This window comes from Actinomycetota bacterium, from assembly GCA_016700055.1.
Taxonomy (GTDB): Bacteria; Actinomycetota; Acidimicrobiia; order Acidimicrobiales; family Ilumatobacteraceae; genus Kalu-18.
This window is the reverse complement of sequence record CP064997.1, coordinates 2,903,625-2,961,295: the sequence shown is the minus strand read 5'-3', so window position 1 is coordinate 2,961,295 and position 57,671 is coordinate 2,903,625. Positions and strand designations below refer to the sequence as shown.

Genomic DNA, 57,671 nt, shown 5'->3' with positions numbered 1-57,671 from the left:
CGTACCCGGCCGAGTTCGGCGGCGCCGGGCTGACCCGAGCCCACGAGCGCATCTGGCGCGAGGAGTACGCCCACTACCCGAACATGACGTTCGAGCTGACGATCAGCCACGGCATGTGCCTACCCGTGCTCAACGACTTCGGCACCCACGAGCAAAAGGCACGGTTCCTCCCGAAGAACATCTCCGGTGAGGAGCTGTGGTGCCAGATGTTCTCCGAGCCGGGTGCGGGCAGCGACGTGGCGAGCCTCCAGACGAAGGCCGTGCGCGACGGCGACGAGTGGGTGCTGAACGGTCAGAAGGTGTGGACCACGTTGGCCCATCACTGCGAGTTCGGCGTGATCATCGCCCGCACCAATCCCGACGCGCCGAAGCACGCCGGCATCTCGATGTTCATCCTCGACATGCGCGGCCCGGGCGTCGAGATCCGGCCCATCCACCAGATCGACGGTGGCAGCCACTTCAACGAGGTCTTCCTCACCGATGCCCGCATCCCCGCCGACTGGCTGCTCGGCGAGCTGAACAACGGCTGGAACCAGGCCACGGCGATGCTGATGTACGAGCGCGTCGCGATCGGCACCGGCGCGACGAGCGGGGTGAGCCACCCGAACGCGGACATGCTGATCGCGGAGGCCACTCGGCGGGGCACGATCACCGACCCCGTGCTGCGCCAGCGCTTGATGGCGCTCTACAGCGAGGAGCTCACGAAGTCGCTCGTGTCGATGCGCACCCGCGCCGAGCTGAAGGCCGGCAAGGCGCCGGGCCCGGGCGGATCGCTCGGCAAGCTGCACGGCGCGAAGATCGCCCGCATCTGCCGTCCCCTGATCAGCCATGTCCTCGGCCACGACTCCGACGCGTGGATGCCCGGGGACCGCGCCGAGAACTGGGCAAGGATCATGCTGAACAGCTTCCAGTCGAGCATCGCCGGCGGCACCGACGAGATCCAGAAGAACATCATCGGTGACCGCGTGCTCGGCCTGCCCCGCGAACCAGCGGTCGATCGCGACGTGCCCTTCCGCGACCTGCTGGTGGGCACGCAGGGCTGAGCAAGAGCGGGCCAGCCCGCGGCGACCCAGCCCGAAAACGACCCAGCCCGTGACGACCTAGCCGGTGACGACCTCGGACGTCTGCAGCACCGCCTGCGCGTTCGTGACGTTGACGACGTCGGCCATCGCCTCGCCGGCACCGCCCATCGCCGCGCCGAGAGCTTCGAGCGAGTCGAAGTAGAGGTTCCCGACGGCGATGTAGGGGCCGTCGACACGGCTGTCGATCTCGACCTTGCGCAGCCCGGGCATCACCCGCTGGACGATCTCCATGTGCTTGGTCTTGTAGTAGTCCATGTCGAACGTGATGCCGTCGCCGGCCGGATACAGAACGCTGACCTTGATCACTTCGTGCCCCCTTGGCGGACCTGGCCGGGCTGATCCGCCCGCGCCGGCTCGCACCGTAACGCGACGCCCTCGGGTGACGGCGAGCGGAGCTCAGCCGGCCTGCGGCTGCAGCATCGTGAGCTGGAGCACCGTCGGCTCGCGGGCGACTACGGAGTGGGCCAGCTTGCCCTCGAGATGCGCGAGGCCGCCCGGGCGAAGGTCGAACGTCTCCCCACCGGCGCTCACCTCGAGCTCGCCGGAGAGCACCTGCAACAGCACGGGCACACTCGCGGTGTGCTCGGTGAGCTCCTGGCCGGCGTCGAACGCGAACAGCACCACGCGGGCACCGGGGGCCTGCAGCACGACCCGCGAAAGGGTGCTGTCGGGCTGTACCGCCACGAGTGACTCGACGTCGTCGAGGCGCGTCACGGGCTGGGTCGAATCGCTCATGTGCTCACCCTAGGGCGACATGGTCCAGCGGGTTCAGGCCGGGTGCGGTCAGGCGCCGTCGAGCTTCAGCACCTTGGCGGCGTTGTCGCGCAGGAACTGCGGCCACACCTCGGCCTTGAACGGCACCTGCTCCATCTCGGTCATGATCCGCTCCAGCGAGAGCCCCATCGGGAAGTAGCCGGCGTAGATGATCTTGCCGGCACCGCGCGTGTTGGCGTAGTCGATGATCGCCTTCGGGTAGTGCTTGGGGGCGAATGCCGACGTCGAGTAGTAGAGGTTCGGCCACTTCAGCATCAGCTTCACGGCGAGCTCCGTCCACGGTTCGCAGCCGTGGCGGGTGACGAAGCGCAGGTCGGGGAAGTCGTACATCACCTCGTCGATCAGCTCCACCCGCTGGGGTGCCATCCGCAGGCGCGGGCCAGGCACGCCCGCGCAGCAGAACAAGGCGATGTCGAGCTCACAGCACTTCGCGTAGATCGGGTACATCAGCTTGTCGTTGATCGCGACCTGCGGGAACGTGCCCGACGGGAACACCCCGACAGCGCGGATGCCGTAGGTCTCGTGGAGGCGCACGATCTCGCGGATCCCCTCCATCCCCCGGTTCGGGTCGACGCTTGCCGACGGGATGAAGCGGTCGGGATGCCGGCGCAGCGCTTCTTCGCCGAGCCCGGCCTCGTCGCCGACGCCGATCATCCCCCGCGCGATCCCCCAGCGGTCCATCTCCCGCAGGGTGACGCCGACGGGGTCCTCCTCGGTGCGCAGCTGCTTGTCGGGGACGTCTTTGAACATGTACTCGGCGGGGAACTCGAACTCGTCCTTGGACTCACGGTCCTTCACCTGGTCGGTGATGAACTTGTAGAGCGCCTTCATGTCCCGGTGCGGAAACCCGATCATGGTGTCGATCGCGCCGATGCTCGTGATTTGCGACATGCCTGGCATGCCCGCCGACCTTACGACCCCCCTTCGTTCTCGGTCGGATCAGTCGCGCTATGTGTCACAAATCCGACCGAGAACGCGTGCCGACGCGCAGCCGGTTGCCGTCTGGATCGGTCAGCTCGATCTCTCGAGCCCAAGGCTCCTCGTGCACCTCGGCGGCGAACTCGGCGGCGATGGCGTCGACGTCGTCGACCCAGAAGTACACGAGCGTGTTGGGCGTCGCGTCTCCGAGGTGCTCGGAGAGGTGCAGCCACACGCCCCCTCGCTCCAAGAAGAGGTAGAGCGGCAGGCCTGGCGCGAATCGGTGCTCGCCGGCGACACGGAACCCCATCCGGGCGTACCACTGCGCAGCCGCCCGGGCGTCGGCGACTCTGAAGATCGGCACCATCACCTCAGCCACCCCAGCACGTTAAACCCGCCGTCCGCCAGCGCGTTCTCGGTCGGATCAGTCGCGCTATGTGTCACAAATCCGACCGAGAACGAAGGTGAGCACGCGGTCCAGGGATCCTGTGCGGTGGCTCACAGCCGACGCTCAGCTTCGCTGCGTAGACCTGCGGGTGACTCACCAGACAGCGGACGCCAACGTTCGCCCCCGACCATCGGAGCCACCCAATGTCACTGGCCCTGCTCTTCGCCCTAGACCTCGTCGCCGTCTCCCTCCTGGTACTTGGCGTCTACTTCCCCCGCCACCGGCGCCGCGACATGGTCGTCGCGTACCTCGGAATCAACGTCGGGGTCCTCGGCGTGACGCAGGCGTTGTCGTCGGCCGAGCTCAGCGCCGGGCTGGGGCTCGGCCTGTTCGGCGTGCTGTCGATCATCCGACTCCGCTCGGCCGAGATGGACCAGCACGAGATCGCCTACTTCTTCGGCGCGCTGGCCCTTGGCCTGCTCGGCGGCTTCGCGGTGTCGCCCGGCTGGCTCAGCCCGGCGCTGATGGCGGCCATCGTCGTCGTCATGTTCGTCGGTGATCACCCCGCGCTGTTCGGCCGGTACCGCCACCAGATCGTGACCCTCGACCACGCGTACGTGAGCGAGCCTGTGCTCCAGGCCCGCCTCGAAGACCTGCTCGGCGCCACCGTGCACCGCTTCACCGTCCGCAAGGTCGACCTGGTGAACGACACGACCGTCGTCGACGTTCGCTACGAGGTACCGGTGAGGGCGACCAGCGGGCCGGCCGGCGGCGGTACCACCGGGCCGAGCGAGCTCGAGATGCTGCGATGAGGGCGACGACGTTGGACCGAACCCTTGCTGCGCTCGCCCCAGTGACGCTCGACGAGCTCGACGAGTTCGCCCGGCTCCAGACCCGCACGGACCGCAAGTACCTGCTCACTCCCGAGCAGTTCACCGGCTTGTTGTCGCTGGTGGGAGACTCCTCCAGGGCCCTCGACGTCGACGGGCGGCGGTCGTTCGGCTACGAGTCCCGGTACTTCGACACGCCGGCCCTCGACTCGTACCTCGGTGCGGCCCACCGGCGTCCGCGGCGCTTCAAGGTGCGTACCCGCAGGTACCTCGATTCCGGTGCCTGCTTCGTCGAGGTGAAGTTGCGTGACGCCCGCGGCCGCACCGTGAAGCACCGCCACCCGCACCCTGCATCGCTAGCGGGCACGCTCACGGACGGGTCCCGGGCGTTCCTCTCGGGCTTCGAGCTGGTGCAGCCATGCCTGCCCGGGCTGGAGCCGGTGCTCACCACCCGCTACGACCGCAGCACGATCGTCACCGGCGGCTCGCGGGCCACGATCGACATCGGCCTCAGGTGCAGCACCGGAGCGCGAACAGCCGGGCCGGCGCACACCGTCATCGTGGAGACGAAGACCCCGCACGGCCCGAGCGACGTGGATCGTGCCCTCTGGGCGATGCACATCCGACCCCTGAAGGTCAGCAAGTTCGCGATGGGCATGGCGACGCTGCACCCCGACCTACCCCGCAACAAGTGGCACCGCGCCCTGTCGCTCCACCCCTGGACCGCCCTCGCCTGACGGCCGCGCCGTCCGCGCAAGTTCCCCGTTCACCCCCTCCCCCACCTCTGAAGGAAAGACACCCATGCGAAGCATCCGCAACCTCGCCCTCGCCGGCACCCTCGCCCTGTCGGCACTGGCCGCGTGCTCGACGAGCACCGACACGACCGACAGCATCGCCGTCGAGACCACAACCGGCACCGACGACACGAACGCAGCTACCACCGGCGACACCTCGGACGACACGGCCAACGACACCGGCGGCACCACGGACGAGGCCTCCGGCGACGCCGACGGCACCGTCACCGAGGTGGCCGCGCAGGCAACCGACTCCACCGGTGTCGGCGCCGAGACCCTGGCCGCCAACAGCGAGCGCCACGACCAGGCCGACGACCTCGACTGGAACGCCGACGACGCGGCGGAGATCGTGCTCGGCGGCGACAGCGCCACCGCCTCCGGCGAAGGCGTGAGCGTGGACGGCTCGACGGTGACGATCTCTGCTGCAGGCACGTACGTGCTGAGCGGCACACTGACCGACGGACAGGTGGTCGTCGAGTCCGCCGGCGAAGGGACCGTGCGACTGGTGCTCGACGGCGTCGACATCCACAGCTCCACCACCGCGCCCATCGCCGTGCTCGCGGCCGACGAGGTGGTCGTCGTGCTCGCCGACGGCACCGAGAACCGCCTGAGCGACGAGGCGTCGTACACGTTCGCCGACACCTCCACCGACGAGCCCAACGCGACGCTCTTCAGCGCGGCCGACCTCACCATCGGCGGCAACGGCTCGCTCGCGGTCGAGGGCGCCTACAACGACGGCATCGCCAGCAAGGACGGACTCGTCGTGCTCGGCGGCACGATCACGGTCGACGCCGTCGACGACGGCATTCGCGGCAAGGACTTCGTCGCGGTGGACGCCGGCACGGTGACCGTCGTCGCCGGGGGCGACGGGGTGAAGGCCGACAACGACGAGGATGCCACCCGCGGCTGGATCTCGGTGGCAGGCGGCACGCTGAACGTGACCGCCGGAGGCGACGGGCTGGACGCGAGCACCGACGTGGTGCTCGTCGGCGGCAACGTCGAGATCGTGGCCGGCGATGGCAGCGACGCCGCCATTGCAGCCGACGCTTCGGCCAAGGGCGTGAAGGGTGCGGCGAGCGTCGTGGTCGACGGCTCCGCGCTGGTCGTCGACGCAGCCGACGACGCCGTCCACTCCAACGACTCGGTCGTGATCGCCGCCGGCCAGGTGGTGGCGTCGACCGGAGACGACGGTGTGCACGCCGACGCCACGCTCCTCGTTAGCGGCGGCAGCGTGAACGTGACCGATTCGTACGAGGGGCTCGAGAGCGCCGCGCTCACGATCACCGGCGGGCGGATCGACATCGTCGCCAGCGACGACGGCATCAACGCGGCCGGAGGCAACGACGCCTCGGGCATGGCCGGGCCTGGCGGTGGCGGCGACGGCTTCGCCGGCGGCAACTACAGCTTGACCGTCGAAGGCGGCACCGTCGTCGTGATCGCCGGAGGCGACGGCCTCGACATCAACGGCCCGGTGACGATGTCCGGCGGGACCGTCATCGTCGACGGCCCCACCGAGGACATGAACGGGGCGTTGGACTACGACGGCACGTTCGACATCAGCGGCGGCCTGCTGGTCGCCACCGGCAGCTCGGGCATGGCGATGGCACCGAGCACGTCGTCCGCCCAGCAATCGGTGCTGGCGACGTTCGCCACCCAGGCGGCCGGCACTCTCGTGCACGTGCAGTCGACCGACGGCACGGCGATCGTGACCTTCTCGCCGAGCAAGCCGTTCTCGTCCATCGTCGTCTCGTCCGAGCTGATCGATGCCGCCGCGACGTACGAGGTGTACGTCGGCGGCAGCAGCACCGGCACGGCGACCGACGGCCTGATCGAGGGCGGCGAATATTCGGGAGGCACGCTCGTGGCCACCACGACCCCTGGTGAGGCCGGCACCGGCATGTTCGGCGGCGGCGGCCGCCCTCCGGGCCGTCCGTGACGGCGTCGTTCTCGGTCGGATGAGTCGCGCTATGTGTCACAAATCCGACCGAGAACAACGCGTTCGCGACGGAGTGTTCGAGAGCGGAGAGAGGCGACGAGGGGAATCGAACCCCTGTACAGGGCTTTGCAGGCCCTTGCCTAAGCCACTCGGCCACGTCGCCATCCGCCCGGCACTGCCTGGCGGGACCGCCACCATAGCGGCCCGAAACGGCTGAGCGCCGATCCCCGCCGGGCTTCCGCACACGTCGCGGAGTCTGCGAGTCTGGCGCAGTGCGGGCGACAACGCGACGGTCGGCGTCAGCGGTGATCGTGGCGACGTTGGTGCTCAGCGCGTGCTCCGCCGCCGCCGGCAACACCGACCCGAGCGGGCCGACCACAGGCCCGGCCGACACTGCGCCCCAGGTGTCGACCACGGCGCCCCAGCCGACGACGAACTCGCCCTCCACCGTGCCAGGCACGACCGCACCCGCGGCCACCGAGGCGCCGTCGACCACCCTCGATCCCGTCGAGGTGTTCATGGCCGCCTACGCGTACGCGGAGCCCGGTCCGCACCCCGTCGGCGTCACCACACTCAGCTTGCCCATGGGCCCAGAGGTGGAGGTCTGGTACCCGGCGATCCAGGGCACGACCGGCATCGACGGCTACGACGTCCGCGACTTCGTCCCCGACGCGATCCGGGCGGTCCTCACTGCGGACGTGCCGGCGACGTTCGTCTACGCGGCCGGGCGCGACGCGTGGGTGGAGCCCGGCGCGTTCCCGCTGGTGCTGTTCAGCCACGGCTTCAGCGGGATGCGTCTGAACAGCTCGTTTCTCACCTCGCACCTCGCCAGCCACGGGATGATCGTCGTCGCCCCGGACCACCCGTCGAGGACGCTCGCGAGCGTGCTCTCCGGCAGCGGCAGCCGTGACCCGTCGGAGAGCGTCAACGAGCTGCTCGGCGCACTGGAGCTGATCGTGGCCGAGGGCGCCACGCCGGGTGGCCGCTTCGACGGCCACGTCGACGCCAACCACGTCGTCGCGCTCGGCCACTCCGCCGGCGGGGGCACGGTGATGCGCGCCGCCACCGACGAGCGCATCGACGCCTACGTCTCGATGGCGTCAGGCATCTCCGTCGACGCCGGTGAGCCGCTGCCCGACAAGCCGTCGTTCTTCCTCGCCGGCTCCACCGACGAGGTCGTGCCCGCCGAGGAACGCACCCGGCCCGCGTTCGAGGCGGCACCCTCGCCCACCCGGCTCTGGATCATCGAAGGGGTCGGGCACAACGGCTTCGACGACTTCTGCACGTTCGGCAACGGCCGCGGGATCATCGGCGTCGCCGAGGCCAACGGGCTGCGCGCCCTGCTCGACGCCCAGCCGCAGCTGCGCACGCTCGGCGAGGACGGCTGCGTGCCTCCGTCGGTACCGGTCGAGGTCTCGTTCCCGATCATCCGCCACGCGGTGACCGCGGCCATCCGCTACGAGCTCGGCCTCGACCCCGCCCCGCTCGGCCTCGGGCCGGAGGTGGCCGGTGCCTACGAGCTGACGGTGGAGATCGCCGAGCGCTGATCACGGCACGGCAGATCGCCGCAACGGCCGCGCCACGCACCACGCACCACGCACTCAGCAGATCCGCGGGAGCTGCTCGCCGAGCGGGCGGTCGACGATCCTCGTCGCGCCGAGCGCGGTGCGGGCCACGACGAGACCCGGATGATCCGCGGTGACACGGCCGACGACGACCGAGCCCGCACCCACCTCGGTGCCCTGCATCGCCGCGAGCACGGCGTCGGCATCGTCGGCGGCGACGAAGGCAACCAGCTTGCCCTCGTTCGCCACGTGCAACGGGTCGAGCCCGAGCAGGTTGCACGCGGCTTCGACCTCGGCCGGCACGGGCACCGCGGACTCGACGATCTCGATTCCGGCGCCCGACGTGGCTGCGATCTCGCACAGTGACGCGGCCAGGCCGCCCCGCGTCGGGTCACGGAGTACGTGGACGCCGGCAGCCGCGGCAAGCATCGCGGCGACGAGGTCGTGCAGCGGCGCGGTGTCCGAACGGACCTCCGTGGCGAACTCGATGCCGTCACGCACGCTCAGCACGGCGATGCCGTGCAGGCCGATCGGACCGCTGACGATCACCACGTCGCCGGGGCGGGCCCCGTCCGGGCGCACGTCGACACCACGGGGTACCAGGCCGATGCCGGTCGTGTTCACGTACAGCCCATCGCCGTGCCCGGCTTCGACCACCTTGGTGTCGCCCGTGACGAGGCCGACGCCGACCCGACGCGCGGCCCGGCCCATCGACTCGGCCACACGCCCGAGCAGCGCCAGCTCCAGTCCCTCCTCCAGGACGAAGGCAGTCGAGAGCGCCAGTGGAACGGCGCCGCGCATCGCCAGGTCGTTGACCGTTCCGTACACCGCGAGCTCACCGATGTCGCCGCCGGGGAACACGAGGGGACGCACCACGTACGAGTCGGTGCTGAACGCCAGCCGCACACCTTCACCCAGCTCGAGCACCGCCGCGTCGGCGAGGGTCGCCGTCCGCGCGGCCTCGCCGAATGCGGGCAGGAAGAGGTGCTCGATCAACTCCGCCGACAGCACTCCCCCGCCGCCGTGCCCGAGCACGACGCGCTGATGGCGGCGCAGCGGCACCGGGCACGTCCACCCGGAAACGTCGAGCTCGCCCTCGCCGGGTCGCTGCTCAGCCATCGGCGCCGCGGTACTGGTAGCGGTACTGGTAGTAGGCGGCGCAGGCACCCTCGGAGGACACCATCGGCGCGCCGAGCGGGTTGCGCGGCGTGCACTCCCCGCCGAAGCACTCGCACTCGTCGGGGGTGATCAGACCCTGGAGCACGTCACCGGCTCGGCAGCGCGCCGGCTCCTCCACCTGCACGTCGGCGACGTCGAAGCGCCGTTCGGCGTCGAACGACGCGTACCGCTCGCTCAGCCGCCACCCGCTCGCCGGGATCACGCCGATCCCGCGCCACCGGCGGTCGCACACGTCGAACACGTCGTCGAGCATCGCTTTCGCCGCCGGGTTGCCGTCGCGTCGCACGGCGCGCGGGTAGGCGTTCTCCACCTCGTGGCGGCCGGACTCGAGCTGGCGCACGCAGCGCCGGATGCCGTCGAGCACGTCGACGGGCTCGAAGCCGGTGACCACGATCGGCACTTGGTGCAGCTCGGAGAGCGGTTCGTACGGCGCCGACCCCATCACGGTGCAGACGTGGCCCGCGGCGAGGAAGCCGTCCACCCGCGACGCCGCCGAGGCCGCGATCGCGCCGATCGCGGGAGGGACCAGCACGTGGCTGACGAGCATCGAGAAGTTGCCGAGTCCCTCGCGGCGGGCGACGTGCACGGCCATCGCGGTCGCCGGCGCGGTGGTCTCGAAACCGACGGCGAAGAAGACCACCTCGCGATCCAGGTTGTCACGGGCGATCGCCAGCGCGTCGAGCGGCGAGTACACGACCCTCACGTCGCCACCCTCGGCCCGCACCATGGTGAGATCACGGCTGCTGCCCGGCACGCGCAACATGTCGCCGAACGAACAGAAGACCACACCGTCACGGGCCGCGATCGCGAGCGAGCGATCGATCATCTCCAACGGGGTCACGCACACCGGGCAACCGGGCCCATGGATCAGCGAGAGGCCCTCCGGCAGCAGCTGGTCGATCCCGTACCGGATGATCGAGTGCGTCTGCCCCCCGCACACCTCCATCACCGCCCACGGACGCGTCACCGCGGCCTCGATCCGGGCGAGGAGCGACTGCGCGATCTCCGGGTCGCGGAACTCGGAGAGGTACTTCACGGCGAGGGCTCCTCTTCGCCCGCATCCATTTCGCGGTACAGCGCGAGCGACTCCTGCGCAGCTGCTTCGTCGAGGCGGGCGATGGCGAACCCCGCGTGCACGATCGCGTAGTCGCCGACGGCGGCGTCCGGTGTGTAAGCCATGCACACGGGCCGCCTCACCCCGCCGAAGTCGACGTCGGCCATCTGCACTCCACGGTCGTCGTAGAGCTCGACGATCAACCCGGGCACGCCGAGGCACATCTCAGGCCGTCCTCGTTCCGGCGACGACCGCCTGGCCAAGGGCCAGCCCGCCGTCGTTCGGGGGCACCACTTCGTGGGTCAGCACCTCGAACCCGGCGGCCTCCAGGCCCTCCCGTGCCAGCGTCGTCAACAAGACGTTCTGGAACGTGCCGCCGGTCAGCGCCACGACATCCAGGCCGGATTCGGCCCGTGCCGCCGCCGCCCGGTCGACGACCAGCGCCGCCACCGCGCCGTGGAAGCCGTGGGCAAGCGCCGCCGCGGGCACTCCGGCGCGCACCCCGGCCACGAGCCCGCCGAGCAGCGGGGCGGGATCGATCACCCCGTCGGCATCCACCGCGAACTCCACCGGCCACACGACACCCCCGCTGTCGTGCGCCGCGGCCAGTGCTTCGAGCTCGATCGCCGCCTGGGCCTCGTAGGTGACGCGCTGGCGGACCCCGAGCAGCGAGGCGACGGCGTCGAACAACCGACCCATGCTCGACGTCGTCGCGCACCCCGAACCGCGCTCGACCATGCGGGCCACGACCCGGCGCTCCTCGTCGCTGCAGGCGCGATGAGGGGCGAGGTCGCCTTCACCGCCGTCGATGCCGCAAGCGGCCAGGTACGCGAGAGCGACCCGGCAGGGATTGCGCACCGCAGCGTCGGCGCCCGGCAGAGGAAGTTCTCGTAGGTGCCCGACGCGCTCGAAGCCGGCGTACCCCGCGACGAGCACCTCGCCACCCCAGATCGAGACGTGCCCTTCGACGTCGACGCCGTAGCCCGTCCCGTCGAAGGCCATCCCGATCACCTGCGCGGCCTCGCCGAGGCCGTGCTCGGCCATCAGCGCCGCGACGTGTGCGTGGTGGTGCTGCACCGGAACCACCTCGCGGCCCCCGGCGTTCTCGCGGGCCCAGCGAGACGTGACGTATCCGGGATGCATGTCGACGGCGAGGCGTACCGCGTCGATGCCGTACAGCGCGCAGAGCCTTTCCACGCCGCCCTCGAACGCGTGCAGTGCCTCCAGGCTGTCCATGTCGCCGACGTGCTGGCTCATCCACGCCCGCCTCCCCGCCGCCACGCAGAACGTGTTCTTCAGGTGACCGCCGACGGCGAGCGTGGGGACGGCCAGTTCGAACGGAAGGGTCACCGGTAGCGGTGCGTAACCGCGGGACCGCCGGAGCGGCTCCAGTGCCCGGTGCCGCCCCCGCGACCCGGTACGCACCACCGAGTCGTCGCACGAGACGTGGATCGGGCGATCGTGGGTCACGTACGCATCGGCGAGCGCGGCCAGCCGCACACGGGCCTCGCCGTTCTCGGTGCAGATCGGTTCGTCGGACAGGTTCCCCGACGTGAGCACGAGCACGCGCGGCACGCGGGTGGTGCGGTCGGGCACGGCCCGGAAGAGCAGGTGGTGCAACGGGCTGTACGGCAGCATCAATCCGAGATAGGGGCTGCCGGGGGCGACGTTGTCCGCCAACGGCGCGTCGCTGCGCCGCGGGCAGAGCACGATCGGGCCAGCCGGCGAGGCGAGCACGTCTTCGTCCTGCGCCGAGAGCTCGACGAGCTCACGCGCGACGACCAGGTTCGCGACCATCAGCGCGAACGGCTTGTCGACGCGCCCCTTGCGCTCGCGCAACAGTGCCACGGCGCGCCGGTCGGAGGCATCGCAGGCGAGGTGGTAGCCACCGATGCCTTTGACCGCCACCACCTCACCTGCGGCGATGCTCTCCTGCACGGCGGCGACCACCGCATCGGTTCCTCGGATCACGTCTTGACCGTGCCGCTCGAACGCGAGCTGCGGACCGCAGTCGGGGCACGCCACCGGCTCGGCATGGAAGCGACGATCCGCAGGATCCCGGTATTCGGCGAGACAGGCCGCACAGAGCACGAAGCCGTCCATCGTCGTGCGCGCCCGGTCGTAGGGCAGCTCGCGGATGATCGTGAACCGCGGCCCGCAGTTGGTGCAGTTCGTGAACGGATAGCGGTAGCGACGATCACCGGGGTCGCCGATCTCGCACACACACTCGGCGCATGTCGCCACGTCGGCGGGCACGAGCGTGGTAGGCGCACCGCAGGAGGCGACGGATTCGGCTATCCGAAAGCCCGTGTCGCCGTGGACCGCCTGCGCGGACGCCGTCACCGTCTCGACCACGGCGAGCGACGGGGCGTCGGAGCGCACCCGCGCCGCGAAGGCCTCGACCGATGGTGCGGCGCCCTCCACCTCTACGAACACGCCGTCGGGGTCGTTGCCGACGAACCCCGCGAGGCCGAGCTCGGTCGCCAGACGCTGCACGAACGGTCTGAACCCGACCCCCTGTACGACTCCGGTCAGCCTCAGGCGTCTGCGAACGACGTCGACGGTGCTGGCGACGCTCCCCGGCGATGCATCCGCCGATGATCGGCGAGCCACGCAGCTCATCCTACCGCGGGCCTTCCGGTGAGGCCGTCGTGATCGTCGGTCGTGATCGATCGGTCGTGGCCGTCGGTCGTGACGTGGGGGTTCGGCAGACCGACGCATGCGGGGGTGCCGGCTGCCTGTCCGGCACCCCCGTGCGTCGGCCGAGCTCTCGCTGACTCGGGTCTCGACGGTCGGGTCAGATCCGCCGAGGCTCCTGAGGCGCTAGATCGGCGCGTGTCAGGCCCGTGCGGTGCGGAGGGTGGGTCCCGACATGTCGCAGTCGGTACCCGGACACCAGCGAGGCCAAACCACCAATCGCTCAGATGCTCGGGACGCTCAGATGTTGGGACTCCGCCAGGCCCCGTCCTCGGCGACGATCCTCACCGCGTTCGGGTCGTAGGTGGCCATCACCTCGGCCGCCTCCAGGGCATCGCCCTCGTGGTCGAACGTCGCGGCGACGAGCACGATCGCCGACTCGGGGGCGTGGGGCTGCTCCCACGACCGGTTTCCTGCGTAGCGGCCGCCACCGGCCCACATCGCACCCGCCGCGGCACCGAGCAAGGCACCGAACAGCCCGACGAGAACGCCTGCGACGAGAGAGCTCGCGACGAGCCCGCCGAAGACACCGACGATCAAACCGAGTATCACGCCACCGATCAGTGCCCCGACGGCAAGGCGCCGGACGGGTAGGTCGACGACGCCTTCGGGGTCTTCGCCGCCGGAGTTGACCACCGTCGGCGACGTCGGTTCGACGATCACCGTCTTGATCCTCGGCTCCTCCCTGGCGATCCCGGCGTGGAGGGCCTTGCGCAAACCCTCGACCAAGCTGGCCGCCCGGGTGCGTCCGACCACGTGCGCGACCACGGTGATGTCGTTGAGCGGCACCGCCCCGTCGGGGCACTCCACCTCGTGCTCCGGGAAGTGCTGCTGGGCGTATTCCAGAAGCGTCGTCATGAACGCCTGTGTTTCCCTGTTCCGCGAGTGCCGAAACGCCGGTCTGCACCGTTTGACGCCCACGCCGCCGGGGTAACGGCGACGGATGCAACAGATCACCGCCGGCGCGCCAGATCCGTCGATCTCCGGAATCAGCTCGATCTTCGCTGCCCCCTGCCCACGCTGTGGCGCCGACCTGATGGTCGTCGATGGCACGACGCGCGGCTGCCCGAACTGTGGAGGAGTGTTCCGGCACAGTCTCGGCCACCTGGTTCCCCTCGCGGCGTCGGAGAGCATCTGATGCGCATCGCCCAGATCGCCCCCTTGTACGAAGACGTGCCGCCCGCGACGTACGGCGGGACCGAGCGTGTCGTGGCCGGCCTGTGCGACGGCCTCGTTGCCGCCGGCCATGACGTGACGCTCTTCGCGACCGCTACCTCCACCACGACTGCGCGCCTCGAGCCTGCCGTGCACAGCCCGCTGCGGTCACGCATGGGGGCGGCCGAGCTCGCGGAGCACGGGCCTCGCCTGCACGAGCAGATGCTCGACGAGGTGTTGCTGCGCGCGGACGAGTTCGACGTGATCCACAGCCACGTCGACCTCTCGCTGCCCTACATGAGCGCCGTCGGCTCGCCGTACACGCCCTGGCTGTTGACGATGCACGGTCGACTCGACGTCGCCCACGCCCGCATCGCGCTGTCCCGTGCCCGTGGCGCGGCGCTCGTTTCGATCAGCGACGACCAGCGGCGGGCGGTGGCGTCGCTGCCCCTGCAGTGGATGGCCACGGTGCCGAACGGGCTGGCGCTCGGCGACTACCACCGCCACCCGCGTGACGACGGCGGCTACCTCGCCTTCCTCGGACGCATGTCGCACGAGAAGCGGCCCGACGTCGCGATCGAGGTCGCTCGCCGCACGGGATGGCAGCTGAAGATCGCCGCCAAGGTCGACCCGTTCGACACCGAGTACTTCCGTCACGAGATCGAGCCGCTGCTCGCCGGTGACCACGTCGAGTTCCTCGGCGAGCTCGGCGAGGCCGAGAAGCCTGGCTTCTTCGCGAATGCTGCGGCGACGCTGTTCCCGAGCGACTGGCCCGAGCCGTTCGGGCTCGTGATGATCGAGTCGCTGGCCGCCGGCACACCGGTGATCGCGCTGCGCCGCGGCTCTGTTCCAGAGATCTTGGAGCACGGGGTCAGCGGATTCATCTGCGACGACCCCGAAGACATGGTGAGAGCGGTCGACCGGATCGGCGAGATCGACCCCGCCGACTGCCGGCGCCGTGCCCGCGACTTCGGGGTCGAGCAGATGGCCGACGGCTACGAGCGGGTGTACGCCGAGCTGATGGCCAGAGCGTCCGCGGGAGCAACGGATGCGCGCAGCGCGTGAGATCGAAGAGGTGCGGACCTCGGATCGGAGCTTCCTCGCCGTGCTCACCGAATCGGTGCGCCTCGTCCACGAGGCCGCCATCCCCTTCGCGGTGATCGGCGGGGTCGCCTCGGCCGCCTACGGTCGACCGCGGCACACCAACGACATCGACTTCTTGTGCCGGGCAGAGACCGCCGACGCCGTGCTGAGCGTCCTCGCCGGCGGGGGCTTCCTCGTCGAGCAGACGAATCCGGCGTGGATCTACAAGGCGTTCCGCGACGACGTCGTGGTCGACGTGATCTTCAAGATCAAGTCCGACATCTACTTCGATGCCGAGATGGCCGAGCGGATCCGGTGGATCACCTTCCGCGGCGTGGATCTGCCGGTGGCTCCGCCGGAGGACCTGATCGTCACCAAGGCGGCGACCACCGACGAGACCTCGCCGCGCCACTGGTACGACGCCCTGGCGATCCTGACCGGCACCGAGCTCGACTGGGACTACCTGCTCCGGCGCGCCCGCAACTGCCCCAACCGCGTCGCCAGCCTGTTGCACTTCGCGCTCTCGTCGGACATTCCCGTGCCGGCAGGTGTCGTGCGCAGCCTCGACCAGCGCATCGCCGACATGTGGAGATGACGCATGGACGCCGCGCAGCCCGAGCCCTCGGCATACCGCGTGGCGCACCTGCGCCAGGCGCTGCTCGACGACCCGCGCCTGCGTGAACAGGGAGTCGAGCTGATCGCGGTCGAGTCACGGATCGTCGCCCGTGGTGTGGTCGCGACACCGCAAAGGCGCGTCGCGCTGATCGCGGTCCTCGCCGAGCACGCCCCTGAGTACGAGATCGTCGACGATCTGTGCGTCAGCGCGGTCGAGGAGCCCCACGGCGACCCGGAGGTGCTGTGACCGTCCGGATCGCCGCCGTCGGCGACGTGCACGTGGGCTGCGACACCAGGGGACGCCTGGCGAGCGGACTCCGCTCGATCGCCACCTGTGCAGACGTGCTGCTGCTCGCCGGGGACCTCACGCAGATCGGCACGGTCGAGGAGGCGGATTGCCTGGCGAACGAGCTGGCCGACGTGACCGTGCCGGTGGTGGCCGTGCTCGGCAACCACGACCACCACGCGGAGGAGTCCGCCGCCGTGGTGGAAAGGCTCGAGCGCGCCTCCGTGCAGGTGCTGGAGCGCACGACGACCGTCGTGCAGGTGAACGGCACCTCCGTCGGCATCGCCGGCACGACGGGCTTCGGGGGCGGCTTCGCCGGCCGATGCGCGAGTGAGTTCGGCGAACCGTTGATGAAGGCGTTCGTGCGGCACAGCGCGATGCTCGCCGACGGTCTCGCCGAGAGCCTCCGTGGGCTCACCTCCGACGTTCGCATCGCGCTGCTCCACTACTCGCCGGTGCCCGAGACGCTCGTCGGCGAGCCCCCGGAGATCTACCCGTTCCTTGGCAGCTACCTGCTCGCCGAGGCGATCGACAAGGCGGGCGCCGACCTGGTGGTGCACGGGCACGCGCACCGCGGCACCGAGCGCGGGCTCACGCCGGGCGGCGTCCGGGTGCGCAACGTCGCGATGCCCGTGATCGGCGCGCCGTTCAGGGTGTACGAGCTGCTCCCGACGGAGAGGCGGTGAACGACGATGTCCCTGGTCAAGTCGTTGTGGGCTTCGGTGCAAGGCAATCCGGTGTTCATGCGCCGGGTCAACGGGTGGATGACCATCTTCTGGCTCGTGATGATTCCGATCTCGGTCGTCACCGGGTGGACGTCGCAGGTGGTCTACGTGTCGGTGCTGTCTCTCTGGGCCCTTGTGTCGGGCCACTGGTCGGCGTGGCAGGCCGCCCGGGTCGAGGTGGAGCAGCAGCGTGAGGTCCAGCACCAGCTGGACAACCCGATCGAGGAGCGCGTCGTCGAGAGGTTGGTGGAGACGACCACCGTCGAAGCTGTCTCGACTGTTTCGCAGAAGCCGGTTCCGGGAACCTCTTGAAGATCCAGCTGACCCGGAAGGAATGCAGCACATGACCATCTCGGACCTGATGACCAGAGAGCTCGTCGTCCTCGAGTCGACCACCACCGCCGCCGAGGCCGCGCTGAAGATGAAGCAGCGCGACATTGGCGACGTGATCGTCTGCGACGGAGGCGTGGTGTGCGGCATCGTCACCGACCGCGACATCGTCGTTCGAGCGGTCGCCGAAGGCAAGAACCCCCGTGAGGTGCGGCTGAGCGAGATCTGCAGCAGAGACCTGGTGACCGTCGCCCCGACCGACACCGTCAACCACGCCGTCAAGCTGATGGGCGACCGCGCGCTGAGACGCCTGCCGGTCGTGCAGGACGGTCGCCCGATCGGCATCGTCAGCCTCGGCGACCTCGCGCGCGACCGCGATCGCAGCTCGACTTTGGGCGAGATCAGCTCTGCCCCGCCGAACAACTGACCCACTTCTTGCTCCCGGCCGGACCCGTCCCCGGCCGGGAACGAGAATGTTCCGATGAGGTCGCCGCTCGACGCCGCTGCGGAATCGGTGCCGGTTGTCGGCTCCCCCGGTGAGCTGACCCTCGTCGACGGCCGCACGTTCGTCATCTCCGAGCTCTCCGGCAACTGCACCGGCGGCACGCATGGGCTGATCTACGACGACCTGCGCCACCTCTCCTACCTTCGCGTCGCCGTCGGCGGGGCCAGGCTGCACACGCTGGCCGCGACGGCACCCACACCGCTGTCTTCGGTGTCGGTGCAGCGCTTGCACGACGCAGACGACGTCGCCACCCGCTGCCTGATGGTCCGGCGGAGGTGGATCGCCCGGGGCCTGCGCGACGAGATCGAGCTCGTGGAGACCGGCCACGCGCCGCGGTCGCTGCACGTGACCCTGTCCGTGGCCGCGGACTTCGCCCACCTGTTCGACGTGAAGGCCGCGCGCGGCGGCGGTGCGTGTGCTCTGCGACAAGTGGACGGGCACTGGGCCCTGGAGCGCACGGAGCGCAGCGGGCCGCGGGCAGCGACGCGTCTCGCGTTCTCGATCCCGCCGCACGAGGTGGACGTGGCCAGCGGTACCTTCGCCTGGTCGGTCGAGGTCACCGCCGGCGCGCCGGTGCGCCTCACGGTGACCGTCGAGCCCGTGGTCGACGGCTCGCCCGCCGGGCTCGCCTTCCCCATCGGGACCGCTCCTGCCGACGCCCTGCCGCTGGTGCGCCACCGCGAATGGAGAGCGGCGGCTCCGACGCTCGAGTCGACCGAACCGCGCCTCGTCACCGCGGTCAACCAGACCTTCGCCGACCTGTCCGCCCTGCGGATCGTCGACCGCAGCCACCCAGAGCGCGTCGTCGTCGCGGCCGGGGCGCCCTGGTTCATGACGCTGTTCGGACGGGACTCGCTGCTCACCTCGTGGATGACGCTGCCCTTCGACTCGTCCCTCGCCGCCGGGACCTTGCGCGAGCTGGGCGAGCTGCGCGGCAGGGCCGACGACCCTGCGGCCGACGAGCAGCCCGGCAAGATCCTGCACGAGCTGCGCCGGCCGGGCGGCGGTGGGGCGTTCACCGAGCGGCAGCGCTACTTCGGCTCGGTCGACGCTACGCCCCTCTTCGTCGGTCTGACCGCAGAGGCCTGGCGGTGGGGAGCGCTCGACGCCGACGACTTGCACGAGCTCGCGCCGTCGGTGCGCGACGCGCTGAGCTGGATCATCCGCTACGGGGATTCCGACGGTGACGGCTTCGTCGACTACCGCCGCCGTGGCCCGAGCGGGCTCACGAACCAGGGTTGGAAGGACAGCTGGGACGGGGTCACGTTCGCGAACGGGATGCTGTCGGTGCCTCCGATCGGCCTGATCGAGGTACAGGGCTACGTCTACGACGCGTTGCTCGGCGCGGCCGAGCTGATCGAGTCGGCCGGGGTCGACACCCTCGGCTTCGACGCCGCCGACCTCCGCGCCCGCGCGCAGCAGCTGCGCGGACGATGCAACGAGGTCCTCTGGGACGAGCGCGGCTGGTACGCCCTCGGCGTCGACGGATTCGGACGCCCGATCGACTCGCTCACCAGCAACCCCGGCCATGCGCTGTGGAAGGGGATCGCCGAACCCGAGCTCGCCGACCGCTACCTGGACCGTGTCTGCGACGCCGGCCTGTGGTCGGGATGGGGAGTGCGCACCCTCGCCGACACGATGGCGGCCTACGACCCGCTCAGCTATCACAACGGTTCGGTCTGGCCCCACGACACCGCGATCTGTGCCGCAGGTGCCGCCCGGTACGGTCGGTTCGACGTCGTCGACACGATCGTCGAGGGCATGCTCGCCGCGGTCGAGCACTTCGGAGGTCGTCCGCCCGAGCTGTTCGCCGGCATCTCCCGCGACGAAGTACCGGTTCCGGTGCCCTATCCGTCGTCCTGCTCGCCCCAGGCCTGGTCCTCGGCGTCGATCCTGCTGCTCGTGCGAGCGTTGCTCGGCATCGAGCCGACGCGCGACGGCATCGAGCTACGCCGCGACGACCTCGACGGGCTGCCCTGGCTGCGCATCAGCGGGCTCTGCTCACGCGCGGGCAGGCTCGACCTGGAAGTGGACGACGGCGTAGCGGTGCAACGCCGGGCGGGTCATCCCTCGAGCGCGGGAGCCAGCTCCGACGTCCAGAAGTCGACGAACCCGCGCTGATCGGGGCCCACCTGGTGGAAGTGGATGTGGTCGAAGCCTGCGTCCTCGTACGCGCGGACCTGCTCGACCACGGGAGCGGGGTCCGGACCGCACGGGATGCGCTCGGTGATCATCTCAGCGGTCACCAGTTCGCCGACCTGCTCGAACTCGACCCAGGTGGCCAGGTCCTGGGACAGCTGCCCGGGCACGCCGGCGTTCGGCCACACCTGCAACGCCGTCTTCACCGCGTCTTCGCGCTCGCTCGCCCAGCAGACGGTGACCTGCCCGTAGACGGGGCCGGTGCCACCGCCGGCCCGGTAGGCGCCGACCACGTCGGGATCGGGGGAGGTGGACCACAGGCCGTCAGCGTGCTCGGCAGCGGCCGCCGCGGACTCCGGTCCGGCGGCCGCCCAGATCACCTCGATCGGCGCGGCGGGTTCGGTGAACACCCTCGCGCTGTCGACCGTGAAGTACCGCCCACGGTGGTCGACGGTCTCGCCGGTCCACAGTCGGCGCATGATGCCGACGGCCTCGGCGAGCATCTCCCGGCGCACGTCCACCGGCGGCCATGCCCCGCCGATCACATGCTCGTTCAGCCACTCCCCAGTCCCCACGCCGAGGAAGAAGCGCCCGTCGGTGATCGACGAGCACGTCGCGGCGGCCTGGGCGACCATCGTCGGGTGGTTGCGCAGGATCGGGCACGAGACGCCGGTGCCGATCGGGATCCCGTTCGTCGCCATCGCCACTCCGCCGATGGTGGTCCATACGAGCGGGCTCTCGCCCTGGCTCCGCGTCCAGGGGTGGAAGTGATCGGAGACGGTGAGGAACGAGAACCCGGAGTCCTCGGCGATGCGCGCCTGCTCGACCAGCGCGCGCGGTCCGAACTCCTCGCTGGACAGTGTGTAGCCCCAAGTGGTCATGTCCCCCGACGTACCCCGCGAGCGGCGCCTCCAACCACGCGCGCGTGCGGCCGAACGCGGACGACCGAGGTCAGTGCGGGCGCCGGGCGCGCACGAATGCGTTCATGATCGTGCCGTCCAGCTCGGCGAGCAGCTCGTCTCGATCCCGACCGGCGACGGCCTCCACGTCGATGCCGGCGACGAAGCCCTCCAGCGCGGCCCTGTCGTGGACGAGGGTGGGCACGATCTCCACGTCGACGAACCCCGCGCCTTCGAGGTGCGTGCGGTACTCGTCGGCGGTCAGCGCTCCGACCACGCACCCGGCCCACAGCTCGACCAGCCGCTGCACGGCGCCCGGCAACGATCGGGTGAGCACCACGTCCGAGACGGCGAACCGGCCTCCGGGACGCAACACGCGATGGGCCTCCCGCAGCGCCTGGGGCTTGTCGGGGGAGAGGTTGATGACGCAGTTGGAGATGACCACGTCGACCGACTCGTCCGGAAGCGGGATCGCCTCCAAGGTGCCTTCGAGGATCTCCGCGTTGGCGACGCCGGCTTCGGCGATGTTGCGGCGGGCGAGCTCGACCATCTCGGGCGTCATGTCCAGCCCGTAGGCCTTGCCCTCGGGGCCGACGCGGCGCGCCGACAAGAGCACGTCGATGCCGCCACCGGCGCCGAGGTCGAGCACGACCTGGCCGGGGGCGAGTTCGGCGAGCATCGTCGGGTTGCCGCAGCCGAGCGACAACTGCGCGGCGGCGTCCGGCAGGCCGGCGAGCTCGCCCTCGTCGTAGAGCACCCGTCCGAAGGAGACTCCGGTCGTCAGCGAATCGTCGCCGGAGCCGCAACAGCCCCGATTGTCGGCAACGCCGCGCGCCGCCTGCGCGTAGCGGTCACGCACGTCGGCCCTGACGGCTTCGGGGTCGGATGAGGTAGATCGAGATGTGTCGATGTCTTGATCATACCTATTCATCGACGAATGTCAATGTGTTAGCTGTGAACCGCTCCCGTCAGTCTTCGGCGGCCCGGCGTGCCCTGGCACGACGGCGGCCCTCGTGCATGGCGGCGACCCGGGCTACAGGGATCGCGTGGCCCTCCTCCACCAGCACGGTCGGCAACTGCTGGGGACGCGCGAGCGCTTCGGCCCACGGGTCGTGTCCGCCGAGCAGGCCGGGCACCGTGCGAACGGTGAAGTCACGTGGGCTGACCGCCGCGAGGTCGTCCCAGCCGACGGGAAACGACACCGGCAGCCCGGGACGAGCCCGCGGGCTGTAGGCGGCGACGACGGTCGCACCACCCGTGCGCGTGGCGTCGACGAACACCTTTCCTCCCCGATCGGCCTTCACGAAGGCCGTTGTCGTCGACGACGGAGCGAGCAACTCGGTGCGCCGCGCCACGGCACGCGTCGCCGCCCCCGCATCCTCCGCGGACACGAGCGATCCGATCGGAACCACCACGTGCAAACCCTTCGCGCCGCTCGTCTTGACCACCGGCTCCAACCCGACATCGGTCAGCACCGCCCGCACCGCGAGGGCGGCGGCGACCACGGAGCCGAACGGCTCTTCGGGCGGTGGGTCGAGATCGATCACGAGGTGTGTCGGATGGTCGAGGTCCTCCGCGCGAGCGAGCATCGGGTGGTACTCGACGGCCCGCTGGTTGGCGAACCAGAGCAACGTTCGCCGGTCGTTGCAGAGCGCGTAGGAGACAGCTCGTTTGGACGCCTCGGCCCACAGCTCGGCCCGCTCCACCCACTCCGGCGTGTACTTGGGCAGGTTCTTCTGCATGAATGGGCTCTGCCCGCCAGTCACCCGGATCACCGACAGCGGGCGATCGCGCAACTCACCCACCACCTGCGCGTGCACTGCGTCGAGGTAGTCGACGAGGTCGCGCTTCGAGTGACCGGCGCCGTCGAACAGCACCTGGTCGAGGTTGGTGAGCCGGACCCCGGCTCGTGACTCCTCCGGCGCGGCCGTCACCCGGCAGAGCCTACGCTTGGCCCACGCCGGGCCGGGGCGAGGCCGAAGGAGGTGCGCGATGAGCGACGAGCCGACAGCGGTGCGCAGAGCCGGGTTCCCTCCCGACTACGGCAGCCGTGGAAGCACAGACGACACGACCCTGCCTTGGGATCAGGTGGAGCAGAAGCTGCGTGACGCACCCAACTACTGGCTGGTCACGGTGACCGCCGGTGGCCGGTCGCATCCCCGGCCCGTGGACGGCGTCTGGGTGGACGGCGCGCTGTGCTTCGGCGGCTCGCCCGACACCCGGTGGGTGCGCAACCTCGACCGTGACCCGCAGGCGACGGTGCACCTGCCGAGCGGTGACGACGTGGTCATCCTCGAGGGCACCGCCGAGCTCGTCACCGACCCCGCGCATCCGCTGGCGGACGCCTCGCAGGCCGCGAGCCGCGCGAAGTACCCGCAGTACTACGGCGCCGACGCGACGGGCAGTGGTCATCCGGAGTTCTCGCCGTTCTGGGTCCTGAGGCCAGATGTCGCGTACGCGTGGACCCTGGCCGGGTTCCCCAACCGCGCCACCCGATGGACGTTCGCACGGTAGGCGAGCGTGACGGACTGGAGATCCATCGCTGCCGTACCAGGAGCGGACGGCCAGTCGCGATGTGGATGGTGCCTCGGCTCCCCTGACTACGAGGCGTACCACGACTACGAGTGGGGACGCCCCGTCGTGGACGACACGAAGATCTTCGAAAAGCTCTGTCTCGAAGCGTTCCAGTTGGGGCTCTCCTGGCTGACGATCCTGCGCAAACGCGAGAACTTCCGCCGTGCCTTTCGCGGGTTCGACCCCCGCACCGTGGCGAGCTTCGGCGCCGACGACGTCGATCGGCTGCTGGAAGATTCCTCGATCGTGCGCAACAGGGCCAAGATCGAGGCCAGCATCGCGAATGCTCGGGCGACGTTGCAGGTGCAACGAGATCGCGGCTCACTGGCCGACCTGATCTGGGCATTCGCACCGGAGCGACGCGACCGAGCGGCTCCGGAGACGCTCGGCACGGTGGCATCTCGGACGCCGGAATCGACAGCTCTGGCCAAGGCACTGAAGGGGTACGGCTTCCGGTTCGTCGGGCCGACCACCGCGTATGCCGCGATGCAGTCGCTCGGCCTGGTCAACGACCACCTCGCCGGCTGTCACGTGCGCGAAGACTGCGAACGCGAGGCCCGAACGGTGTCATAGGTCGTGCTCGGCCAGCGCGCGGAAGTCGTCGGGCACCGAGCGGCGCGGCGACAGGGCGACCGACGCGTAGCCGACCGATTCCCGCCCGAAGCGTTCGCGCACGGCGTCCATCGACCGCTCCGCGGCCCACCTGTTCGCCGCTTCCCGCGAGCCCGGCCGCTCGGCGTCGTCGGGGAGAAGCGGCAGCTCCAGCTGGATCGCCGCCTCTTCGACCAGGTTCGACACCGACACTGCCAGGAGCGAGATCTCGCTGCGGTCGCGATGGTCGGCGAGCGCCTGGTGCACCAGATGCTCGGCGATCTCGGTGAGGGTCAAGGTGGTGGAGACGGGGTATCGCCTGGTGGACGACCTCGTGACCGCGTTGAGCGGCGGAAAGCGCACCCTGACGGTGACCGTGCGCCCCGCGCGCCCACTGGCCCGGAGCCGGCCGGCCACCCTGTCGGCGAGGTGCCCGAGCACCGTGCGGATCAGTTCTGCATCGGGTTCACGCCTTCCGAAAGCGGACTGCGCCCCGACGGAGGAAGCGCGCCCGTTGCGGCGCACGCGCCGTTCGTCGTGGTTGACGGCGAACGCGGCCAGCTTCGTGCCGAGGGCCCGACCGAGCAGCGCGCGCAGCGACTGGTCTGGGCAGGCCGCCAGCTCACCGATGGTGTGGATGCCGCGCTCGGCCAGCCGCTGGCGGGTGACCGGGCCGATCCCCCAGACCAGGCCCACCGGCAGGGGGTCGAGGAACTCGCGCTCGCGGCTGGGTGGCACGACCACCAGACCGTCGGGCTTCGCGACCTGGGACGCGATCTTGGCCAGGTGCTTGGTGGTGGCCGCCCCGACCGAGATCGGCAGCCCGATCTCGTCACGCACGCGTTCGCGGATGCGGGTGCCGATCGTGTGCGGGGGGCCGAAGAGGTGCACCGACCCGGTGACGTCCAAGAACGCCTCGTCGATGGAGATCCGCTGCACCCAGGGCGTGAAGTCGCCGAGCACCTCCATCACCTGGTCGGCCAGCCGCTGGTACTCGCGGAAGTGCCCGCCGACGAAGGTGAGCCCGGGACACAGCCGCTTGGCCATCCAGCCCGACATCCCGCCCTGCACGCCGAAGCGCTTCGCCTCGTAGGACGCGGCGAGCACCACCCCGCCGCCGACGGCTATCGGCCGGCCGCGCAGCGACGGGTCGAGGAGCTGCTCCACCGAAGCGTAGAAGGCGTCGAGGTCGGCGTGCAGGATCGTGGCCTGGGCGGGCACGAGTGCCAGCGTAACCGAACACCTGTTCTCCTGCCAGAGCTCGTCGACCAGACGTCCGCGCCGTCAGATCGAGAGGCGAACCGGAGGGCCGGTCGGCTGCGCCGCCGCGATGGCCACGACGAGCGAGTCGTCGACGCGCCACCAGCCCTGCACTGACCGGGCTTCGGTGGCCCAGTCCACCCGGAACCGCCTCCAGCCCCCCTCAGCCCCCTCGTCCGCCAGTGCCACCACCGCATTCCTCACGTCGAGGCGCAGTCCCTCACGCAGCACCTTGGCCGTCGCCTCCTTGGCGGACCACAGGAGAGCCCCCAACCGGTCACGGTCCGACGAACCGAAGACCTGGCGCTGCTCGCCGTCGGAGAACCACTCGCGCAAGAAGGCGTCCGAGCGCGCCTCGACCAGCTCCAGATCGCCGCCGACGCCGACACCTCCGTCGCCCACCACGGCGAGGCCCCAGCCGCCGCGGTGGCTGATCGACAGCGTCGACTCGACGGGTCGGGAGTCGACGTACGGCTCCGGGGCACCGTCTGGTGCGGCGAGCACCGTGATGCGGTCGAAGCCGACGCCGAGACGCGCGGCGAGCGCCTCCTTCGCCGCGAAGCGCCCGAGGCGCCACTCCGCCCGCCGCTTCGGTACCTGACGGTCGCCGAGCGCGGCCAGCTCGGCGGGAGCCAGCCAGGCGTCGCCGGCAGGCACGTCGTCGAGCGTGCGCAGGTGCCAGCAGGGCGGCGTCACCGCGCGTGGCCCGTTCGCTCCAGTTCTCGGGCGATCCCCCGCTCCACCGCGTCGACGAGCAGTGGGCGCAGCGAGACGGCCGGGATGATGCGACTGACCGAGCCCATCTGCTGGGCCCGTTCGACGCTGTGCACCGCGTCGAACTCGTCGGCGACCTCGCCCAGCTTCTCCGAGCGCACCGCCGTCTCCAGCTCGGCCAGCTCCGTGCGCAACCGGGCACGTTCGGGACCCTCGCCCGCCGCCACCGCCGCCTGCAGGGCGACGACCCGGGCGTCGGCCGCGGTGCGGGCGTCGACCTCGCCCGCGAACACGACGGCGGCGGCCGGCGCGCCGCCGATGACGGAAGCATGCGCGCCCTCCACGGCCAGCGTCTCGAGGCTCTCGTTCAACCGCTGGCTGAACACGACGAAGGCACCGCCATGGAAGCGGCTGACGACGCAAAACACGATCGGGCCGCGGAAGTTGACGACGGCGCGGCCGATCTCGGCGCCGAACTCGAGCTGCACGCGCCGCATCGACTCCGGTGAGCCGTCGAATCCCGACAGGTTCGCCAGCACGACGAGGGGCCGGCAGCCGCTCGCCGCGTTGACCGCGCGGGCCGTCTTCTTCGACGACAACGGGAACAACGTGCCCGACGTCCACGTCTCCGGTCCGTCTGCGGGCAGGGTGCCGCGCCGGGGCAGGGCGTGCGCCTCGATGCCGATCGCGCACACCGGGATGCCGCCGAGGTGCGCATCCCACACCGCCACGGTGTCGCCGTCACGCAGATCGGCCCAGCGTTCGAGCACGGCGTGGTCCTGGTCGAGGACGGCGTGCATGACGGTACGGATGTCGAACGGCTGCTTGCGGTCGGGGTTGGTGAGATCGCTGAAGATGTCGCCGACGGTCGTGAAGTCGATGCCGGGAACCCGGTGCGGGAACGTGCGCACGTCCCGGTCGAACGGGTCGCTGGTCGCCGCCCGGCGAGGGAAGCGCTCCCCCGGTGCGACGTAGGCGTGGTCGTAGTGGGCGAGCAGCACGCCGAGCGCGCCCGGGAGGTCGGGCGCCCAGTACTGGGCCTGACCGTTCGGCCCCATGATCCGTTCGTAACCGCCGATGCCGTGGTTGTCCTCGGCGGATACGCCCCCGGAGTAGTCGAGCGCCTGCTTGCCGGTGAGCACCATCGCGCTGTCGGGCGTCATCACCAAGATGCCCTTGGTGTGCATGAGCATCGTCGCCTCGGCGTTCCAGTAGGGCTGGGCGCCGACGTTGATCCCGGTGACGACGACGTTGATCTCGACCCCGCGTTGGGTGACCTCGATGATCTTGCGCAGGACGGCGGCGATCCAGTCCATGTTCTCGGTGCCGCTGTCCATCGCGATGCGGGCCCCGGCGGACAGCGCGAACCACTCGACCGGCAGGGAGAGCTGCTCGGCGAGGTCGAGGGCGGCGTTGATGCGCCTGCACTCCGGCTCGGCCAGCGCACCGAGGGCGCGCGTCGGGTCGCCGAGCAGGACCACGCGTGTCATCCCCTCCGGGTAGCGCGTCGTGTGCATCGTCACGAGGCCGGTGACGATGCTCGCCGAGTTGCGCCCCGGCGGCCGGTCGACGGGCACGAGCCGGCCGTGCTCGTCGAGGTCGTGCTCCACGAAGGTGCCTCCGAGCACGTCCGACCTGCCGCCCGCGCGGGGGGCGACCAGCATCTTCACGATCTCGTACGGGTAGACGGTGCCGCGGCGGCGGCTCTGCACGACCTTGCGCGTGTACTCGTCGAGCGGGGCCAGAGGCTCGGCAGGAGGAGCCGTGTCGTGCAACACGAAGCCGGTCCCCGACGGGTTCGACAGCCGCAGCACGCGCTCGACCGGCTCGGTGGCGCCTTCCTCGAGCCGGCGGCACTGGACGAGCACCTCTTCGATCCCGAGCCCGATCGTGAGCGGTGCCAGCGACCGCGCCACCCCTTCCAGCTCGTGGACGGGAAGTTCGAGCAACGGCCACAGGTAGAGGACCACGCGATTCCACACCGGGCGCGCGGCAGGCGATCGCGGCGCCTGGAAGCTGCGCATGCCTTCCAGCGCACCGACCAATGACCGCTCGATCTCGGGCAGCGCGATCAGCCTTCCGCCCGCATCGCGCACCGGAGTCAGGTGGCGCACCTCGGCCACGGCGAACAGCCGCTCGTCCTTCGGGTTCTCCCGCGCCACCCCGCGGAACAGATAGACGTCGTCGGTCGACGGCAGGCGCTCGAGCTCGAAGTTGGCCAGGCGCCACAACTGCAGCCGTTCGGCGAGCAACGGATGCAATCCGCGTAGGGAACGGTCCTCGGTGAGGCCCTCGGCGCCAGGCCGGAACGTGACGTGTCGCACGGTGCTGGCGCGCTTCAGCGACTCCGGGGTGAGCAAGGCGACGACCACGTGGTCGATCGACGCCCGCTCCGCGAGGTGGCCGACGGCAACACGGGCTTCCTCCGCGAAGGCGTCGGGGTCAGGAGGCACGCCCTCTTTCCACGTGTACAGGTCGACGCGCACGCGGGCGCTCTCGTCGAGCGGATCGAGCACCGCGTCGACTGCACGCGCGAGCGAGGCCAGCTCGTCCAGCGGCCCGCAGCCCGTGACCACGAAGCAACCTGCGCAGGAGGCGACCAGCACATCGCCGTCGACGGTGACAGCACTCGCGGGCAACAGGGTGACGGTGGCGCGATAGTGGCGGCGCAGCAGCAGCTCGAGCGCCACCCGGCGCGCCCGGGCAGAGCCATCCTCGGACGCGAGCAGCAGCAGGCGCGGCTCCATCGGCTGCGGGCAGGCGACGATCGCCTCGACGTGGGCCGCGGCGTCGTCGTCACCGGCCACGAGGGCCGCGAGGCGCGCGTCCATCTCGCTGTACACGGCAAGGCGAGCCTCGTCGAGCACGGGCCGGTCGAACAGCCCGAAGCGCACCTCGCGGGCGAGGTCGGCGACCACCGGCCGGCGGCGCTGGGTGGCCCACACGAGCCGGTCGAGCGTGACGCGGAGCTGATCGGCCGCAGCTCGATCGAGCTCGCCGGGGGGATCGAGCCAGCGGTTCAGCAGCTCGACCACCGCCGGCACCTGGGTGCTCTCGCGCTGGCGCGACTGGAAGATCCAGTACAGCGCCTGCTCCAGCGCGGGAGTGTGAGCGAGGGCGTCCGGACCTTCGATGCCGTAATGGGCGAGAGCCCGACGGAGCTGGGCGACGAAGCCCGGAGGGAGCCCGTCGGTGTCGAGCGAGCGCAAGAACGCGTGCAGGTGCTCTTGGGGGCTGCGCACCTGCAGGTCGGCCTCGGCCAGCTCACCGTGACTGCGGAAGAGGGCGCGCAGGTCGGCGAACGCGCTCAGCACGGCCAGCTCACCGCGCAGAAGTTCGGGCGATCCCGGGTTCAGCCCACGTCGCACCTCGACCAGTTCGGTGGTCGCGCGCTTGGCCTCGGCCGCGGTGACGTCGTAGCCGAGCACGGCGTGGTACAAGGTGTCGAGGTCGGCTCGCGCCCTCTCCTCCAGCGTCGCTTGACCCTTGCCGGAGGCGGCGTCGAACGACAGCCGCTCACCGACCGGTCCGCGTGAGCCCGAGACGGCCGCCTCCAGCTGCACGAGGGGCGCCCCCGATTCGACCTGCACGTTCGCTCCCGCCAGCACCGCTCGGACGCGACCGGCGAACGGAGCCTCGACGGGAGTCTCCATCTTCATGCTCTCCAGCACGACGAGCGTGTCCCCGGCCCGCACCTCGGCGCCGACGGCTGCGGGCACGGCCACCACCACGCCAGGCGTTGGTGCCCTCACCACCCCGCCGTCCACCCGGCTCGACCGATGGGGCACACCGTCGACCTCGACGAGCAGGTCGCCGCCCTGTACCGCGGAGACCACCCGGTAGGCCCTGCCGTCGTGCACGACGCGGCTCTGGAACCGCCCGAGCCGGGTGACGAGGAGCTCGGTCACCGATCCGTCGACGGCGACGCGGTAGTGGCGCCGTCCGTTGCGCGAGACCGCGAGGCGGTACTCGTGGCCGCGGTGGCGCAGCTCGACGACGTGGCCGATCTCCACCTTTGCCGCCGGGCGACCCCGGCGCGCCGAGGCGAAGAAGTGCTCCCGGTCGAGGGCCTGTTCGGCGTCGTAGGCGTCGACAGCCGCGATCAGCACCGCGAGCGCGCCGTGGCGGATGCCGGCGGTCTCGCCGGCGGCCGCGAGCCGGTCGAGCCAGCCGGTGTCGTAACGGCCCGAGAGCACCTCGGGCCGGTCGAGCAGATCGAGCAGGAAGCCCTTGTTGGTCACTCCCCCGTCGAGCACGACCGGGAACTGCGACAACGCCCGGTGCAGGCGGACCCGCGCCTCCTCCCTGTCCCTGCCCCAGGCCACCACCTCGGCCACGGTGGGGTCGATGTCGGCGAGCACCGCGTCGCCTTCGACGACGCCGATGTCGATCCGCAGGCCGGGGCCGGTGGGCAGCTGTAGCAGGGCCACCGTGCCCGGCGCCGCGGAGAACGCGTGCTCCGCGTCCTCGGCGTTCAGGCGGACGGCAACCGCGTGGCCGTCGACGGGGGGCGGCGCGCCTTCCAGGCGTCCTCCCTCGGCCACGTGCAACTGCAGCTTGGCGAGGTCGAGCCCGGTGGTGATCTCGGTCGCTCCGTGGCCGAGCGGCAGCCCGGCGCTGATTCGCAGCAGCTCGGGCCCCGCGACGCCGTCCTCGACGACGAACGTCACCGTGCCCGCACCGGAAAAGCCGACCCGGGTGGCGATCAAGGTGGCGACGGCCCGCACACCGGCCACGTCCATTCCCGTCAGCGCCGGGGTCGCGGTCTCGACCAGCACCTTCTCGGTCCTGCGCTGCAGGGTTCCGTCGTGCACGCCGACGGCCCAAGCCGAGCCCCGACCGTCGGCCACGACCAGGACGTCGAGGTGGCGCGCGTACCCCCGCTCGACCACCGCCGGGTCGGCGAGCGCCACGCCTGCCTGGGCAGCGAGGTCGGCCAGCACGGCCGGGTCGCCGAGGCGCGCGAGGGTTGCCGCGTCGGGGCCGACGTATGTGATGCCGAGGCGCTCGCAGCACTCGGCCAAGCGGGGATCCTGCGCCAAGGGCCCCCAACCCACCCACGCCGCGTCGGCGCGAGAGGCGACGAGCGCGGCCTCGACGAGGTCGAGGTCGAGCAGAGCGCTGCGCATCCCCGTCGCGGTCGGAACCGCATACGCGCCGAGCGACACCGCCTCGTCGGCCTCACGGGCCACCAGCGCGTCGCGCTCGGCGTCGGTGTGCACCGCGATGGTGCGCACGTCACGGTCGCGCTCGGTGGCGTACTCACGCGCGGCCTGGAGCAGGCGCATCGCGGGCGTGCCCCGGTTCAAGATGGCCAGGCGCGTGATCGTCGCCATCGCGGTGCTCAGGCCATCGCCGCGGCTAGTGGCGCCAGGCGCTCCCCGTCGGGTCCGGCAGGCAAGGCGGCGGTGCGGTAACCGACGAGGCGAACGAGCACCCGCCCCGACGCATCGACGACCACCGCGTCGCTCGCTCCGTCGTCGGGTTCGACCATCGCATAGACCGGCGGGGTCCCATCACCGGGCTCGCCGTGCAGCTCGATCCGCTCGACGCGCGTCGGCAGGCCCATCCGCCCCGAGGTGCCGAGCTCGTGCACGCCGGCCGTCTGGAAGCAGAGCTCCACGAGGCGCGGGGCGGCGACGAGGGGCAGCTCGCTCGGAAGGTGGTTCGCCGGCAGGTCGGCGGCGAGGCGGCCGACGACGGTGTCGCCGTCGCGCCAAGCCGCTTCGAGCACCTGGTACGTGGGTCCGTGGAAGTAGATGCGGTAGATGTCGTCCGCGGCGACCTCGTCATGGCTCGGCGAGGGCGCCGGCGCGCTGTCCGGCGGTGCCGGCTCGGGCGAGAGCACCACCCGACCGGTGAAGTGCACGGTCTCCTGCGCGTCCTGGTTGGCGAGGACGCGCCGCCCGACGAGCGAGCAGTCGGCAACGAGGGTGTCGCCCTCTCCGGCGCGCAGCCTGGCCCGCACCTCGGCCACCCGCGGCTCGTCGCGGTAGAGCTTGAACGGGGCCAGGAAGTCGACGTCTTCGACGGCGATCACGTGCCTGCCGCCGGCGAGCACCGATGCCACCTCGCAGAACGCCTCGACCCCCATCACGCCGGGCAGCACCGGAGTGCCTTCGATGCGGTGGTCGTCGAGGAACGGTTGGCTCACGTCGAGGTCGACCTCGGCGACGAGGCCTTCGGTGAGCGTCGCGCGCACCGCGCGGCCCGTCACCGGCCCGCCGGCGGAGCTCACCGCGGCGGGGTCGAGCCCTCCGCTCGGGTGGCGCTCGTCGAGCATCAGCCCCAGCCGGCCGGCGATCACCACCTCGCCGCCGCCGCCGGATGCCTCGATCTCGCCCCGCACGGCGGGAATGCCGACCTCGGGGGGCAACATGTCGATGCCAGCGAGCGCCATCATCTTCGGGATCGAGCCCCTGGCCGCCATGCCGATGCCGGCCCAAGCGGTCCAGTCGATGGCGATGCCCCGCGTCTGCGGGCGGGTGCTCTTGAACCCGGAGATGCTCTTGCAGAGCAGGTCGTTGGCCGCGCTGTAGTCCGTCTGGCCCGCCGTTGCCGAAGCGACCGGCGATCGAGCTGAACACCACTGCGGCGCCGAGCTCGACGTCGCCGAGGGCGCGCAGCAGGTGGAACCAGCCGTCGACCTTCACGTCGAACACCAGGTCGTACTCACGTTGCGTCTTGTCGGGGAGGAAACGGCTGATCTCCAGCCCGGCGCAGTGCGCGAGCACGTCGACCCGACCGCTGCGCTCGACGACGCGCGCCACGGCGTCGGCGACGGCTGCTCCGTCGGTGAGGTCGACCTGGTACCAGTGCGCGGTCCCGCCCGCGGCTTCGACCGCCTCGATCGCGTCGAGGGCGGCGCGCGAGCGCTCGATGCGGGCCAGCTCACGCTCGACGAGCGCCGGGGTGGCCCGCTCGCCGCGCTCGGTGATCCGGGCCGCGAGGTCGAGCTTCAGGGCGTCTCGATCGGCGGCGAAGCGGGCCAGGTCGGAGTCGTCGCGGTCGGGCTCCGGCGTCAGGTCGAGCAGGTGGAACGTGCCTCCCGAAGAACGCGCGAGATCGGCGGTGATCGCCGAGACGATGCTGCCTGCGGCGCCTGTCACGACGAACACCGCGTCCGCGCCGAGGGCGCTCGCCGGGTCGGCCTCGGCTGGCTCCGTCGCCAGCCCGACGCTCCAGCGCAGGTCGCCGGTTCGGCCGACCTCGACCACGCCGGGGTCGCGGGCCACCTCGTCGAGCAGGATCGCGGCTACGTCCGCCGGGTTGGCGTCGAGCGTGAAGTCGACCACCTTCACGGTCGCGTCGGCGCGCTCTCGGGCAAGCGCTTTGGTGAACCCGCTGACCGCGCCGCCGATCACGTCGCGCGCCCCGCTGTCGTCGTAGCCGAACCTGCCGCCGAGGCGAGTGCCGCTGACGAAGAACGCTCCCGCGCCGAGGTCGTCGTAGAGCGCCCGCGCGGTGGCGGCGGCCAGCTTCACGCGCCGGTGGACGGCCTGCTTCCAACTGGCTTCGTCCAGCTCTTCGATCGCTCCGGTCGCGTCGAGGGCCGGCAACCACAGCACGCCGGCCACAGCTTTACCCTCGCGCCATTGTCCGAGCGTCGCGGCGAGCTCGTCCACCGCAGGCTCGCCTTCGACGACGAGCGTCTCGACGCCGAGCGATTCGAGCGCGGCGACTACGGCGGGGGCCACGCCGCCGGTGTCGGCCATGACGACGACGCTCCGCCCGGCCCCCAGCTCGACGCCGGTGGGCAGGCACATCTCCGTCGACGGCCGCACGACCGCCACCGGCACGCGCCGCGGGTAGGCGGACCCGGCGGCAGCTTCGGCGCCGGCTGTCGCGGCCTCACCCGTTGCCGCCTCGGACGCGGCCGCCGCCCGGGCGGGTGCGGCCTGCGGCGAACGGTCGCGCACGAACCCGATCACGTGGTTGAGCGTCGGGTAGTCCCGCAAGCGCAGCGAGTCGTCGCGCTCGATCCCGTACGTCTCCCGCACGGTCGCGAACAGCTCCGCCTGCTTCACCGTGTCGACCCCGAGGTCGGCCTCCAGGTCGAGATCCAGATCGAGCATCTCGGGCGGATAACCCGTCTGCTCGGCGACCAGCGCCAACACCTTCTCCGCCACCCCGTCACCCGACACCGGCGCCCCAGCAGCAGGTGCCGCAGACGGTGCCGCAGCGGGCGGCGCCGGCGGCCGGCGCAAGTGCGGCCTGCGGTGAACGGTCGCGCACGAACCCGATCACGTGGTTGAGCGTCGGGTAGTCCCGCAAGCGCAGCGAGTCGTCGCGCTCGATCCCGTACGTCTCCCGCACGGTCGCGAACAGCTCCGCCTGCTTCACCGTGTCCACCCCGAGATCGGCCTCCAGGTCGAGATCCAGATCGAGCATCTCGGGCGGATAACCCGTCTGCTCGGCGACCAGCGCCAACACCTTCTCCGCCACCTCATCGCCCGACGCCGGCGCCCCAGCAGCAGGCGCAGCAGACGGTGCAGCAGCGCCCGGTGCCGCGGCCGGCGCGGCGATGCCAGCGCGGTCGCGTACGAACCCGATCACGTGGTTGAGCGTCGGGTAGTCCCGCAAGCGCAGCGAGTCGTCGCGCTCGATCCCGTACGCCTCCCGCACGGTCGCGAACAGCTCGGCCTGCTTCACCGTGTCGACCCCGAGGTCGGCCTCTAGGTCGAGATCCAGATCGAGCATCTCGGGCGGATAACCCGTCTGCTCGGCGACCAGCGCCAACACCCTCTCCGCCACCTCGTCGACCGACACCGGCGCCCCACCAGCAGGCGCAGCAGCAGCAGCAGCAGGCGCGACCGGAGCCGGTGGCGGCATCGGCGGGGCGGACGGGCTCGCCGGCACCGGTGCCGCCGGGGCCGCGGCCACCGGCGCGGCGGCGACCGCCACGGCCGGCGCCGGCACGGCCGGGCGGGCACCGGGTCCGGCGTCGACCACCCGCAGGCGTCGCTGCACGACCTCTAGCGCGGCGTGCTCGTGGCCGCTGATCTCGGTCAGCCAGCGCTGCCAAGCCTGCGGATCGACCACGCGATACCCGAACCCGACCTCGTCGGGCGCACGATGACGACCGTCGGGCACGGGAGTCCACGCCAGCATCACCATGGCGATCTGCGAGCCGAAGCCGGCTGCAAGCCTCAGTGCGTAGCGCACCGGATAGGCCCCGCCGGTGGAGAGGTTGAGGTTGCCGAGCTCGGGGTTCGACCTCGCGGAAGTTGGGCACCGGGGGCACGATGCCCGTCTCCAGCGCCTTGACCGCGACCACGTCTTCGATGCCGACCCCCATCGGGTGGCCGGTGAAGCCCTTGGTGTTCGCGATGACGACCTTGTCGGCGTCGGGCCCGAAGACGCGGCGCAACGCGTAGATCTCGGCCGCCGCGCTGCCACCGCGGGCCGGGGTGTAGGTCTCGTGCGACACGAACACCATCTCGCCAGCGATGCGGTGGCGATCGATGCCACGGCGCTCTGCCTGACCGACGACGGTCTCCATCACGTCGCCGATGTGGTCGACGTTCAGGCGCGTGCCGTGGAACGCGCTGTTGGCGGTGACCGCGCCGATCACCTCGCAGATGGGTTGCAGGCCACGCTCGCGAGCGGCCGGCGCGCTCTCGACGACGAGCGCAGCCGCGCCCATGCCGAGCAGCATGCCGTGCCGGCGGCGGTCGAAGGGCAGCGCGGCCTGCGCGACGTCCTCGTCGGTGGCCGCGGCACCGCTCGCGAGGAAGCCGGCGCCGATCCAACCGAGCATGTGATCGCTGGTCGCGTCGTCGCCGGCGACCACCACGACACGGCGGCACCGGCCGGCCCTGATCCAGTCCTCGGCCAGCGCGATGGCCTGCGTGGTGCTGGCACAAGCCGCGTTGATCTGGGTGTTCGGACCCCGGGCGCCGATCATCTCGGCGAACTGCGAATGGCCCATCGACAGCACCCGGAACAGGAATCGCCGGTCGAACGTGTAGGGGTGCTGGTCGAGAGCCCGTTGGACGTCGTGGAGCCGACGATCGATCTCGGCCAGCGCCGGGCTCGACGCGTCGGCGTCGGCCACCCGACCGCGGATCGCGCTCAGCTCGGCCAGCTCGGCGCGGCGTGCCGTGTCCTCGGCATGGCGGGTCACCTCGTCGGTCATCTCCTCGAGGCCAGGGAACGCGCTCGCGAAGATCACACCGGTGTCGTCGCGCAGGGCGTCGGGCAGCCCCCAACCCGTCGGGGAGCTGTGTGCCGATGCTGCTCGTCTTGTAGCGCATCACCAGCGGGATGCCGGCGTCGCGCAGCGCGTCGATGCCCGCGCCGATGGCGAGGCGCGTGGTCTTGCCGAGCGCGGGCAGGCGCTCGGCCTCTACCCCGAACTCCTCGCCGAGGTCGAACACTCCGCCGCGTCCGGCGAGCTTGATCACCTCCGACGCCGCTTCGATCGTCTCGAACCGCCCACCACCGTCGCCCTTCACGAGCCGGGTGATGTGCTTGTCGAGCATCTCGGCTCTGATGCGCGTCGGGATGACGTCGATGAACTGCTCGCCGCGCAGGATGCGGGCCACGTTCTCGTCGTCGAACACGTGCTCGGTGCCCGGCAGGCCGAGCGCGGCCCCGGTCACGACGACGGGTTCGCTTGACGCAGCTTGACCGTTGCCGTCGAAGAGGTGGCGGCTCTTGTCGAGGAAGTCCGCGAACAGGCGGCCGAGCTCGGTGTACATGCGATCGCTTCCTTGCGCGGTGCTCACCGCTGTAGGTGCCGGAGCGGTTGGGACGGGAAGTGCCTCTGCCACCGGCGCGGCGGGCATGGGTGGGGCGGCGGCGTCGGCGACGCCCGCGCCGAGGCCGGCTGCGTACAACCCGCACAGGGCCTGGTTGAAGGCAACCTCGTCGGCCAGCTTGGGGTGGTTGGTCGACAGCGTCACCACGGATTCATCGTGGCCCAACACGTCGAGAGCGAAGCCGTGGAGCGCCCGCTTCGGACCGACCTCGACGAAGACGCGGGCGCCGGCCTGGTAGAGCGTCTGCAACCCGGCCACGAACTGCACCGGCGAAGCCACCTGCCGGGCGAGCAGGTCGAGCATCTCTTCGGTCACGCCCGCACCCATCGGGTAGAACTCGCCGGTCACGTTGGAGACGATCGGCAGCGCAGGAGGGTGAAGCTGCAGGCGCTCGAGGGCCACGCGCAGGGGCGCGCTGGCCGGGGCGACGATCGAGGTGTGGAATGCATGGCTCACCGGCAGCAACGCCGTGGTGAAGCCCTTGGCCTTGCACGTCTCGACCGCGGCGTGCACCGCCGCTGTGGCGCCACCGATGACTGCTTGGGCGTTCGAGTTGACGTTCGCCAGCACCACGTAGCCGTCGGCCTCGTCGACGACGCGCTGCACCTCGTCGAGGGGAGCGAAGACCGCGGCCATCGCGCCGTTGTCGTCGACGCTGAGATGCGCCATCTCGCGCCCGCGCGCGCTCACCGCTTCGAGCGCTCCCTCGAAGCTCAGCCCACCGGCGGCGACGAGCGCGCCGTACTCGCCGAGGCTGTGGCCGATCACCATGTCGGGTTCGACTCCGTACGCGCCGAGCAGGCGGGTGATGGCGAGGTCGGTGGCGAGCACCGCCGGCTGGGTGATCTCGGTGTTGCGCAGGTCTTCCTCGGCGGACTCCACCGCCGCGGGGTCGTCACCGTCGACGAAGATGTAGTCGGTCAGCGGCTTGCCGAGCAGCGGCGTCATCACCGCGTCGGCCTGCACGAAGGCCTCGGCAACCACCGGTTCGAGGCGACGTAGGCCCTGCAGCATGTTCACGTACTGCGAGCCCTGACCGGTGTAGAGGAACGCCACCTTCGGCGCCGGCCCGGAACCCCGGTGCACGCCCTTGGCCTGCAGCAGCTTCCACGAGGCGGGCTTCTCGAATGCGGCCAGCGCCCTGGTCAACTTGTCGGCCAGCTCGGCGGCGTCGGCGTAGTCGACGGCCAGCCGTTCCGGTTGGCGCAGGTCGGCATCGCGCGGTGGGGCGACCGGCGGCGCCTTCCCCGCGGCGGCCTCGGTCTGGCAGGCCTGGACGCGGGCGACCAGTTCACGCTCGCTCGGGGCTCCGATCACGAGGGCACCACGCAGCGGCACCTTCGCCGCGGCGGGGAGCGCCGCGGCCCGCAGGTCGGCGCCGACGGCGAACTGCTTCGGCTCGTCGGCCCGGACGCGGCCGGGCACGTGCTCTTCGATGACCGTGTGGAAGTTGGTGCCGCCGAAGCCGAACGCGCTGACGCCGGCGACGCGCGCGCCGCCCTTGCCCACCTCCCACTCGCGCAGCTCGGTGTTGACGCGGAACGGCGACGTGGCCCAGTCGACGTTGGGGTTGGGGTCGCGGAAGTTCAAGCTGGGGGGCAGCACCTTGTGGTGCAGCGCGAGAACGGTCTTCAAGATGCCGGCTGCTCCGGCCGCGGCCTTCAGGTGGCCGATGTTCGACTTCACCGAGCCGAGCGCCACCGTGCCCGGCAACAGGTCGGCGTCGGCGAAGGCGTCGGACAAGCTGCCCACCTCGACCACGTCGCCGACGCGGGTGCTCGTGCCGTGCGCCTCGACCAGGGTGCACTCCGCGGGCGAGACCCCCGACGAGCGCCAGGCGCGCTCCATCGCGTAGCGCTGGCCGGCGGGGTTGGGGGCGGTGATGCCCTTGCCGCGGCCGTCGCTCGCGCCGGCGATGCCGCGCAGCACCGCGTAAACGCGGTCGCCGTCGCGTTCCGCGTCGGACAGGCGCTTCAGCAGGAACAGCGCCGCGCCCTCGCCCATCACGAAGCCGTCGGCTCCGGCGTCGAACGGGCGCGTCCCGGTGGCCGACAGCGCGCCGATCTTGCAGAACTTCACATAGCTCGAAGCACCCATGTTGCGGTCGACGCCGCCGGTGATGACGGAGTCGAACTCGTGCTCGATCAACCCCTCGATCGACGCATCGATCGCGGCCATCGCGGATGCACATGCCGCGTCGACGATGAAGTTCGGGCCGTGGAAGTCGAACAGGTTGGCCACGCGGCCGGCCATCACGTTGCCGAGCTCGCCGGGCATCGTGTCTTCGGTGATCTCGGGGTAGTCGAGGCTCATCCGGGCGAGCAGCTCGTCGGCCACCGAGGCCTGCACATCGGCCGGCAGGGACTGGAACGAGGGTGTGCCGCCGAGACTGCGGGCGATCTCCGGGTAGGAGATGCGCAGGTTGGTGGCGTAGTGCTTCTCGCCGCCCATGGCGTTGCCGAGGATGACCGCGGTGCGCTCTCCGTCGATCGGCTTGCCGTAGTCCTCGAGCACCGCACGGGTGACGGCGACCGCCCACTTCTGCGCGTCGTCCATCGATTCGGCGACTCGCGGCGGGATCGGCATGCGCCAGCCCATCGGATCCCACGACCAGTCGCGCACCCAGCCGCCGATCTTCGAGTACGTCTTGTCCGGAGCCTTCGGATCGGGGTCGTAGTAGAGCTCGGGATCCCACCGGTTCGGTGCGACCTCGCTGATCGAGTAACGCCCGGAGGTGATGTTGTCCCAGAACGCGGCCGCGTCGGGCGCGTCCGGCAGGATCGCCCCGACTCCCACAATCGCCACAGCTTCCATCTGGCCCCTCCTCGTCCGGCTCGTCCGGACGGCGCTATGCGCTCTGACGCCCGTAGAGGGCGTCGGCAACCCGGTCCATGTCTTCGATCATCCCCGCCTGCGCCGCGAGGACCGCCGGCATGCCGACTGTCGCCTCGAGCGTGCGCACGTCACCCGCGCTCGCCCCCCCTGCACCGATCACCAGGCGGAGCCCGTCGGTGACCACGCGCAGGGCGGCGTCCCTCGCGTTCACCCGCGCCGCGGTGGCCAGCGCGTCGGCCGAGAGCCGGCGGTCGGCCTTCGCCGGCAGCACTCCGTCGAGCGCGCGCGCCGCGCGCCTGGCCAGCGCGGCAGAGCCCTCGACGACCGCGACCAGTTCGCCGAGGCGCAACAGCAGATGCTGGTTGCGCGTGAGGCGCCCGACCCGCATCACCTCCATCACCTCGGCCAGCGCGTGATGCGCGAGGGCGGCAGCGCCGGCGCCGACCTCGGGCCGGCGAGCGGCCAGCGCCTCGAGCTCGACCGCGAGATCGTGGTAGTGCGAACCCCTGGTCTTCAAGTGCTGCTGCCAGCGGTCGCGGCTGATCGTCATCTCCATGATCTCGGAGGTGCCCTCGTAGATCGTGGTGATGCGCACGTCACGCTTCACCTTCTCGACCATGTACTCGTGGGTGTAGCCGTAGCCGCCGAGGGCCTGGATGGCTGCGTCGGCGGCGTCGTTGCCGGCCACGGTGGCGAGGTACTTGGCGACCGCGCCCTCGGTGTTGAGGGTGCCGTGGGTGCCCTCGTCGATGCGCTCGGCCGTCTCTTCGATGTAGGCGCGGGCGGCTTCTAGCCGCACGACGTGGGGGACGATCAGCTTGTGGGTGTAGCCCTGCTTCTCGCTGAGCGGCCCGCCGGCCTGGATGCGCTCCACCGAGTACGGGATCGCGCGGTCGAGGGCGGCCCACCCCCCGCCGAGCCCGAACGCGGCCACCATCAGGCGGGTGTAGCCGAACACGAGTTGGGCCTGGAAGAGGCCCTGGCCCTCGACCAGGCCGACGAGGCGGTCGGCGTCGACGTACACGTCGTCGAGGAACAGCGCCGCCGTGTTGGACAGGCGGATGCCGTGCTTGTTCTCGGGCTTGGCCTTCTCGAAGCCCTCGGTGTCGTGCTCGACGACGAACCACGTCGGGCCTCCGGGAGCGTTCGCGAGGATCGTGTACAAGTCGGCGACAGCGCCGTTGCTGATCCACTGCTTCTTGCCGGTGATCCGGTACCCGACGACGCGGCCGCCTTCTTCGACCGGTACCGCGACCGTCTTCAGCGCGCCGAGGTCGCTACCGGCCTCGGGCTCGGTGGCCCCGTAGGCGAAGAGCAGCCCCTCTTCGGCGATGCGGCTCATCCACAGCTTCTGCTGTTCGGGGGTGCCACCCATGAGGATCGGGTCGCTGCCGAGGAAGGTGGCGAGCACCGAGGTGGCCACGCCGAGGTCGATCTCGGCCATCTTCTCGCACACCCGGTACACGTCGAAGGCGTTGCCGCCCATGCCGCCGTACTCCTCGGCGATGAACAGCAGCTGCACACCGAGCTCGTCGCTGCACATCTTCTTCACGACCTCGGCCGGGAACTCGTCGCGCTCGTCGAGCTCGATCAACCGAGCGTCGGGCAGCTCGCGGTGCGCGAATCCCGCGATGGCGTCGAGCGTCATCTCCAGGACATCGGTGTCCAGCCCTGCAGCTCCTACAGCCCCAGCAGCCATGTTGGTCGCCTCCCTCGGGCCGGGTAGACCTCGACTCGGATCTCGTCGAATGTACCCATTGGGAAGTGCCATCGGTCACGGGCCACCTACCAGAGTGCAAGGGGCTTAGGTCCTTGGCACCCCGGCGTGCCCACACCCCGGCGCCACAGCACGGAGACGGGTACGATCGACGACTGTTCGGCCGAGGCCGCGGAGGCGCTCGTGCGGGTCCTCGCAACTGGTGCGACGGGGTACATCGGGGGGCGACTCGTCCCCCGGCTCGTCGCCCGCGGTCACGAAGTGCGCTGTGTGGCCCGTGACCCGGCTCGCCTGGCCGGCCAGCACTGGTGGCCCGGGGTCGACGTCGTCGCCGGCGACCTCTCCGACCCGGCAGCCGTCGCCCGGGTGATGCGTGACGTCGAGGTCGCCTACTACCTCGTGCACTCGATGACCGCCGAGGGGAGCTTTCGCGAGCGGGACCTGGAGATGGCCGAGCTGTTCGGCCGACGAGCGGCGCGCGCCGGTGTGCGGCGCATCGTCTACCTGGGCGGTCTCGGCAACTCCGACCTGGTGCGCAGCAAGCACCTCGTATCGCGCCAAGAGGTCGGGCGGGCCCTTGCCGCGGCCGGCGTCCCCACGGTCGAGTTCCGGGCCGCCGTGATCGTCGGCTCGGGCTCGGTGAGCTTCGAGATGCTCCGCGCGCTGACCGAGCGTCTTCCGATCATGATCACGCCCCGATGGATCGACACCCGCTGCCAACCGATCGGCGTGCGCGACGTCCTCGAGTACCTGCTCGAGGCCCTCGATCACCCGAGCGCGTCGGGGGTGTACGAGATCGGCGGCGCCGACGTGCTCACCTACCGCGACATGATGCAGACGTACGCCCGGGTCAGGGGCCTGCATCGGGTCATCTGGACGCTCCCGGTGCCGCGGCCCGAGCTGAGCAGCCGCTTCGTCGGCCTCGTGACGCCGATCCCGTACCGCCTCGCCCGCCCGCTCATCGAGAGCCTGCAGACCGAAGTGGTGGTTCGCGACGACCGTGCCCGGCACGAGTTCGACGTCCACCCGGTCGGCTACGAGGAGGCGCTGCGGCGAACGCTCGCCCGTATCGACTCCGACGAGGTGGAGACGACGTGGGCGTCGAGCCTGACGAGCGGGAGCGACCGCGCGGAAGGCAGGCGGTTGTCGACCCACGAGGGGATGCTGTTCGAGCGTCACGTGAGCAGGGTCGCCGCGGCGCCCGAGCAGGTGTTCGCCGTGATCTGCGCGCTCGGCGGCGAGTCGGGCTGGCCGGCGGGCAACGCCTTGTGGCAGCTGCGCGGCGTGATCGACCGGCTGTTCGGCGGCGTCGGGATGCGTCGAGGCCGCCGCCACCCGCGTGAGCTACGGGTCGGCGAACCACTCGACTTCTGGCGGGTCGAGGCCCTCGAAGCCCCGACCGTGCTGCGCCTGCATGCCGAGATGAAGCTGCCCGGGGACGCGTGGCTCCAGTTCGAGGTGCGCCCCGACGCCGCCGGATCGGTGGTGGAGCAGACTGCCTTCTACGACCCACGCGGCCTGCTGGGCTACCTGTACTGGTACGCCGTCTTGCCGTTCCACCGCTTCGCCTTCCCCGGGCTGCTCGCGGCCATCCGCGAGCGGGCCGAAGGCGCCCTCCTCACGGACGGCGGCCGGTGAACGCAAGGAGCTTGGCCTGCGCGTCGGCGTCGTCGGGCACGGTCACCCGCGGGCCGAAGTGGCCGCTCGCGCGCATCGCCTCGTCCATCGGCTCCATCCCGGCGAGCATGTCAGCGACCATCGTCTCGTCGAGTCGTTCGTCGAGACCGCACGCCCGCGCCAGGTCCCACGTGTGCACCAGCAGGTCGCCGGTGACGAACGTGTCGATCGCCCGCTCGACGGTCATCTCGCCCGGGGGGCCGGTGTCGACGGTGCGCTGCGCCGTCTCGGGGTCGTCGAGCGCTTCCTGGAGCGTGGTGGCGAGAGCGTTCCACGCGCCGGCCGGGTCGTCGTCGACGGAAGGCACCGAGAAGGGAACCCCGTGGCGCCCGATCGCCGCCGGCACCCATTCGACCAGGTGGCCGACGACGTCGCGGGCGACCCAGCCGCTGCACGGGGTCGGAGCGGACCAGGCGTCCTGAGGAATCTCGCGCACGCGATCGCCGAATCGACCGGCGACTCGCCGGAACCGCTCCGACGGCGTCCCGGCGAGGGCGAGCAGGTCGTCGAGGCGGTCGAAGGTGATCTGCATCCCGGCTTCCATCCCGGATCGAACGTGAGCGTCGCGGTACTCCGAGCTCAGGTGGCGTACGAGCGTCTGCAACGTCGTGACCCCGTCGTGCTCGGTCAGCGTCATGGTGTTCACCGACTCCGCGTCGGGGAAGCCGCCGAACACTTCTGTCGACACGATCCGCTCGGGCACGACCACCTCGCGGTAGACACCCCACCACTGCAGCTCCACGCCGTCGGCGCCACGGGTCACGTGCCGCCACGCCCCGCCGGGGCGCAGGTCGATCTCACAGGCGACGAGCGGGTTGCTGTGCGGTCCCCACCAGCGCAGCAGGTGGCGTGGTGTGGTCAGCGCGTCCCAAACCAGCGTGCGCGGCGCTTCGAACGAGCGCGTGATCGAGATCTCGGTGTCGGCGGGCAACGTCACCGTTGCCGACCCGTGCCGTGTTGCCATGTCGCCCCCTCGTGTCCGACACCTACAAGTAGTTGGTGTGGATCTACGGACTAGCAGCTGCGCAAGGGACCAACGGCCCGATATCGGGGCCGGCACAAGTCGTAGGATTCGCCCATGGAGATGACCGAGTTCCAGGCGCGTGCGGCGGCACTCACCCAGGACGGCACCATCGGCTACGACCAGAAGGTGCGCCGTCTCGCGGCGCTCGCCGTCGAAGCCCTGCCGTACCCCGACATCAGCGACGCCTGCTGCGAGGCGCTCGACAAGCGTGTCATCTGCGACCTGTACGAGGGCAACGCGCCGTACACGGCCCGCTACATCCTCCCCGACTACGTCTTGGCCCTGCAGCAGGGACTGCAGTGGCTCGAGCTCCCGCCGCCGCAGACGCTCGACGACGCGATCGCCTTCCTGCAGATCATGTACGCGCATGTCCCGAGCGTCACCACCTACCCCGTGTACCTCGGCGACCTCGACAAGGTGCTCGAGCGCTTCGTCCCGGCCGACATGAGCGACGACGAGCTCGACGCCCGCATCCGCCGCCTGTGGATCGGCATCGACCGCATGCAGCCCGATGCGTTCGCGCACCTCGACCTCGGCCCCGGCGACAGCCGCATCACCCGCTCGATCTTGCGCGTAGAGCGCAGCCTGCGCCAGGCGGTGCCCAACATCACGCTCAAGGTCGACCCGGCCATCACGCCCGACGATCTCGTCGAAGACGCGGTGCGCACCGTGTTCGAGACCGGTAAGCCGCACTTCGTCAACCACCCGATGATGGTCGGCGACCACGGCGAGGCCTACGCCGCGGTGAGCTGCTACAACTCGCTGAAGATCGGTGGCGGCGCGCACACGCTGGTGCGACTCAACCTGAAAGAGGTCGCGCTGCGCCACATCGGCGGAGTAGACGACTTCTTGGCCACCACGCTGGCGAAGTACGTAGAGCTCACCGCCGAGCTGGCCGAGGCCCGCATCCGCAGCCTGGTCGAGCAGCAGCGCTTCTTCGACACCCACTGGCTGGCCACGGAGGGCCTCATCGACATCGAGCGGTTCTCGGCGATGTTCGGCATCTTCGGCCTCGCCGAGTGCACCAACTTGCTGCTCCAGTACGAGGGCCGCGACGCAGGCGGCGAGGTGCGCTACGGCCACAGCGCCGAGGCCGACGCGCTGGCAGCACGCATCGTCGAGCGCACCGCCGAGCTGGTCGCTGCCCGGCCGATGCCGTACTGCGGTGGCGGGCAGGGCCGCTGCTACCTGCACAGCCAGGGCGGAATCGACTTGGACGACCACGTCACCGCCGGAACGCGCATCCCCGTCGGCGACGAGCCGCAGATGCTCGACCACATCCTCTCCTGCGCACCCCACCACCGCTTCTTCCCCTCCGGCGTGAGCGACATCTTCCACGTCGACGAGACAGCCGTGCGCAATCCGCAGGCGATGGTCGACATCATCCGCGGCGCGTTCGAGCGCGGCATGCGTGACTTCACGTTCAACCTCGACGACAACGAGTTCGTACGGATCACCGGCTACCTGGTGCGCAAGAGCGATCTCGCCGCCATCGCCTCGCAGGGCGCGGTGCGCCACGGCAGCGACTACCTCGCCGCCGGCAGCGAGGACGCCTACCACCTCACGCAGCGAGCGGTGAAGCGGGTGCACGCCCACGAGCTCTCGCCGCGGTGAGCAAGGCGCCCGGCGTCGTCGGCACGGTCGGCCACGTCGGTTACGTCGCCGACACGATCGCGTTCAGCAACGTCGACGGTCCCGGCAACCGGTTCGTGGTCTTCCTGCAGGGCTGCAACTTCGACTGCCTCGCGTGCCACAACCCGCAGACGATCCCCCACGCCGACGGCGCGCACTTCGCGACGACCGTCGACGACCTGACCGCGCGCATCCGCCGGGCGGCGCCGTTCGTGCGCGGCGTGACCGTCTCCGGCGGGGAGGCCACCCAGCAGCCGGAGTTCCTGTACGAGCTGTTCAAGGCGATCAAGGCCTATCCGGCGACCGCGGGGCTGACGTGCTTCGTCGACTCGAACGGGGCGTGCCCACCCGCCACATGGGACCGTCTCGCTGGCGTGATGGACGGGGCGATGATCGACCTGAAGTGCCTCGACCCGGACATCCACCTGCGCTCGACGGGCCAGCTCAACGACGACGTGCTGGCGAGCATCGAGCACCTGGCGCAACTCGGCCTGCTGTACGAGGTGCGCCTGCTGCTGGTCGCCGGGGTGAACGACGATCCGGACCTGCTGCGCCGCACGGGTGAGTGGCTGGCCGGCGTCGACCCTTCGATGCGCCTGAAGGTGATCGGCTTTCGTGCCCACGGCGCGCGCCCGCACTCTCCGGCACTTGTACCGCCGACGCCGGAGTCGCTCCACGCGGCAGCCGACCTGCTGCGCTCCGTCTCGCCCTTCGACCTCACGGTCATCTGAACCCGCGCGCCGGCCGACCGGCGAAGTGCGATATCTCACGACACCCGTCTGTACTGACATATCGCACTTCCGCCCGCACCGGACGGCTCAGGGGCCCTGATCGAACGGTTAGCGTCCCTCCCCAGTGACAGGCCGCGACAGGGGGCGCGCGGGCGGGGGGCGCGATGAGGAGGTGCTCGTCGGTCGCGCCACGGAGCACGCCGTCGCCGAACTCGCCGTCGAACGGGCGCTGGACGGCGCCCCCCAGCTGGTCCTGATCGAAGGCGACCCGGGTGTGGGGAAGTCGGCGCTGGCGCGCGCCGTCGCGGCCATGCTGCCGGCCGACGCGATCGTGCTGTGGGCGCGTGGCGACGAGCTCGAGCGCCAGCTCGACTTCGGCATCGTCGACCAGGTGCTCCGCGAGGCCGCCGCGGCCGGGCTCCCCTCCCCGCCAGCCCTCAATCGGGACGGCACCCGCCCCGACCCGCTGGCCGTCGGCGAGATCGTGCTCGGTCTCACCGAGGACCACGGTCGCGAGCGGGCGCTGCTCGTCGTCGTCGACGACGCCCAGTGGGCCGACCTGGCGTCCGTGCATGCGCTCTCCTTCGCCATCCGCCGCCTGCACGACCGCAGCGTTGTGCTGTTGATCGTGCAGCGACCGACCGCCCCAGGCCTCGAGCAGTTCCACCGCCTCGTGCGCGACGGACGCGGCCGCCGGCTGCGTCTCGCTCCGCTGTGCGTCAGCGAACTCGCCGAGCTCGTGCGGGTACGCGCCGGCATCCACCTCACGGCTCGGGCGGCCGAACGCTTCCACGCCCACACGGGCGGTTCCCCGCTGGAGTCCGTCACCTTGCTGGAAGAGCTCGATCCGGTCACGTTGACCGCCGGCTTCGGACCGCTGCCCGCCCCGCAGTCCTACGCATCGATGGTGCTCGCCCGGGTTTCAGCGTGCGCGCCAGAGACCGAGCAGCTCGTTGCAGCCGTCGCTGTGGCCGGCGCCCTCGAGCTCGACGGGCTCAACCGCATAATGGCGTCGGTCGACCTCGCCGCATCGCTGTCGGAGGCCGTCCAGCACGGCCTGGTCGACATGCAGGTGCGCGGCGGGCGCCGCGTCGTCGACGTCACCCATCCGCTCATCCGTGCGGCGGTGCTGGACGATCTCTCGCCGGCGCGTCTCGTGGCGCTCCATGCCGCTGCGGCGGCAGCCGTCGACGACCCCGACCGAGCGTTCCGCCACGAGCTGCGTGCCCACCTCGGACCGTCTCCGGACCTCGCCGCCGAGGGCATCCGGCGCGCCCGCGCCCGACTTGCCGACGGATGGGAGCTGTCGGCCGTCGAGCTGCTCGTGCTGGCCGCCGAGCTGCTCGGGCCCGGCGCGGCGCGCAGCGACGCCCTGCTGCAGGCCTGTCACTGGTTGCTGACCGCCGGCGACACCGCGGCAGCCACCGAGCTGCTGGCGACGGCCGGCGCCCCCGGCACGCCGCTCGAGCTCCTCGTGCGCGGCGAGCTGGCCCTGCTCGATGGCGACCAGGTAGGGGCCCGGCGCCTGCTGTTGGACGCCATGGCCGCCGGCCCCGGCCCAGACGTGGCCGCTCGCGTGGCCGGGCTGCTGGCCACGATCGCGGCCAACGCGGCGCGCGCCGACGCAGCGATCACGTGGGCCCGGCGGGCCCTCGAGCACAGCATCGAGTCCGGCACCGACGCCTCCTACGCGATGACGATGCTGGTGTCGGGGTGGGCCCTGCAGGGCGACCTCCGGGCGGGTGAGGAGGAGGTCGCCCGGTGGGCCGTCCGTCTGGGTGCCACCGCCAACGGACCAGACGTCTGCTACGCGCGGGGCCTGCTGGCGTTGTGGAGCGGCCGGTTCGCCGACGCCGAGCGGTTCCTGACGCCGCTGGTCGAGGACCACCACACCGGCCCGGGTCTGATCGCCGCGAGCGCGCGGTACTCGCTGGCCGACTGCTGGTACCGCCAGGGACGATGGGACGAGGCGCTGGCGATGGCCGTCGACCTGGCGCGGTTGCTCGACGACTCGGGCCAACTGCTCTCCAGCCCGATGGCCCACGGTGTCGCCGCCTCGGTGCTCGCGGCGCGCGGCGACGCCGAGGAGGCGCAGCGCCACCTTAGGGCCGCCGAGCGGGCGATGGCCGCGACGGGAAACGCGGCGGCGGGCCTGTGGCTGCTCGCGGCCACCGCCCGCGTCGCGGTCGCCGCCGACGACGACGCGACCGTCGTCGAGGTGTTGCAGCCGTTGGCCGAGGCACTGCGTGCGGTCGGGCTCCCGGAAGGCACACAACCGTGGCGCGCCGACCTCGTCGACGCCCTCGTCCGACTCGGACGGGTCGACGACGCAGCCCGCGAGCTGGCCGAACTCGTCGCCCGCACCCGCAACGGCGGGGCCCACGCCCGAGCCGGTGCATCGCGCGCGTCGAGCGCGGTCCACGTGGCGCGAGGCGACGACGACGCAGCCGCCGAAGTGTTCGCCGCCGCCCTTGCCGAGGACGCAGCCACCCAGGGCTCCTTCGCCAGGGCCCGGCTGGAGCTCGCCGCTGGCGCGTTCGAGCGCCGTCGCGGCCGGCGCCGGGTCGCCGCCGACCTCCTCGACGCCGCGAGCAGTCGCTTCGAGCACCTCGGCGCGACACCATTCGTCGCCCGCTGTGCCCAGGAGCGCGCGGCATGCGCCGTCGACGCCCGCGCCGGTGGTCGCGCCCGCGCCCTGACCAAGTCCGAAGCGGCGGTCGCCGAGCTCGTCGCCGACGGCCGGACCAACCGCGAGGTCGCGGGCTCACTCGTGATCAGCGTCAAGACCGTCGAATCACACCTTGCCCACATCTACGCCAAGCTCGGTGTGCGATCCCGGACCGAGATGGCGATCGAGTGGCGGGCCGGAAGCGTCGCCAGGGTCGAGCCCTAACGCGCCAGAAGGCGACCGGCGCCGACCCTGAGGCCGATGCCGGCGCGAGGTTCGGGGTTACCCCCGATGACGTCGCACTGGGCTCCTGGGCAACCTCGCCGGGTGCGTTTGGTGATCGAGTTCTCGGGGCCCGGCCGATGGTCGGGCACCGTGCACGTCGAGCCGCCGCCGGTCGTCGACGCGCCATTCGAGGGCCGGCTCGACCTGCTGCGGCTGCTGGAGGCGCTCGTCGAGCCCGCACACGAAGCAACGAGGACCGCTGACGCGGGTGCTGAGGAGGAGCTGCGATGACACGTACCACGACCATTACACCGAGCAGGCCGACGGCCGGCCGGAGCCACGGCACGCGACGCACCGGGTTGGCCGCGCTCGGCGCCTGCGCCGCGCTGGTCCTCGGCGCGTGCAGCGATGACGACGCCGCGGCCCCCGCCGTCTGCGAGCCGTACCTTGGCGTGACGGCCCAGTTCAGCGGCGAGCCGGACCCGGCGACCATCACGCCGCTGCTCGACGCCGTCGACGAGAACGCTCCCGAGGACCTGGCCGAAGCGCTCGGTGTGATGACGGGCGCGGCCCGCCAGGTGGTGGAGACCGGTGACTTCGCCTCGTTCGAGAGTCCCGAGTTCGGGGCCGCCCAGAGCACCGTCGACCCGTGGATGTTCGAGAACTGCGAGTTCGACCAGAAGGCAGAGGTCACGGCGTCGGAGTACGAGTTCGACGGGATGCCGAGCGAGTTCGATGCCGGGACGGCCGCCATCTTGTTGTCGAACGATGGCGAAGAGGCCCATGAGATAGCGATCATGCGCAAGGCCGACGGCGTGACGCAGTCCTGGGAGGAGATCCTCGCCCTGTCCGAGGAGGAGGCCCAGGCCCTCGTCGTGCAGGTCGGCGGCACGTTCGCCGCGAACAAGGACGCGACGAGCCTCGCCGTCGTCGACCTCGTGCCCGGCGACTACCTGGCCACCTGCTTCGTGCCCACGGGCACCGAAGTCGCGAGCGACGGCACGGTCACAGAGGGCACCGGACCGCCGCACTTCGCGCAAGGCATGACCTCGGAGTTCACGGTCGGGGCCTGACGGTCGGCGGCCGGACGGGCTTACGGGGCGGAGCGTCTGGCGAGCGCGACGGCCGGCGAAGTGCGATATCTCACGACACCCGTGTGTACTGACATATCGCACTTCCGCCCGGCCGGAGCCGAAATCGGCGTTGGCAGATGTCGTTCCTACGTCATGGTGGAGGCGAGCTGGTCGATCCTGTGCAGGATGTCGTCGACCGGAACGAAGTCGTGACGGCGGCCCCGCAGGGCGTTTGGAGCGGACGACGGTCCCCCCCCCCCCCCCCCCCCCCCGCCCCCCCCCCCCCCCGCCCCCCCCCCCCGCCCCGCCCCCCCCCCCCCCCCCCCCCCCCCCCCCGCCCCCGCCCCCCCCCCCCGCCCCCCCCCCCCCCCCCCCCCCCCCCCCCCGCCCCCCCGCCCCCCCCCCCCCCCCCCCGCCCCCGCGCCCCCCCCCCCGCCCCCCCCCCCCCCCCCCCGCCCCCCCCCGCCCCCCCCCCCCCCCCCCCCCCCCCCCCCCCCCCCCCCCCCCACCCCCGCGCCGCGGCCTCCCCCCCCCCCCCCCCCCCCCGCCCCCCCCCCCCGCCCCCCCCCCCCCCCCCCCCCCCCCCCCCCCCCCCCGCCCCCGCCCCCCCCCCCGCCCCCCCCCCACCCCCCCCACCCCCCCCCCCCCCCCCCGCCCGGCCCCCCCCCCCCCGCCGCCGCCCCCGCCCCCCCCCCCCCCCCCGCCGCCGCCCCCCCCGCCCCCCCCCCCCCCCCCCCCCCCCCCCCCCCCCCCCCCCACCCCCCCCCCCGCCCCCCCCCCCCCCCCCCCGACGCCCCCCCCCCCCCCCGCCGCCGCCGCCGCCGCCCCCCCCCCCCCCCCCCCCCCCCCCCCCCCCCCCCCCCCCCCCCCCCCCCCCAGCCCCCCCCCCCCCCCCCCCACCCCCCACCCCCCCCCCCCCGGCGCTTCCCCAGTGGAGCGGACGACGGGATTCGAACCCGCGACCCTCACCTTGGCAAGGTGATGCTCTACCAGCTGAGCCACGTCCGCGTTTGTGATCCGTGAGGATAGCCGCCGAGCTTGCCGACCGGACAAGGCGATCAGGTCGGCCGTCGCGGCGTTGCGGGTCAGCCGACGAGCGGTTCGCCGCCCGACGCGGCGGGGGCGACGGTGACGCGTTGGCGCGAGTCGACGACCACCCCGACCAGCCCGGCGAGCACGCCGGCGGCGCCGAGGAGCTGCAGCCCGGCGAGGCGCTGGTCGTACACCAGCCAGGCGCCGAGCGTGGACACGACCGGTGAGGCGAGGGTCATCAGCGACGACGTGGTCAGGCTCAGGTGCCGCTGCGTCCACGTCATCAGCCCGTGGCCGACCACGCCGGGGCCGAGCACCATCGAGCCGAGCAGCAGCCAGTCCTTGGCGCCGAACCCGCCGAGATCGTCGGCGGTGGCGAGTGCCCAGGGGGCGACGACGGCCGAGCCGACGACGAACACCGCCACCAGGAACGACCACGACTCGACGCCGGCGTTGCGGAGCTTCTTCACCGACAAGAAGTAGGCCGTGAACAGCAACAGGTTGACCACGGCCAGCAGGTCGCCGCGCAGCGTCGCCCCGCTGGTGGCCGACCCGCTCAGCACCATCAGCGCCAGGCCGCCGATGGCGAGCGCGGCGAAGGGGACCTTGTCGAGGCGCGGCGGCTCGCCGACGAGGCGCCCGGCACCGAGCAGCACGACCGCGGGGACGAGGGCTCCGATCAGCGTCGCGTTGGCGATCGAGGTGGTGCGGATGGCAGCGAAGCCGAGGATCATCGACGTGCCGAACAGGATCCCGGGCACGAGCGCATGGCGGAACGTGGCGCGGGTGATCCGGTCTCCGAACAGCAGCGACGCGACGAACATCACCGGGATGCCGAGCAGCATCCGGTAGAGCACGATCGTCTGCGTGCTCGCCGTGATGCCCACCACGATGAGCGGCCCGAGCCCCCAGAAGAACACGGCGATGGCGCTCGCGACGAGCGGCAGGCGTGAGTCCGCCACGAGCTCGCCCGAGCGCGGCGTGCCTCGCGCGACGGCCGGCGCGGCGCTCATCCCCGTTCCTCGGGCGGACGGAGGTCCACCCGCAGGACGAGCACCCCGTCCTCCACCGTGGCCACGGCATCGGCGATGATCGCGAAGTCCTGGAAGTCGAGCTGAGCCTGCTCGATGAAGTTCTGGCGCTCCTCGCCGGCGACGGGCGGAAGCGGGCGGCGCTTCACCGCCGCGGCGCGCTCACGGAAGCGGGCGATCATCGCATCGGTGTCGAGCTTGGCCATGAGGATCCAAGGTACCGCCGTCGGCCCCGAGTCACGATGCGGAATCCGGGCCTGCCTCGGAGCAGCGCGGCGGCGCCACCGCGGCGACGAAGCCGCTCAGAAGTCGACGAGGGGGTCAGCTTCGGACTTGCCCTCCGGCCGCGGCGACATGTCCGGCACCGGCTCCAGGTCGAGGTCGTCGAAACCCTCCGGCGTCGCCTCGACGATCTCTTGCAGCTCGCTCGCCAGCAGGCGATCACGCTCGGCGGCGACGACCACCGATCGGGCACGCTCGGGCTCAGCGCCCTCCGGCCGGGCAGCGTCCAGTCGTTGCTGGCGCTCGAGCGCCCCGAGGCGGGCGAAGCGGCGCTCGCCCATCACCTCCAACGGCCCGAGCGCGGTGTGCTCTGGGCGCGTCGCTCGCCAGAACCACACGGTGAAGAGGGCGAGCAGCACGCCGAGAACCGCGAGGGCGGCCACGACGAGGCGAACCGTCGTCGTCGCCCCGGAGTCGCCGACCGACTCGGTGTCGAGCTCTTGCGCCGACGCCGTGGCCGCCGACGCCCAGACGACCAGCACCGTGACCGCTCCGGCACATGCGGTTGCACGCGCAACGAGGGAGCGCACCAAGGTGGTCACGGTGCAGCAGTCTCGCACGTCCACCTGCCGACGACACGCGGAACGAGACGACAGACTGGGGGCATGTCCGTCGACACGCTGTGGCTGATCGCCGCCCTCGCGGTGTGCGGGCTGCTGGCGTGGGTGGCGTTGCGCATCGAACCGCACTGGGTCAGCAAGGACGGCGAGCGCTTCACCTGCCGGGTCCAGCGGCTCGGCCAGGATGCGCCGCAGGGCCGGTGGCGGGAGATGCGCGGCCACGTCGACGGGAACTCCGTCGTGCTGGCGACCCGGGGTCTGATCCCGAACTCGATGAGCGGCAGGTACTCGGTGGAGGTGCGCAGCCCGAATCCGCCCAAGCGGCGTGCGCTGTGGCTGCTCGAGGCCGAGCGTCAGCGGGTGGTGCTGCGCATCCCCGACAGCTCACGCGCCGTGCCCCGGATCGACGCGTTGACCCGGCTCAGCCCTTCGCCACCTGCTCCAGGAACGTCGCCACCGGTTCACCCACCTGGTCGAGGTTGATCAAGAACGCGTCGTGCCCGTGCGGCGAGTCGACCTCGACGTAATCGCAGGGCGCTCCCCCGTCGACCAGCATGTCGCGGATCTGGTGCTGCTGGTACGTGGGGTACAGCATGTCGCTCCACACACCGACGGTCAGGCAGGGCACCCGCACGCGCGCCAATGCCGCAGCGACGCCGCCACGGCCGCGGCCGATGTCGTGAAGGTCCATCGCCTTGCCGATCACCAGGTAGCTGTTGGTGTCGAACCGGCGCACCAGCTTGTCTCCGTGGTAGTCGAGATAGCGCTCCACCTCGAACCGCTGCCACAGACCGAAACCGTCGTGCAGGTTCGCCCCGTCGGCGAGCTCACGCCCGAAACGATCGGTGAACACGTTGTCGCTGCGGAACGTCACCTGCGCGACCATGCGCGCCACCTCGAGCCCTTCGTGGGGGCCGTCGCCGGGTTCGGCGTCGTAGTAGTCGCCGCCACGCCAGCGAGGGTCGAGGCGGATCGCGCGACGCCCGATCGCCCCCCAGGCGATCTGCTGCGCGGTGGCCTGCGCGCAGGTGGCGATCGGCACCAGTGAGCGCACCCGATCGGGAAACGCGATGCCCCACTCGAGCACCTGCATGCCACCCATCGACCCGCCGACCACCGAATGCCAGGACGCGATGCCGAGGTGATCGGCGAGCCTGGCCTGCATGCGCACCATGTCGCGCACGGTGATCACCGGGAAGCGCGACCCGTACGGGCGGCCGTCGTCGGGATGCGCCGATGCCGGCCCAGTGGTGCCCTGGCATCCGCCGAGCACGTTGGAGCAGACGACGAACCAGCGGTTCGTGTCGATGTACAGGCCGGGGCCGATCATCCCCTCCCACCAGCCAGGCGTCGGGTGCCCGGTGTACGCGGGGCCGGCGGCATGGCTGTCGCCCGTCCAGGCATGGCAGAGCAGCACCGCGTTGGAGCCGCTCGAGTCGAGCTGACCCCACGTCTCGTACGCGACCTGCACCTCACGCAACGTCGCCCCGCCTTCGAGCGCGAACGGATGATCGGTCGCCGCCCGGAAGAACTGGCGTCGTCCCGCAGGATCGCCGTCTCGCCACGCGCCGGTCACGGGTGCGGGTTCCAGCGCTTCCTCCTCTCGTGCAGTCGGCGTCTATCGGCGACGTCTCACGAGCCGGAAGCTTCGTTGCCCCGTCTGGAAGGGCCACATCCCCTTGGCGCCTGTCGCCAGGCGGTGGGAAGGCACCGTGGGGCTTCCGACCCCGGTTGCCGGACCCTCGCGGGTCGCTCGTGATGCGTCGGGCGAAACGCTACCCGATGCCGAGTTGGTCCGCAGCGAGATCTTTCAGGCCCCGGTAGTCGACCTTGCCGTTCGGAGCCCTGCCGATGGTCTCGACGACGACGAGGTGCCGCGGCGCCTTGTACGCCGCGAGGCGTTCTTTCACGTAGGCGCTGAGCTCCTCCAACACGAGCGTCGCCCCTTCGGCAGGTTCGACGATGGCACAGATCGTCTCCCCGAAGCGCTCGTCGGGGATGCCCACCGCGACCGCGTCGCGCACGGAGGCGTGCTGCTTCAGCGCCTCCTCGACCTCTTCGGGGAACACCTTCTCGCCGCCGGTGTTGATGCACACCGATCCCCGCCCGAGAAGCACGAGCGTGCCGTCGGCGAGCACCTCGGCCCAGTCCCCGGGCACGCTCCACCGGCGGCCCTCGTACGTGCGGAACGTGCGGGCGGTCTTCTCCTCGTCCTTGTAGTAGCCGACGGGGATCAGCGCGCCGACGGCGACGAGGCCGATCTCGCCCGAACCCGGCTCCACCCGCTTGCCGTCGTCGCCGAACACCGCGCAATTCGGCCCGAGTTGGAACTTGGCCGTCTGGCTGGCCTCGCCGGCGGCACTCACCGAGCCGCCCATCCCGACGGCCTCCGACGACCCGAACGAGTCGAACAGCATCACCTGGGGCAGGTGGCGCAGCAGGCCCGCCTTGTTCTCCTGGCTCCACATGACGCCCGACGACGACATCAGCGAGAGGCTCGACAGGTCGAACCTGGTGGGGTCGGCGTCGAGGCGCTCGAGGATCGGCCCGGCGAACGCCTGGCCGACGATGGCCATGCTGTGCACCCCGCGTCGCTCGACGGTCGACAGCAGCTCGTCGACGTCGAAGTGCCGCGACGTGAGCGTCGCGACCGAGCCGCCGAGGTTCAACGTGATGAGCGCGGAGAACTGGCCGGTGCCGTGCATCAGGGGGCAGGCGGAGAGCAGGACGCGGGGGGTGACGCTGCCGTCCGCGATCCGCGATACGAGCTCGTCGAGGTCGGCCGCGGGAGCGACGCCGAGCAAGGGCTGACCCCCCGCACCGAGCACGTTGAACAGGTCGTCCTGGCGCCACATCACGCCCTTCGGCATCCCTGTGGTGCCGCCGGTGTACAACAGCAACAGGTCGTCACCGCTGCGACCCCACGGTCCCCGCACCGCACCGTCCACCTGGCGGCCGGCGACCTGCGCGTAGTCGGTGGCCCATTCGGGGACCCCTCCGGTCTGGTCGGCGACGCAGTACCACCGCTTCACCTTCGGCAACTCGTGACGCACCCGCTCGACGAGGTCGCAGAACGCGGCGTGGAACACCACCGCTTCGGCGTCGGCGTTGTCGAACAGGTAGACGATCTCGTCGTGCCCGTAGCGGTAGTTCGTGTTCACCGGCGCCAAGCCCGCCTTGAACGCGGCGACGTAGGTCTCCAGGTACTCCGGGCAGTTGTAGAGGTACGCGGCGACCTTGCTCTGGTGGGTGAGGCCGGCGTCGAGGAGATCGGCGGCGAGAGCGTTCGCCCGGCGGTCGAGCTCGCCCCAGCTCACCACCTGGTCCCCGTGGAAGAGGCTCGGTCGATCCGGCACCACGGCCGCGATCGCCTCGTACACGTCGGCGAAGTTCCAGTTAGTCATCGAGGAGCCCCCACTTCGATCACTCGCGGTCACGCGTCCGCCCGGCGAAGGTACCAGCCCGCCCGCCGCCCAGCATTCTCGGTCGGATCAGTCGCGCTATGTGTCACAAATCCGACCGAGAACGCGAGGGGGGCGCGGGGACGAGTTGACTGACGGGGCCGTCAGGGTCGGCTGATCGATCAAGCAGTAGACGGCAGAGGTGGGGCCCCGCCATGCTGGCCGACGATGCACGCGAACTTCCTCACCCCGAAGGCCGAACTGCGCCGCATCCCCGGCTCCGACGACGCCGCGCAATCGACGTGCGTCGCCACCGCGGCGATCGCCGCCGGCGAGACCGTGGCCGTGTTCGGTGGCTTCGTCGTCACCCGCGCCGAGGCCGAGCAACTCGACCGCTCCGACGGCGGGCGTCGCTCGCCGGCCATCCAGCTCGACGACGACCTCTTCCTCGTCGCCGGAGACGACAACGGCGACGGCAACGGAGAAGTCGGCGTCGGCCACTCCTGCGAGCCGAACTGCGGGATGTCCGGGGCGACGATGGTGGTGGCGATGCGCGACATCTCGGCCGGCGAGGTGCTCACCTACGACCCGGCGATGAGCAACGCCTCGGCGTTCGGCGAGCGGGAGTGCCACTGCGGTGCGGGCAACTGCAGGGGCAAGGTCACCGGCGAGGACTGGACCCTGCCCGACCTGCAGCTTCGCTATCGCGGCTTCTTCTCGCCGTACCTGGCCCGGCGCATCGCCCGTCTGGTGCCCACCGGCGCCACCCGCCGGGCCTTCGCGGTGTAGCAGCCGGCAGAGTCGCTGCTGCGCCAGACGTGGCTGCCCGGTCGCCGGAAAGCGACTCGCGAGGCCGCGACTAGCGTGGACGGTGCATGCGCATTCTCGTCGTGGGTGCGGGCGGCGTCGGGTCGGCGATCGTGTCGA

46 protein-coding genes, 2 tRNA genes, 2 pseudogenes and 1 riboswitch (2 of these 51 cut by a window edge) are annotated in these 57,671 nt (G+C 71.3%); of the genes and pseudogenes, 24 read left to right on the top strand and 26 right to left on the bottom strand.

Going from position 1 to position 57,671, the window contains the following annotated elements:
- Positions 1 to 1,043, top strand: the 3' portion of a protein-coding gene (locus IPM43_14330; GenBank protein QQS24555.1) for an acyl-CoA dehydrogenase family protein. The gene continues 190 nt to the left of window position 1, outside the view; the window shows 1,043 of its 1,233 coding nt (coding positions 191-1,233); its start codon lies off the left edge, out of view; it ends in the stop codon at positions 1,041 to 1,043.
- 57 nt (positions 1,044 to 1,100) lie between these two features.
- On the opposite strand, the gene IPM43_14325 is transcribed toward IPM43_14330, so the two are convergent.
- The 4 genes from IPM43_14325 to IPM43_14310 all read right to left on the bottom strand — a co-directional run bounded on the left by IPM43_14325 (position 1,101) and on the right by IPM43_14310 (position 3,153).
- A complete protein-coding gene (locus IPM43_14325; protein QQS24554.1) occupies positions 1,101 to 1,388 on the bottom strand; it encodes an EthD family reductase in 288 nt (95 codons plus the stop codon).
- A gap of 90 nt (positions 1,389 to 1,478) precedes the next feature.
- Complete coding sequence (locus tag IPM43_14320) at positions 1,479 to 1,817, bottom strand: cupin domain-containing protein (GenBank protein QQS24553.1); 339 nt, start codon at positions 1,815 to 1,817, stop codon at positions 1,479 to 1,481.
- 48 nt (positions 1,818 to 1,865) lie between these two features.
- Positions 1,866 to 2,747 carry an amidohydrolase family protein gene (locus IPM43_14315; GenBank protein ID QQS24552.1) on the bottom strand — a complete coding sequence of 294 codons (882 nt, stop codon included), beginning with the start codon at positions 2,745 to 2,747 and terminating at the stop codon, positions 1,866 to 1,868.
- A gap of 64 nt (positions 2,748 to 2,811) precedes the next feature.
- Entirely contained in the window at positions 2,812 to 3,153 is a 342-nt protein-coding gene (locus IPM43_14310; GenBank protein ID QQS24551.1) for a VOC family protein, read from the bottom strand.
- A 212-nt stretch (positions 3,154 to 3,365) separates the two neighbouring features.
- On the opposite strand from IPM43_14310, the gene IPM43_14305 reads away from it, so the two are divergent.
- The 3 genes from IPM43_14305 to IPM43_14295 all read left to right on the top strand — a co-directional run bounded on the left by IPM43_14305 (position 3,366) and on the right by IPM43_14295 (position 6,722).
- Positions 3,366 to 3,974, top strand: a complete 609-nt coding sequence (locus IPM43_14305) for a DUF4956 domain-containing protein (protein QQS24550.1) — start codon at positions 3,366 to 3,368, stop codon at positions 3,972 to 3,974.
- Positions 3,971 to 4,729 carry a polyphosphate polymerase domain-containing protein gene (locus IPM43_14300; GenBank protein QQS24549.1) on the top strand — a complete coding sequence of 253 codons (759 nt, stop codon included), beginning with the start codon at positions 3,971 to 3,973 and terminating at the stop codon, positions 4,727 to 4,729. The genes IPM43_14305 and IPM43_14300 overlap by 4 nt, the downstream gene beginning before the upstream one ends.
- Positions 4,730 to 4,793: 64 nt before the next feature.
- Positions 4,794 to 6,722, top strand: a complete 1,929-nt coding sequence (locus IPM43_14295; protein QQS24548.1) for a carbohydrate-binding domain-containing protein — start codon at positions 4,794 to 4,796, stop codon at positions 6,720 to 6,722.
- A 91-nt stretch (positions 6,723 to 6,813) separates the two neighbouring features.
- Here the strand turns inward: IPM43_14295 and IPM43_14290 are convergent.
- Positions 6,814 to 6,885, bottom strand: a tRNA-Cys gene (locus IPM43_14290).
- A 142-nt stretch (positions 6,886 to 7,027) separates the two neighbouring features.
- Between IPM43_14290 and IPM43_14285 the strand changes: the two genes are divergently transcribed.
- On the top strand, positions 7,028 to 8,269 hold the full coding sequence (locus IPM43_14285) for a hypothetical protein (GenBank protein QQS24547.1): 1,242 nt from the start codon (positions 7,028 to 7,030) through the stop codon (positions 8,267 to 8,269).
- 54 nt (positions 8,270 to 8,323) lie between these two features.
- Here IPM43_14285 and hypE read toward each other — a convergent pair whose 3' ends face one another.
- The 5 genes from hypE to IPM43_14260 all read right to left on the bottom strand — a co-directional run bounded on the left by hypE (position 8,324) and on the right by IPM43_14260 (position 14,075).
- Positions 8,324 to 9,406: a hydrogenase expression/formation protein HypE gene (hypE, locus tag IPM43_14280; GenBank protein QQS24546.1), complete on the bottom strand. Its 1,083-nt coding sequence runs from the start codon at positions 9,404 to 9,406 to the stop codon at positions 8,324 to 8,326.
- A complete protein-coding gene (gene hypD, locus IPM43_14275; protein QQS24545.1) occupies positions 9,399 to 10,502 on the bottom strand; it encodes a hydrogenase formation protein HypD in 1,104 nt (367 codons plus the stop codon). Before hypD ends, hypE begins: the two co-directional genes overlap by 8 nt.
- A complete protein-coding gene (locus IPM43_14270; GenBank protein QQS24544.1) occupies positions 10,499 to 10,744 on the bottom strand; it encodes a HypC/HybG/HupF family hydrogenase formation chaperone in 246 nt (81 codons plus the stop codon). Before IPM43_14270 ends, hypD begins: the two co-directional genes overlap by 4 nt.
- A gap of 1 nt (position 10,745) precedes the next feature.
- A complete protein-coding gene (hypF, locus tag IPM43_14265; GenBank protein ID QQS24543.1) occupies positions 10,746 to 13,142 on the bottom strand; it encodes a carbamoyltransferase HypF in 2,397 nt (798 codons plus the stop codon).
- 315 nt (positions 13,143 to 13,457) lie between these two features.
- The gene (locus tag IPM43_14260; protein ID QQS24542.1) at positions 13,458 to 14,075 is read right to left on the bottom strand and encodes a hypothetical protein; all 618 of its coding nucleotides are present in this window, start codon (positions 14,073 to 14,075) and stop codon (positions 13,458 to 13,460) included.
- Positions 14,076 to 14,160: 85 nt separating this feature from the next.
- Between IPM43_14260 and IPM43_14255 the strand changes: the two genes are divergently transcribed.
- The 8 genes from IPM43_14255 to IPM43_14220 are packed head-to-tail and all read left to right on the top strand — an operon-like array spanning position 14,161 to position 20,037.
- Positions 14,161 to 14,355, top strand: coding sequence for a zf-TFIIB domain-containing protein (locus tag IPM43_14255; GenBank protein ID QQS24541.1), 195 nt, complete (start codon positions 14,161 to 14,163; stop codon positions 14,353 to 14,355).
- The gene (locus IPM43_14250; GenBank protein ID QQS24540.1) at positions 14,355 to 15,437 is read left to right on the top strand and encodes a glycosyltransferase family 4 protein; all 1,083 of its coding nucleotides are present in this window, start codon (positions 14,355 to 14,357) and stop codon (positions 15,435 to 15,437) included. Before IPM43_14255 ends, IPM43_14250 begins: the two co-directional genes overlap by 1 nt.
- Complete coding sequence (locus IPM43_14245) at positions 15,421 to 16,050, top strand: nucleotidyltransferase (GenBank protein QQS24539.1); 630 nt, start codon at positions 15,421 to 15,423, stop codon at positions 16,048 to 16,050. Before IPM43_14250 ends, IPM43_14245 begins: the two co-directional genes overlap by 17 nt.
- Before the next feature lie 3 nt (positions 16,051 to 16,053).
- Positions 16,054 to 16,317, top strand: coding sequence for a hypothetical protein (locus tag IPM43_14240; protein QQS24538.1), 264 nt, complete (start codon positions 16,054 to 16,056; stop codon positions 16,315 to 16,317).
- Positions 16,314 to 17,042: a metallophosphoesterase family protein gene (locus tag IPM43_14235; protein ID QQS24537.1), complete on the top strand. Its 729-nt coding sequence runs from the start codon at positions 16,314 to 16,316 to the stop codon at positions 17,040 to 17,042. Before IPM43_14240 ends, IPM43_14235 begins: the two co-directional genes overlap by 4 nt.
- A gap of 6 nt (positions 17,043 to 17,048) precedes the next feature.
- Positions 17,049 to 17,393, top strand: coding sequence for a hypothetical protein (locus tag IPM43_14230; protein QQS24536.1), 345 nt, complete (start codon positions 17,049 to 17,051; stop codon positions 17,391 to 17,393).
- A 22-nt stretch (positions 17,394 to 17,415) separates the two neighbouring features.
- Complete coding sequence (locus tag IPM43_14225; GenBank protein QQS24535.1) at positions 17,416 to 17,838, top strand: CBS domain-containing protein; 423 nt, start codon at positions 17,416 to 17,418, stop codon at positions 17,836 to 17,838.
- A 54-nt stretch (positions 17,839 to 17,892) separates the two neighbouring features.
- Positions 17,893 to 20,037: an amylo-alpha-1,6-glucosidase gene (locus IPM43_14220; GenBank protein QQS24534.1), complete on the top strand. Its 2,145-nt coding sequence runs from the start codon at positions 17,893 to 17,895 to the stop codon at positions 20,035 to 20,037.
- On the opposite strand, the gene IPM43_14215 is transcribed toward IPM43_14220, so the two are convergent.
- From IPM43_14215 to ligD, 3 genes are all read right to left on the bottom strand, one after another.
- A complete protein-coding gene (locus IPM43_14215) occupies positions 19,980 to 20,936 on the bottom strand; it encodes a TIGR03557 family F420-dependent LLM class oxidoreductase (GenBank protein ID QQS24533.1) in 957 nt (318 codons plus the stop codon). The two genes, IPM43_14220 and IPM43_14215, sit on opposite strands and share 58 nt — an antisense overlap.
- A gap of 70 nt (positions 20,937 to 21,006) precedes the next feature.
- Positions 21,007 to 21,885 carry an arsenite methyltransferase gene (gene arsM, locus IPM43_14210; protein QQS24532.1) on the bottom strand — a complete coding sequence of 293 codons (879 nt, stop codon included), beginning with the start codon at positions 21,883 to 21,885 and terminating at the stop codon, positions 21,007 to 21,009.
- Positions 21,886 to 21,922: 37 nt separating this feature from the next.
- Positions 21,923 to 22,888, bottom strand: a complete 966-nt coding sequence (gene ligD / locus IPM43_14205) for a non-homologous end-joining DNA ligase (GenBank protein QQS24531.1) — start codon at positions 22,886 to 22,888, stop codon at positions 21,923 to 21,925.
- 58 nt (positions 22,889 to 22,946) lie between these two features.
- On the opposite strand from ligD, the gene IPM43_14200 reads away from it, so the two are divergent.
- Positions 22,947 to 23,468 (top strand): pyridoxamine 5'-phosphate oxidase family protein, encoded by a 522-nt coding sequence (locus tag IPM43_14200; GenBank protein QQS24530.1) that lies wholly within the window; start codon positions 22,947 to 22,949, stop codon positions 23,466 to 23,468.
- A gap of 24 nt (positions 23,469 to 23,492) precedes the next feature.
- Positions 23,493 to 24,101: a DNA-3-methyladenine glycosylase I gene (locus IPM43_14195; GenBank protein ID QQS26475.1), complete on the top strand. Its 609-nt coding sequence runs from the start codon at positions 23,493 to 23,495 to the stop codon at positions 24,099 to 24,101.
- Here the strand turns inward: IPM43_14195 and dinB are convergent.
- The 5 genes and pseudogenes from dinB to IPM43_14170 all read right to left on the bottom strand — a co-directional run bounded on the left by dinB (position 24,096) and on the right by IPM43_14170 (position 41,390).
- Complete coding sequence (gene dinB / locus IPM43_14190; protein QQS24529.1) at positions 24,096 to 25,340, bottom strand: DNA polymerase IV; 1,245 nt, start codon at positions 25,338 to 25,340, stop codon at positions 24,096 to 24,098. The genes IPM43_14195 and dinB overlap by 6 nt on opposite strands.
- Before the next feature lie 63 nt (positions 25,341 to 25,403).
- Positions 25,404 to 26,075 (bottom strand): 4'-phosphopantetheinyl transferase superfamily protein, encoded by a 672-nt coding sequence (locus IPM43_14185; protein ID QQS24528.1) that lies wholly within the window; start codon positions 26,073 to 26,075, stop codon positions 25,404 to 25,406.
- Entirely contained in the window at positions 26,072 to 31,429 is a 5,358-nt protein-coding gene (locus IPM43_14180) for a fused acetyl/propionyl-CoA carboxylase subunit alpha/methylmalonyl-CoA decarboxylase subunit alpha (protein QQS24527.1), read from the bottom strand. Before IPM43_14180 ends, IPM43_14185 begins: the two co-directional genes overlap by 4 nt.
- An 8-nt stretch (positions 31,430 to 31,437) precedes the next feature.
- Positions 31,438 to 39,670 (bottom strand): annotated as a pseudogene (locus IPM43_14175) (SDR family NAD(P)-dependent oxidoreductase).
- Positions 39,671 to 39,704: 34 nt separating this feature from the next.
- Positions 39,705 to 41,390 carry an acyl-CoA dehydrogenase family protein gene (locus IPM43_14170; protein ID QQS24526.1) on the bottom strand — a complete coding sequence of 562 codons (1,686 nt, stop codon included), beginning with the start codon at positions 41,388 to 41,390 and terminating at the stop codon, positions 39,705 to 39,707.
- A gap of 201 nt (positions 41,391 to 41,591) precedes the next feature.
- On the opposite strand from IPM43_14170, the gene IPM43_14165 reads away from it, so the two are divergent.
- Complete coding sequence (locus IPM43_14165; protein QQS26474.1) at positions 41,592 to 43,046, top strand: SDR family oxidoreductase; 1,455 nt, start codon at positions 41,592 to 41,594, stop codon at positions 43,044 to 43,046.
- Here IPM43_14165 and IPM43_14160 read toward each other — a convergent pair.
- Together IPM43_14160 and IPM43_14155 are read right to left on the bottom strand one after the other, a co-directional pair.
- Complete coding sequence (locus IPM43_14160) at positions 43,027 to 43,617, bottom strand: TIGR03086 family protein (protein ID QQS26473.1); 591 nt, start codon at positions 43,615 to 43,617, stop codon at positions 43,027 to 43,029. The two genes, IPM43_14165 and IPM43_14160, sit on opposite strands and share 20 nt — an antisense overlap.
- A pseudogene (locus IPM43_14155) lies at positions 43,612 to 44,049 on the bottom strand (SRPBCC family protein). Before IPM43_14155 ends, IPM43_14160 begins: the two are co-directional and overlap by 6 nt.
- 114 nt (positions 44,050 to 44,163) lie before the next feature.
- Between IPM43_14155 and yjjI the strand changes: the two are divergent.
- From yjjI to IPM43_14130, 5 genes are all read left to right on the top strand, one after another.
- Complete coding sequence (gene yjjI, locus IPM43_14150) at positions 44,164 to 45,723, top strand: YjjI family glycine radical enzyme (protein QQS24525.1); 1,560 nt, start codon at positions 44,164 to 44,166, stop codon at positions 45,721 to 45,723.
- Positions 45,720 to 46,472 (top strand): radical SAM protein, encoded by a 753-nt coding sequence (locus IPM43_14145; protein ID QQS24524.1) that lies wholly within the window; start codon positions 45,720 to 45,722, stop codon positions 46,470 to 46,472. The genes yjjI and IPM43_14145 overlap by 4 nt, the downstream gene beginning before the upstream one ends.
- 124 nt (positions 46,473 to 46,596) lie before the next feature.
- Positions 46,597 to 49,365: an AAA family ATPase gene (locus tag IPM43_14140; GenBank protein ID QQS24523.1), complete on the top strand. Its 2,769-nt coding sequence runs from the start codon at positions 46,597 to 46,599 to the stop codon at positions 49,363 to 49,365.
- Between the two features lie 102 nt (positions 49,366 to 49,467).
- A complete protein-coding gene (locus IPM43_14135) occupies positions 49,468 to 49,656 on the top strand; it encodes a hypothetical protein (protein QQS24522.1) in 189 nt (62 codons plus the stop codon).
- Positions 49,653 to 50,438, top strand: coding sequence for a hypothetical protein (locus IPM43_14130; protein QQS24521.1), 786 nt, complete (start codon positions 49,653 to 49,655; stop codon positions 50,436 to 50,438). Before IPM43_14135 ends, IPM43_14130 begins: the two co-directional genes overlap by 4 nt.
- A gap of 932 nt (positions 50,439 to 51,370) precedes the next feature.
- Here IPM43_14130 and IPM43_14125 read toward each other — a convergent pair.
- The 4 genes from IPM43_14125 to IPM43_14110 form a co-directional block, all read right to left on the bottom strand.
- Positions 51,371 to 51,446 (bottom strand) — tRNA-Gly (locus IPM43_14125).
- 77 nt (positions 51,447 to 51,523) lie between these two features.
- Entirely contained in the window at positions 51,524 to 52,483 is a 960-nt protein-coding gene (locus IPM43_14120; GenBank protein QQS24520.1) for a DMT family transporter, read from the bottom strand.
- Complete coding sequence (locus IPM43_14115; GenBank protein QQS24519.1) at positions 52,480 to 52,707, bottom strand: hypothetical protein; 228 nt, start codon at positions 52,705 to 52,707, stop codon at positions 52,480 to 52,482. The genes IPM43_14120 and IPM43_14115 overlap by 4 nt, the downstream gene beginning before the upstream one ends.
- Before the next feature lie 96 nt (positions 52,708 to 52,803).
- A complete protein-coding gene (locus IPM43_14110; protein ID QQS24518.1) occupies positions 52,804 to 53,325 on the bottom strand; it encodes a hypothetical protein in 522 nt (173 codons plus the stop codon).
- A gap of 63 nt (positions 53,326 to 53,388) precedes the next feature.
- Between IPM43_14110 and IPM43_14105 the strand changes: the two genes are divergently transcribed.
- Positions 53,389 to 53,826 carry a hypothetical protein gene (locus tag IPM43_14105; protein ID QQS24517.1) on the top strand — a complete coding sequence of 146 codons (438 nt, stop codon included), beginning with the start codon at positions 53,389 to 53,391 and terminating at the stop codon, positions 53,824 to 53,826.
- Here the strand turns inward: IPM43_14105 and IPM43_14100 are convergent.
- Both IPM43_14100 and IPM43_14095 read right to left on the bottom strand, forming a co-directional pair.
- Positions 53,765 to 54,934, bottom strand: coding sequence for a homoserine O-acetyltransferase (locus IPM43_14100; protein QQS26472.1), 1,170 nt, complete (start codon positions 54,932 to 54,934; stop codon positions 53,765 to 53,767). The two genes, IPM43_14105 and IPM43_14100, sit on opposite strands and share 62 nt — an antisense overlap.
- Positions 54,935 to 54,980: 46 nt before the next feature.
- Positions 54,981 to 55,110: riboswitch (SAM riboswitch) on the bottom strand.
- A gap of 8 nt (positions 55,111 to 55,118) precedes the next feature.
- A complete protein-coding gene (locus IPM43_14095; protein QQS24516.1) occupies positions 55,119 to 56,747 on the bottom strand; it encodes an acyl-CoA synthetase in 1,629 nt (542 codons plus the stop codon).
- A gap of 225 nt (positions 56,748 to 56,972) precedes the next feature.
- On the opposite strand from IPM43_14095, the gene IPM43_14090 reads away from it, so the two are divergent.
- Positions 56,973 to 57,533: an SET domain-containing protein gene (locus IPM43_14090; protein QQS24515.1), complete on the top strand. Its 561-nt coding sequence runs from the start codon at positions 56,973 to 56,975 to the stop codon at positions 57,531 to 57,533.
- Positions 57,534 to 57,619: 86 nt separating this feature from the next.
- Positions 57,620 to 57,671 carry the 5' portion of a saccharopine dehydrogenase NADP-binding domain-containing protein gene (locus IPM43_14085; protein ID QQS24514.1) on the top strand. The gene runs 1,178 nt beyond the window's last position, so the window shows 52 of its 1,230 coding nt (coding positions 1-52); it begins with the start codon at positions 57,620 to 57,622; its stop codon lies off the right edge, out of view.

Excerpts from the sequence above, each read along its gene's own strand:
- IPM43_14320 (QQS24553.1), bottom strand. The coding sequence starts at position 1,817 with ATGAGCGATTCGACCCAGCCCGTGACGCGCCTCGACGACGTCGAGTCA.
- IPM43_14315 (QQS24552.1), bottom strand. The coding sequence starts at position 2,747 with ATGTCGCAAATCACGAGCATCGGCGCGATCGACACCATGATCGGGTTT.
- IPM43_14305 (QQS24550.1), top strand. The coding sequence starts at position 3,366 with ATGTCACTGGCCCTGCTCTTCGCCCTAGACCTCGTCGCCGTCTCCCTC.
- IPM43_14300 (QQS24549.1), top strand. The coding sequence starts at position 3,971 with ATGAGGGCGACGACGTTGGACCGAACCCTTGCTGCGCTCGCCCCAGTG.
- IPM43_14295 (QQS24548.1), top strand. The coding sequence starts at position 4,794 with ATGCGAAGCATCCGCAACCTCGCCCTCGCCGGCACCCTCGCCCTGTCG.
- hypE (QQS24546.1), bottom strand. The coding sequence starts at position 9,406 with ATGGCTGAGCAGCGACCCGGCGAGGGCGAGCTCGACGTTTCCGGGTGG.
- IPM43_14270 (QQS24544.1), bottom strand. The coding sequence starts at position 10,744 with ATGTGCCTCGGCGTGCCCGGGTTGATCGTCGAGCTCTACGACGACCGT.
- hypF (QQS24543.1), bottom strand. The coding sequence starts at position 13,142 with ATGAGCTGCGTGGCTCGCCGATCATCGGCGGATGCATCGCCGGGGAGC.
- IPM43_14260 (QQS24542.1), bottom strand. The coding sequence starts at position 14,075 with ATGACGACGCTTCTGGAATACGCCCAGCAGCACTTCCCGGAGCACGAG.
- IPM43_14255 (QQS24541.1), top strand. The coding sequence starts at position 14,161 with ATGCAACAGATCACCGCCGGCGCGCCAGATCCGTCGATCTCCGGAATC.
- IPM43_14250 (QQS24540.1), top strand. The coding sequence starts at position 14,355 with ATGCGCATCGCCCAGATCGCCCCCTTGTACGAAGACGTGCCGCCCGCG.
- IPM43_14245 (QQS24539.1), top strand. The coding sequence starts at position 15,421 with ATGCGCGCAGCGCGTGAGATCGAAGAGGTGCGGACCTCGGATCGGAGC.
- IPM43_14240 (QQS24538.1), top strand. The coding sequence starts at position 16,054 with ATGGACGCCGCGCAGCCCGAGCCCTCGGCATACCGCGTGGCGCACCTG.
- IPM43_14230 (QQS24536.1), top strand. The coding sequence starts at position 17,049 with ATGTCCCTGGTCAAGTCGTTGTGGGCTTCGGTGCAAGGCAATCCGGTG.
- IPM43_14225 (QQS24535.1), top strand. The coding sequence starts at position 17,416 with ATGCAGCACATGACCATCTCGGACCTGATGACCAGAGAGCTCGTCGTC.
- IPM43_14220 (QQS24534.1), top strand. The coding sequence starts at position 17,893 with ATGAGGTCGCCGCTCGACGCCGCTGCGGAATCGGTGCCGGTTGTCGGC.
- IPM43_14215 (QQS24533.1), bottom strand. The coding sequence starts at position 20,936 with ATGACCACTTGGGGCTACACACTGTCCAGCGAGGAGTTCGGACCGCGC.
- arsM (QQS24532.1), bottom strand. The coding sequence starts at position 21,885 with ATGAATAGGTATGATCAAGACATCGACACATCTCGATCTACCTCATCC.
- IPM43_14200 (QQS24530.1), top strand. The coding sequence starts at position 22,947 with ATGAGCGACGAGCCGACAGCGGTGCGCAGAGCCGGGTTCCCTCCCGAC.
- IPM43_14180 (QQS24527.1), bottom strand. The coding sequence starts at position 31,429 with ATGGCGACGATCACGCGCCTGGCCATCTTGAACCGGGGCACGCCCGCG.
- IPM43_14170 (QQS24526.1), bottom strand. The coding sequence starts at position 41,390 with ATGGCTGCTGGGGCTGTAGGAGCTGCAGGGCTGGACACCGATGTCCTG.
- IPM43_14160 (QQS26473.1), bottom strand. The coding sequence starts at position 43,617 with ATGCAGATCACCTTCGACCGCCTCGACGACCTGCTCGCCCTCGCCGGG.
- yjjI (QQS24525.1), top strand. The coding sequence starts at position 44,164 with ATGGAGATGACCGAGTTCCAGGCGCGTGCGGCGGCACTCACCCAGGAC.
- IPM43_14130 (QQS24521.1), top strand. The coding sequence starts at position 49,653 with ATGACACGTACCACGACCATTACACCGAGCAGGCCGACGGCCGGCCGG.
- IPM43_14120 (QQS24520.1), bottom strand. The coding sequence starts at position 52,483 with ATGAGCGCCGCGCCGGCCGTCGCGCGAGGCACGCCGCGCTCGGGCGAG.
- IPM43_14115 (QQS24519.1), bottom strand. The coding sequence starts at position 52,707 with ATGGCCAAGCTCGACACCGATGCGATGATCGCCCGCTTCCGTGAGCGC.
- IPM43_14105 (QQS24517.1), top strand. The coding sequence starts at position 53,389 with ATGTCCGTCGACACGCTGTGGCTGATCGCCGCCCTCGCGGTGTGCGGG.
- IPM43_14095 (QQS24516.1), bottom strand. The coding sequence starts at position 56,747 with ATGACTAACTGGAACTTCGCCGACGTGTACGAGGCGATCGCGGCCGTG.
- IPM43_14090 (QQS24515.1), top strand. The coding sequence starts at position 56,973 with ATGCACGCGAACTTCCTCACCCCGAAGGCCGAACTGCGCCGCATCCCC.